This window comes from Streptococcus wuxiensis, assembly GCF_040888245.1.
Lineage (GTDB): Bacteria > Bacillota > Bacilli > Lactobacillales > Streptococcaceae > Streptococcus > Streptococcus wuxiensis.
On sequence record NZ_JBFNFE010000001.1, the window covers coordinates 1 to 57671 of the forward strand.

General features: G+C 38.9%; 46 protein-coding genes, 1 pseudogene and 1 other annotated feature (1 of these 48 running past the window's edge). Of the genes and pseudogenes, 35 read left to right on the forward strand and 12 right to left on the reverse strand.

Translation table 11 applies throughout. The features are described from left to right. Positions 1–518, forward strand: a pseudogene (locus AB2B47_RS00005) (TIGR00341 family protein); the annotation flags it as partial. Between the two features lie 211 nt (positions 519–729). Here the strand turns inward: AB2B47_RS00005 and thrS are convergent. Both thrS and AB2B47_RS00020 read right to left on the reverse strand, forming a co-directional pair. Further along, a complete protein-coding gene (gene thrS / locus AB2B47_RS00010; RefSeq protein ID WP_320693338.1) occupies positions 730–2673 on the reverse strand; it encodes a threonine--tRNA ligase in 1944 nt (647 codons plus the stop codon). A 310-nt stretch (positions 2674–2983) separates the two neighbouring features. Continuing rightward, positions 2984–3358: a hypothetical protein gene (locus AB2B47_RS00020; RefSeq protein WP_025170405.1), complete on the reverse strand. Its 375-nt coding sequence runs from the start codon at positions 3356–3358 to the stop codon at positions 2984–2986. A 205-nt stretch (positions 3359–3563) separates the two neighbouring features. Here AB2B47_RS00020 and rpsO point away from each other — a divergent pair, with 205 nt between their 5' ends. The 9 genes from rpsO (at position 3564) to pezT (ending at position 12963) form a co-directional block, all read left to right on the forward strand. Then, the gene (gene rpsO / locus AB2B47_RS00025) at positions 3564–3833 is read left to right on the forward strand and encodes a 30S ribosomal protein S15 (protein WP_001018251.1); all 270 of its coding nucleotides are present in this window, start codon (positions 3564–3566) and stop codon (positions 3831–3833) included. Positions 3834–4784: 951 nt separating this feature from the next. Further along, a complete protein-coding gene (locus AB2B47_RS00030) occupies positions 4785–5831 on the forward strand; it encodes a FecCD family ABC transporter permease (RefSeq protein WP_006153184.1) in 1047 nt (348 codons plus the stop codon). A gap of 1 nt (position 5832) precedes the next feature. Beyond that, on the forward strand, positions 5833–6588 hold the full coding sequence (locus AB2B47_RS00035; RefSeq protein ID WP_320693339.1) for an ABC transporter ATP-binding protein: 756 nt from the start codon (positions 5833–5835) through the stop codon (positions 6586–6588). Between the two features lie 18 nt (positions 6589–6606). Beyond that, the gene (locus AB2B47_RS00040) at positions 6607–7617 is read left to right on the forward strand and encodes an ABC transporter substrate-binding protein (RefSeq protein WP_320693340.1); all 1011 of its coding nucleotides are present in this window, start codon (positions 6607–6609) and stop codon (positions 7615–7617) included. Continuing rightward, the gene (locus tag AB2B47_RS00045) at positions 7598–8293 is read left to right on the forward strand and encodes an alpha/beta hydrolase-fold protein (RefSeq protein WP_320693341.1); all 696 of its coding nucleotides are present in this window, start codon (positions 7598–7600) and stop codon (positions 8291–8293) included. Before AB2B47_RS00040 ends, AB2B47_RS00045 begins: the two co-directional genes overlap by 20 nt. A gap of 152 nt (positions 8294–8445) precedes the next feature. Continuing rightward, positions 8446–9789, forward strand: coding sequence for a DEAD/DEAH box helicase (locus AB2B47_RS00050; protein ID WP_320693342.1), 1344 nt, complete (start codon positions 8446–8448; stop codon positions 9787–9789). Between the two features lie 243 nt (positions 9790–10032). Continuing rightward, on the forward strand, positions 10033–11412 hold the full coding sequence (locus tag AB2B47_RS00055; protein WP_320693343.1) for a VWA domain-containing protein: 1380 nt from the start codon (positions 10033–10035) through the stop codon (positions 11410–11412). A gap of 307 nt (positions 11413–11719) precedes the next feature. Beyond that, the gene (gene pezA / locus AB2B47_RS00060; protein WP_320693344.1) at positions 11720–12196 is read left to right on the forward strand and encodes a type II toxin-antitoxin system antitoxin PezA; all 477 of its coding nucleotides are present in this window, start codon (positions 11720–11722) and stop codon (positions 12194–12196) included. Further along, positions 12196–12963, forward strand: coding sequence for a type II toxin-antitoxin system toxin PezT (gene pezT / locus AB2B47_RS00065; RefSeq protein ID WP_320693345.1), 768 nt, complete (start codon positions 12196–12198; stop codon positions 12961–12963). Before pezA ends, pezT begins: the two co-directional genes overlap by 1 nt. Positions 12964–13318: 355 nt before the next feature. On the opposite strand, the gene AB2B47_RS00070 is transcribed toward pezT, so the two are convergent. From AB2B47_RS00070 to AB2B47_RS00080, 3 genes are all read right to left on the reverse strand, one after another. Continuing rightward, a complete protein-coding gene (locus AB2B47_RS00070; protein ID WP_320693346.1) occupies positions 13319–13534 on the reverse strand; it encodes a hypothetical protein in 216 nt (71 codons plus the stop codon). A 52-nt stretch (positions 13535–13586) separates the two neighbouring features. Next, positions 13587–13802 carry a hypothetical protein gene (locus AB2B47_RS00075; RefSeq protein WP_320693347.1) on the reverse strand — a complete coding sequence of 72 codons (216 nt, stop codon included), beginning with the start codon at positions 13800–13802 and terminating at the stop codon, positions 13587–13589. A 460-nt stretch (positions 13803–14262) separates the two neighbouring features. Further along, the gene (locus AB2B47_RS00080) at positions 14263–14526 is read right to left on the reverse strand and encodes a hypothetical protein (RefSeq protein WP_320693348.1); all 264 of its coding nucleotides are present in this window, start codon (positions 14524–14526) and stop codon (positions 14263–14265) included. 722 nt (positions 14527–15248) lie between these two features. On the opposite strand from AB2B47_RS00080, the gene AB2B47_RS00085 reads away from it, so the two are divergent. The 4 genes from AB2B47_RS00085 (at position 15249) to AB2B47_RS00100 (ending at position 22048) form a co-directional block, all read left to right on the forward strand. Beyond that, the gene (locus AB2B47_RS00085; protein ID WP_320693349.1) at positions 15249–17132 is read left to right on the forward strand and encodes an Eco57I restriction-modification methylase domain-containing protein; all 1884 of its coding nucleotides are present in this window, start codon (positions 15249–15251) and stop codon (positions 17130–17132) included. Further along, positions 17129–20377 (forward strand): DEAD/DEAH box helicase family protein, encoded by a 3249-nt coding sequence (locus tag AB2B47_RS00090; protein WP_320693350.1) that lies wholly within the window; start codon positions 17129–17131, stop codon positions 20375–20377. Before AB2B47_RS00085 ends, AB2B47_RS00090 begins: the two co-directional genes overlap by 4 nt. A gap of 313 nt (positions 20378–20690) precedes the next feature. After that, complete coding sequence (locus AB2B47_RS00095; RefSeq protein WP_368037987.1) at positions 20691–21569, forward strand: hypothetical protein; 879 nt, start codon at positions 20691–20693, stop codon at positions 21567–21569. Positions 21570–21571: 2 nt separating this feature from the next. Next, positions 21572–22048 carry a Panacea domain-containing protein gene (locus tag AB2B47_RS00100; RefSeq protein ID WP_320693352.1) on the forward strand — a complete coding sequence of 159 codons (477 nt, stop codon included), beginning with the start codon at positions 21572–21574 and terminating at the stop codon, positions 22046–22048. Positions 22049–22331: 283 nt separating this feature from the next. Here the strand turns inward: AB2B47_RS00100 and guaA are convergent, their stop codons facing one another. Beyond that, positions 22332–23894 (reverse strand): glutamine-hydrolyzing GMP synthase, encoded by a 1563-nt coding sequence (gene guaA, locus AB2B47_RS00105; protein ID WP_320693353.1) that lies wholly within the window; start codon positions 23892–23894, stop codon positions 22332–22334. Positions 23895–24034: 140 nt separating this feature from the next. On the opposite strand from guaA, the gene AB2B47_RS00110 reads away from it, so the two are divergent. Both AB2B47_RS00110 and metK read left to right on the forward strand, forming a co-directional pair. Further along, positions 24035–24733 (forward strand): GntR family transcriptional regulator, encoded by a 699-nt coding sequence (locus AB2B47_RS00110; protein WP_024054207.1) that lies wholly within the window; start codon positions 24035–24037, stop codon positions 24731–24733. 236 nt (positions 24734–24969) lie between these two features. Further along, complete coding sequence (gene metK, locus AB2B47_RS00115; RefSeq protein WP_320693354.1) at positions 24970–26160, forward strand: methionine adenosyltransferase; 1191 nt, start codon at positions 24970–24972, stop codon at positions 26158–26160. A 40-nt stretch (positions 26161–26200) separates the two neighbouring features. On the opposite strand, the gene AB2B47_RS00120 is transcribed toward metK, so the two are convergent. The 5 genes from AB2B47_RS00120 to AB2B47_RS00140 form a co-directional block, all read right to left on the reverse strand. After that, complete coding sequence (locus tag AB2B47_RS00120; protein ID WP_025170370.1) at positions 26201–26839, reverse strand: GNAT family N-acetyltransferase; 639 nt, start codon at positions 26837–26839, stop codon at positions 26201–26203. Between the two features lie 168 nt (positions 26840–27007). Further along, positions 27008–27307, reverse strand: coding sequence for a DUF1827 family protein (locus tag AB2B47_RS00125; RefSeq protein WP_006152517.1), 300 nt, complete (start codon positions 27305–27307; stop codon positions 27008–27010). A gap of 63 nt (positions 27308–27370) precedes the next feature. Then, entirely contained in the window at positions 27371–27820 is a 450-nt protein-coding gene (locus tag AB2B47_RS00130) for an NUDIX hydrolase (RefSeq protein ID WP_006152478.1), read from the reverse strand. 89 nt (positions 27821–27909) lie between these two features. Next, the gene (locus AB2B47_RS00135) at positions 27910–30159 is read right to left on the reverse strand and encodes an ATP-dependent Clp protease ATP-binding subunit (protein ID WP_006152539.1); all 2250 of its coding nucleotides are present in this window, start codon (positions 30157–30159) and stop codon (positions 27910–27912) included. Between the two features lie 240 nt (positions 30160–30399). Continuing rightward, positions 30400–30630 (reverse strand): DUF1797 family protein, encoded by a 231-nt coding sequence (locus AB2B47_RS00140; RefSeq protein ID WP_006152543.1) that lies wholly within the window; start codon positions 30628–30630, stop codon positions 30400–30402. A gap of 205 nt (positions 30631–30835) precedes the next feature. On the opposite strand from AB2B47_RS00140, the gene AB2B47_RS00145 reads away from it, so the two are divergent. The 6 genes from AB2B47_RS00145 to AB2B47_RS00170 all read left to right on the forward strand — a co-directional run bounded on the left by AB2B47_RS00145 (position 30836) and on the right by AB2B47_RS00170 (position 42147). Continuing rightward, positions 30836–31519, forward strand: a complete 684-nt coding sequence (locus AB2B47_RS00145; RefSeq protein ID WP_006152483.1) for an amino acid ABC transporter permease — start codon at positions 30836–30838, stop codon at positions 31517–31519. After that, on the forward strand, positions 31519–32253 hold the full coding sequence (locus AB2B47_RS00150) for an amino acid ABC transporter ATP-binding protein (protein WP_006152531.1): 735 nt from the start codon (positions 31519–31521) through the stop codon (positions 32251–32253). The genes AB2B47_RS00145 and AB2B47_RS00150 overlap by 1 nt, the downstream gene beginning before the upstream one ends. Before the next feature lie 262 nt (positions 32254–32515). Beyond that, positions 32516–32707: a hypothetical protein gene (locus tag AB2B47_RS00155; RefSeq protein WP_006152530.1), complete on the forward strand. Its 192-nt coding sequence runs from the start codon at positions 32516–32518 to the stop codon at positions 32705–32707. A 127-nt stretch (positions 32708–32834) separates the two neighbouring features. Next, complete coding sequence (locus AB2B47_RS00160; RefSeq protein WP_006152537.1) at positions 32835–33692, forward strand: bifunctional methylenetetrahydrofolate dehydrogenase/methenyltetrahydrofolate cyclohydrolase; 858 nt, start codon at positions 32835–32837, stop codon at positions 33690–33692. 238 nt (positions 33693–33930) lie between these two features. Beyond that, positions 33931–41169: an SIALI-17 repeat-containing surface protein gene (locus AB2B47_RS00165; protein WP_320693355.1), complete on the forward strand. Its 7239-nt coding sequence runs from the start codon at positions 33931–33933 to the stop codon at positions 41167–41169. Between the two features lie 129 nt (positions 41170–41298). Beyond that, positions 41299–42147: an NAD(P)H-hydrate dehydratase gene (locus tag AB2B47_RS00170; protein ID WP_254723996.1), complete on the forward strand. Its 849-nt coding sequence runs from the start codon at positions 41299–41301 to the stop codon at positions 42145–42147. Positions 42148–42169: 22 nt separating this feature from the next. Here AB2B47_RS00170 and AB2B47_RS00175 read toward each other — a convergent pair whose 3' ends face one another. Further along, positions 42170–42355 (reverse strand): hypothetical protein, encoded by a 186-nt coding sequence (locus AB2B47_RS00175; RefSeq protein ID WP_006148859.1) that lies wholly within the window; start codon positions 42353–42355, stop codon positions 42170–42172. Positions 42356–42476: 121 nt separating this feature from the next. Here AB2B47_RS00175 and AB2B47_RS00180 point away from each other — a divergent pair, with 121 nt between their 5' ends. The 13 genes from AB2B47_RS00180 to AB2B47_RS00240 all read left to right on the forward strand — a co-directional run. Continuing rightward, on the forward strand, positions 42477–44927 hold the full coding sequence (locus tag AB2B47_RS00180) for a bifunctional DnaQ family exonuclease/ATP-dependent helicase (RefSeq protein WP_320693356.1): 2451 nt from the start codon (positions 42477–42479) through the stop codon (positions 44925–44927). 33 nt (positions 44928–44960) lie between these two features. Continuing rightward, a complete protein-coding gene (locus AB2B47_RS00185) occupies positions 44961–46184 on the forward strand; it encodes an FtsW/RodA/SpoVE family cell cycle protein (RefSeq protein WP_320693357.1) in 1224 nt (407 codons plus the stop codon). A gap of 10 nt (positions 46185–46194) precedes the next feature. Continuing rightward, positions 46195–46743: a DJ-1 family glyoxalase III gene (locus tag AB2B47_RS00190; RefSeq protein ID WP_006152534.1), complete on the forward strand. Its 549-nt coding sequence runs from the start codon at positions 46195–46197 to the stop codon at positions 46741–46743. Positions 46744–46853: 110 nt separating this feature from the next. After that, positions 46854–47417, forward strand: a complete 564-nt coding sequence (locus AB2B47_RS00195) for an HAD family hydrolase (protein ID WP_025170368.1) — start codon at positions 46854–46856, stop codon at positions 47415–47417. 14 nt (positions 47418–47431) lie between these two features. Then, positions 47432–49378: a DNA topoisomerase (ATP-hydrolyzing) subunit B gene (gene gyrB, locus AB2B47_RS00200; protein ID WP_320693358.1), complete on the forward strand. Its 1947-nt coding sequence runs from the start codon at positions 47432–47434 to the stop codon at positions 49376–49378. Between the two features lie 80 nt (positions 49379–49458). Beyond that, entirely contained in the window at positions 49459–51186 is a 1728-nt protein-coding gene (gene ezrA, locus AB2B47_RS00205; protein WP_320693359.1) for a septation ring formation regulator EzrA, read from the forward strand. A gap of 115 nt (positions 51187–51301) precedes the next feature. Further along, complete coding sequence (pgdA, locus tag AB2B47_RS00210) at positions 51302–52696, forward strand: peptidoglycan-N-acetylglucosamine deacetylase PgdA (RefSeq protein ID WP_006152516.1); 1395 nt, start codon at positions 51302–51304, stop codon at positions 52694–52696. An 87-nt stretch (positions 52697–52783) separates the two neighbouring features. Continuing rightward, positions 52784–52914 (forward strand) — a sequence feature (ribosomal protein L20 leader region). Positions 52915–52929: 15 nt separating this feature from the next. Next, entirely contained in the window at positions 52930–53460 is a 531-nt protein-coding gene (gene infC, locus AB2B47_RS00215; protein ID WP_004253871.1) for a translation initiation factor IF-3, read from the forward strand. A 33-nt stretch (positions 53461–53493) separates the two neighbouring features. Further along, a complete protein-coding gene (gene rpmI / locus AB2B47_RS00220) occupies positions 53494–53694 on the forward strand; it encodes a 50S ribosomal protein L35 (RefSeq protein ID WP_001125942.1) in 201 nt (66 codons plus the stop codon). Positions 53695–53743: 49 nt separating this feature from the next. Next, complete coding sequence (gene rplT, locus AB2B47_RS00225; protein ID WP_000124834.1) at positions 53744–54103, forward strand: 50S ribosomal protein L20; 360 nt, start codon at positions 53744–53746, stop codon at positions 54101–54103. 56 nt (positions 54104–54159) lie between these two features. Then, on the forward strand, positions 54160–54540 hold the full coding sequence (gene gloA, locus AB2B47_RS00230) for a lactoylglutathione lyase (protein WP_004253875.1): 381 nt from the start codon (positions 54160–54162) through the stop codon (positions 54538–54540). Positions 54541–54749: 209 nt separating this feature from the next. Continuing rightward, a complete protein-coding gene (locus tag AB2B47_RS00235) occupies positions 54750–55184 on the forward strand; it encodes a hypothetical protein (protein ID WP_006152527.1) in 435 nt (144 codons plus the stop codon). Positions 55185–55341: 157 nt separating this feature from the next. After that, positions 55342–57671: the 5' portion of a DNA polymerase III subunit alpha gene (locus AB2B47_RS00240; protein ID WP_320693360.1), read on the forward strand. Its footprint extends 772 nt past the window's final position; the window shows 2330 of its 3102 coding nt (coding positions 1–2330); its start codon is at positions 55342–55344; the stop codon falls past the right edge of the window.

Sequence of the window (57671 nt, forward strand, 5' to 3'; positions counted from 1 at the left end):
TCTTGATCAACTGTGTCTTTATCATGCTAGCCAACATTGTTGGAACAAGAATTTTGATGAGAAAATCTCCTTTAACTTCATTTAAAGAGCTGAGCATTAAAATGAGAATTGGCTTGATTTCTTTGATTGTATTGTTGATTCTTCCAGCTAGCTATTCAGCAGTTACTCTGACAATAGAACAAGCGCGCAAAGAAGGGATCAAACAGTTTGTAGGAAAAGAGTTCGCCAATTATACGGTTATTAATCAAGTCTACAAGTCAAGTAACAATGAATTGGTCTTGACGGTTGTTGGAGATCCGATTTCAGAAGAAGAATTAGAAACACTCCACCAAAAACAAGCCTCTTACGGTATTCAATCTGTTCAATTGAAAGTGAATCAAGTTCAGAACTCGCCAACATTAGATAGTGAAGCGACCAAGGAATTTTATGAAAACATTGACAAGTATATTGATCAAAAACTCTCTGAAAAAGATTCACAAAACGATCTCGTAAAAGAAATTGAGGCAGACAAGGATTGAGGATAGTCAACTTATCTAACTCATGGAAGCAAATCTTGGGAGGATATCCTATATCCAAAAGTTAATGGATAGAAAGGATTGTTGATGAGAATATCATTTGTGGTGGTTTGACCAATCACTACTAGCTCAGGTTAAATAAAATATAAAAAGCAACAACTGAAATAGTTGTTGCTTTTTCTTACTGAAAAATGTTTCTCAGACTGCGATCGATTTATTTTTCAACACGTGATTTGTTGGCGATATCGGCTAGGATAGCTGCTACAAACTCATCTACTGACACAGTGTTTGTTTCTTTTTGGCCATAGCGACGAACGTTGACAGTTCCGTCTTCCATTTCCTTGTCACCAACGATCAATTGGTAAGGAATCTTGCTAGTTTGTGAAGCACGAATCTTGAATTGCATTTTCTCATTACGTTCATCCACATCAGCACGGACACCACGGTCACGGAGTTTCTTCGCTACTTCCCAAGCGTAGTCCACGTGTTTTTCGTTAGATACTGGGATGAGGGTTACTTGGTGTGGCGCAAGCCATGTTGGGAAGGCACCCTTGTAGTTTTCAATCAAGATCGCTGTGAAGCGTTCCATAGTTGAGATAACCCCACGGTGGATCATAACTGGGCGATGTTCTTCACCATCAGCTCCGATGTATTTAAGGTCGAAGCGTTCTGGAAGCAAGAAGTCAAGCTGGATCGTAGAGAGGGTTTCTTCTTTTCCAAGGGCAGTCTTAACCTGGATATCCAATTTTGGTCCATAGAAGGCAGCTTCACCTTCAGCTTCAAAGTAGTCAACGCCCATTTCATCAAGGGCAGCACGAAGCATGGTTTGGGCATTTTCCCACATTTCATCGTTATCAAAGTACTTGTGAGTATCTTGAGGGTCACGAAGAGAGAGGCGGAAACGGTATTCATTCAAGTTGAAATCTTCATAAACATCGATAATCAACTGAAGAGCGCGTTGGAATTCTTCTTGGATTTGTTCTGGAGTCACAAAGAGGTGACCGTCGTTGAGAGACATTTCACGCACACGTTGAAGACCAGTGAGGGCACCAGATTTTTCATAGCGGTGCATCATCCCGATTTCAGCGATACGGATTGGCAATTCACGGTATGAGTGAACATGGTGTTTAAAGACTTGGATGTGGTGTGGACAGTTCATTGGGCGAAGGACGAATTCTTCCCCATCTCCCATATCCATAGTTGGGAACATGTCTTCTTGGTAATGATCCCAGTGACCAGAAGTCTTGTAAAGCTCTACAGAAGCAAGTGGTGGAGTGTAAACGTGTTGATAGCCAGAAGCCAACTCTTTATCGACGATGTAGCGTTCTAACTCACGACGGATTGTCGCACCATTTGGCAACCAGAATGGTAGACCTTGACCAACTTCTTGAGAAATCATGAAGAGATCAAGCTCTTTACCAAGTTTACGGTGGTCACGTTCTTTGGCTTCTTCACGCATTTGAAGGTAGTTTTTCAAGTCTTTCTTGTCGAACCAAGCTGTACCGTAAATACGTTGCATCATAGCATTGTCACTATTTCCGCGCCAGTAAGCACCAGCTACATTGAGAAGGTGGAAGATTTGGATGCGGCCTGTTGAGGGGACGTGAGGTCCACGGCAGAGGTCCACGTATTCACCCTGACGGTAGATGGTCAAACCACCCTCGTCCTCAGAGTGTTCTTCGATCAATTCCAATTTATAAGGGTCGTTTTTGAAGATTTCACGCGCTTCATCTTTAGTCACTTCTTCACGAATAGATGGGAAGTTTTCCTTCACGATTTTCTTCATTTCTTCTTCGATACGAGGAAGGTCTTCGTTAGAGATTTGACCCGCTTGATTGTCTGTATCGTAGTAGAATCCATCTTCGATAGCTGGACCAACACCCAAGTGAATGTCTGGGAAAAGGCGACGAGCTGCTTGAGCAAACAAGTGGGCAGCTGAGTGACGCAAGATGTCAAGAGCATCTTCGTGATCAGGTGTCACGATTTCGATGCTTCCATCTTCAGTGATGGCACGAGTCGTATCAATGAGTTTGCCGTTGAATTTACCAGCAAGAGCTTTTTTAGCTAGGGAATTGCTGATTGATTGGGCAATTTCAAAAGTAGTAACGCCAGATTCGAATTCACGAACAGCGCCATCTGGGAAAGTAATCTTAATCATGGTTTTCTCCTTATAATCTTTTAAATATTTTAGTTATAGTGAAACTCTTTTTGATTTCTTCATCAAAAAAACAAAAAAGCGACATCCAAAAAGGACGTCGCAACGTGGTTCCACCTTCATTTATGTTCCTCAAAAAAGAGGGACACCTCTGATTGGCTCTAACGTGGCCACCGTTTTATGTTTGCATAAAAGTCAGTAGAGTAGTATCAGTATAGTCTTCCTATGCGTTCTCAGCAACCACGCACTCTCTGGTAGAAAGGGTCTAAGTGACTTGTCTCTATGCATTATTATAGCATGATTGTGAGATTTTTCAAGGATTTTGTGAAAGTTTTTTCCTTTTCAGTTTTTGCACTAGATTCTTAATAGCTACACCGACAGCCATACCCACGAGGGCAAAGATTTCATAGGCTAGGAAGTAGAGAAGGATAAATTCTCCGAAAGTAATGATGGTAAAGCAAAAGAGCAATCCGATTCCCAGTAACCACCAAAGTGAGAACTTGAAACGACAAGAGTAGCATAGTGACACTATGAAAGTCACCAGTGGAGAGAAGATAATAACGTTGCTGATGTAGAGCTCCTTTAAGGTAGAGTTGACAGAAATAGTCCATAAAAACAACTCATAAAGTGGCCAATAAAAGAAAAATATGACCAGATAGTAGGGGAGATATTGCGAGAATTTACGCATGGTAATCACCTCACTTTTCAAGCTGTCACCTTAGATATCCTTCCTATAACTATTATAGCACTTTTGCGGTAAGAATAGTAAATCAGTTGACAAAGAACTTAGTTATTGGTAGAATAAGAACTGTCGTAAAGACAAATAACTTCTTCTTGGTTACAGGCATGCCAACCTGTCACTCGGATGAAGCCAAATAAAAAGGAGAAACATCATGGCAATCTCAAAAGAGAAAAAAAATGAAATCATTGCACAATATGCACGTCACGAAGGTGATACAGGTTCAGTAGAGGTTCAAGTTGCTGTCCTTACTTGGGAAATCAACCACCTTAACGAACACATCAAACAACACAAAAAAGACCACGCTACTTACCGTGGATTGATGAAGAAAATCGGTCGCCGTCGTAACTTGCTTGCATACTTGCGTAAAAACGACGTTAACCGTTACCGTGAGTTGATCAACTCTCTAGGACTTCGTCGTTAATTCAAGATACAAAGGCCGTCAAAAGCACAAAGCAAAAATAGGAAAATTGACGAAGAAACTTCAGTTTCTAGGAGATTTTATCTTTTTTGCCAAGTGCTTAGGCCGTGTTCAATTGAGCACATCTTGAAAATAAGGCTACTCTAGTTGAGTAGCTTTTTATTGTTGTCACCTTACCTCGATATACTCAAGTATAATCTTCGGTTACGATTCCTAGCACTGTAAGGTAAAGTAAACCAGAATGATCTCCCTTCGGGGAGATTTTTTGTTTCACTAACATTTTTGTACAATCTTCGGCTTGCCGTCTAGTCTATAAACGTTTTATCTAGCAAGAATCATGATGCTAAGGGCGTTAAAAATCCGTATGAAAATAGGGAAAGGACACAGTGTTCGATGAACACAAGGAGTTTCATCTTTTTCACTAGGATTTTAGCCCGAGCTCAAATTAGCTCTCTGACTTCAGAGGGCTTTTATTTTTTGCCAAGTGCTTAGGCCGTGTTCAATTGAGCATATCTTGATAATGAAGCTACTCTAATTGGGTAGCTTTTTATTTTTGTCACCTTACCTCGATATACTCAAGTATAATCTTCGGTTATGGTTCCTAGCACTGTAAGGTAAAATAAACCAGAATGATCTCCCTTCGGGGAGATTTTTTGTTTCACTAACATTTTTGTACAATCTTCGGCTTGCCACTTAGTCTACAAACGTTTTATCCAGCAAGAATCATGATGCTAAGGGTCTTAAAAATCCGTATGAAAATAGGGAAAGGACACAGTGTTCGATGAACACAAAGAGTTTCATCTTTTTCACTAGGATTTTAGCCCGCGCTCAAATAAGCTCTCTGACTTCAGAGGTTTTTTTCTATATTTTTCTAGTCTTGTTCCTGATTTAGAAATGTGGTATACTAATTATGAAAATTGTCTAAATTTTTAATTTTTGTTAAAGGAGGGTTTCATGCTTTCCAAATTTTCTGGAAGCCATCAAAACCTGAGATATTGTTTTTTACTAGCTATCCTGTTAGGAGCTTTGGGGATTTCTCTGTTTCTGGCAGTTTCTATGGGGTCTGTTCAAATTAGTTTGAGTGATACCTATCGGATAATTTTGAGTCAGTTAGGGGCTCCTTTTGAGATAGGAGACATTTCAAAGTCTACGTTTGCTATTGTTTGGAATATGAGATTGCCACGGGTTTTTCTTGCTTTGATTGTGGGTGCAGGACTTTCCATGTGTGGTAGTGTCATGCAGTCAACTGTCAACAATCCAATAGCAGAGCCCTATGTATTAGGAATTTCAGCCGGGGCAACTTTTGGAGCAACTTTGAGTATTATTCTTGGATTTAAAGTTATGATTGGTCTAGGTTCTTTCCTCGGAGCGATTTTAGCAACAGTTGCAGTTCTTCTCATTGCGTCTATGCAGGGCAGGATGACAACTTCTAGCCTCATTTTATCAGGGACGGTTGTCAATGCACTATTTTTGGCTTTTTCAAACTTTATTATCTCTATTGGGGCCAATGCTGATAGCGTTATGACTATCAAGTTTTGGACCATGGGTTCTTTAGCGGGAACCTCTTGGGGACACTTAACCTTACCAACTATAGTCGTGGGAATCGCCTTTTTATTTTTCTCTACCCAATATCGTGTTTTTAATGCCATGATGATGGGAGATGAGGCGGCTTTGACCTTGGGAATTCCCTTGCGTTTTTACTGGTATCTCTATGTGACGATTGTGGCTGTGATGACGGCAGTCCTAGTTTCGACTTGTGGGATTATCGGTTTTGTCGGTTTGATTACACCGCATTTGGCGAGAAGTTTGGTAGGTACAAACTACAAAAGGCTTTTTCCGATTGCAACCTTACTAGGCGCCCTCTTTGTCGTCTGGGCAGATGTCTTTGCTCGCGTTTTGATTCAAAATGCTGAACTTCCGATTGGAATTTTCACGGCCCTAGTAGGTGCACCTTTCTTTATCTACATGGTTGCAAGTAGACGAAGGGAGGTGAGAGTCTGATATGGACTTAATGTGTCAGGATATTCACTTTGGAATCGGAGAAAAAAAGATTCTCAAAGGAGTCTCACTTAAACTTGAGGGAAACCAATTTCATACTATTTTGGGACCAAATGGAAGTGGGAAAACTAGCCTACTGAAACTCTTCTATCGACAGGAAAAGCCGAATCAGGGCTTGATTTCTTTAGATGGGAAGCCTCTAGACCAAATGAGCGTCAAAGAAACGGCAAAGCAGATGGCAGTTATCACGCAGTTTAATCAACTTCAGTTTGAATGTACGGTTGAGGAGATTGTCATGCTGGGCAGAACTCCTCATCTCTCTTTCTTACAAAAGGAAAAAGAAAAAGACTTTGACTTGGTTGAGGATGCTCTAGCCAAGGTAGATATGTTCGAAAAGAGAAATCGCCTTTACTCTTCTCTATCAGGAGGAGAGAGACAGCGAGTTTTGTTAGCACGCGCCTTAGCTCAAGAACCTTCACTCTTGCTCTTAGACGAACCGACCAATCATCTAGATATCAAGTACCAGCTGGACTTGTTGAGCATTGTCAAAAATCTCCAGATCAATGTGTTAGCCGTCTTGCATGATATTCAGCTAGCTTGTCGCTATTCAGACTATCTCTATCTGATGAAAGAGGGGGAGATAGTTTACCAAGGTACACCAAAGGAGACCATCACTCCTGAGTCTTTGCAGGCTGTCTATGGTGTCCAAAGTAAGGTTACTTGGACAGAAGATCAGCAAGCCATGATTCACTATTTATAAAATTTAAAGGAAATTAACATGAAAAAATCACTCAGTATTTTGCTCGTAACAGTAGCTACCTTATCTTTGGCGGCTTGTAGCAACACATCTAAAAAAACAGCAACTGCACCAGCTACAACAGAAGCTAGTCAAAAAGCTACTACAGAAACCAGCTATCCTGTGACTATCAAAACCTATGATGCTAAAGGAAATGAAGTCGAACAAGTTTTTGAAAAGGCCCCTGAAAAGGTCATTACCAACAACCTTTCAACAACTGAAATCCTACTTGAACTCGGTTTGAAGGATAAAATTGCTGGTATGCTCAATCCTGATAATGCCGTAACTGGTAAATACAAGGATGCCATTGAAGCTATCCCTCACATTGGGGATAAGAAATCAGTCTCACAAGAAACAGTTCTTTCTTATGAACCAGACGCTTTGATGGGACGTAACATGATGTTCTCTGAAAAGTCAATGGGAACGATTAGCGCTTGGAATGAAAATAAAATCCCAGTTTATACGCAAAAAGCCTCACTATCAAATATCCAACAGGATTTAGGAAATATCGTAGAAGACGTGAAAAATCTTGGTACTATTTTCAATGTCCAAGACAAGGCCAACCAATACGCAGAGCAATTGCAAGCTAAAATCGATGCGGTTAAAAAAGCAAACCCAGAAACACAGGGTGAAAAGAAAAAGGCTTTGATTATGGTGGCCTACAATGATGAAACCTTTGGTGCCTACAAGTCAGCCCTACAAGAAAGTTTGCTCAACCAACTTGGTTATACCAATGTCGCAACAGGAACTTCTGGCTTGACCCTGGAAAATCTAGTATCAATGGATCCAGAGTTGATTATCTATGTAACTAGCGATCGTAATCAAAAGTTAGATGAAAAAGCAGTGGATTTGATGAAGGCAAATGCTGTTTTGGAAAATGTACCAGCAATCAAGAATCAAAAAATCATGACTATCTCTTACGATGAGTTGATGGATTACGGTCCTGCAGTGATTGATTCCCTTGAAAAAATCAATGACTTTATCAAGAAATAAGGAGTTTAACTGGGAAGGGATTCGAGTTAGGGTCAGTCTTCCTTCAAACTATGATCCTCAACAAGCCTACCCAGTTGTGCTCTTAAACGATGGGGAACTGGATTATTTAACAGCCCTATCCCAATCTGTGATTTTGGTGGGTTTGATTCCAGAAAATCGTCTGGATGACTTTACACCTTGGCAGTCTGATGCTTTGAAAGAAGGGGCACCAGACTTTGGTGGAAAGGTAGACCAATACCATCAGAAGCTATTTCAAGGAATTTTAAAAATTCTAAAGAAAGACTACTTGATTGATGAAAGTAGAATTGCTTATGGTGGTTATTCACTGGGTGGTCTTGCTGCCGTCTATAGTCTCTATAGTAGTTATCTTCCTGCGACCTGTATCTTTTCTATCTGTGGTTCCTTCTGGTATCCTGATTTTACAGAATTTTGCAGGGAATATGACTTGATACAGAGCCAAAACCTGATTTATCTGCTAAATGGTCAGACAGAAGGTGCCAATCATTCCAATCGTCTGTCTAAGACTCCTATTTTTGCAAGAGATTTACATGATCTGATTTCAGAGAAAGTGCCTTCGACTTATTGCACATTTGATGCTTATGGGCATCATGAAGCTCTTAAGGAACGTTATCATCATTTTTGTGATTGGCTAAGAGACGAGTGGAAGCTCAATTAATCCTATAACACTCCTTGTTCAGGGTAACTAGGAGTGTTTCTCATGTATGCTTGGTTGTTAAAATGTTCATGGTATTATTCTTGACGGAAATCCATCCCCTGTAATAGACTAAATTATGGTATAATGAGTAGATAGATAGAATCGAGGAAATTATGTCATTTACACAATTTAAATTTAAAAATTATATAGAAAAAGCCTTGGAGGAGTTGAAATTTACGACTCCTACCGAGGTTCAGGAAAAGTTAATTCCTATTGTCCTGGCAGGTCGTGACTTGGTTGGTGAATCAAAAACAGGTTCAGGTAAGACTCATACTTTCTTGTTACCGATTTTCCAACAATTGGACGAGGAAAGTGATAGTGTGCAGGCGGTTATTACAGCTCCAAGTCGTGAATTAGCGACTCAGATTTACCAAGCTGCTCGTCAGATCGCATCACATTCAGATGTTGAGATTCGTGTTGCCAACTATGTTGGTGGTACAGACAAGGCCCGTCAGATTGACAAATTAGCAAGTAATCAACCACATATCGTAATCGGAACTCCAGGTCGTATTTATGACTTGGTCAAGTCTGGTGACCTAGCCATTCACAAAGCTAAGACCTTTGTAGTCGATGAAGCGGACATGACCTTGGATATGGGATTCTTGGAGACGGTTGATAAGATTGCAGGAAGTCTTCCTAAGGACTTGCAGTTTATGGTCTTTTCAGCGACTATCCCACAAAAACTACAACCATTTTTGAAGAAATACTTGTCAAATCCTGTCATGGAGAAAATCAAAACTAAGACAGTTATCTCTGATACCATTGACAACTGGTTGATTTCGACCAAGGGTCGTGACAAGAATGCTCAGATTTATGAGTTGACTCAAGTCATGCAGCCGTATCTCGCCATGATTTTTGTCAATACAAAAACACGTGCAGATGAATTGCATGCTTACCTGACTGCACAAGGCTTAAAAGTAGCTAAGATTCATGGAGATATTGCTCCTCGTGAACGTAAACGGATTATGAATCAGGTGAAGAACCTTGATTTTGAGTATATCGTAGCAACTGACCTGGCTGCGCGTGGGATTGATATTGAAGGTGTCAGCCACGTTATCAATGATGCCATTCCACAAGACTTGTCCTTCTTTGTTCACCGTGTCGGACGAACTGGACGTAATGGTCTACCAGGTACAGCCATTACCCTTTATCAGCCAAGCGATGACTCTGATATTCGTGAGTTAGAGAAATTAGGAATTAAGTTTGTACCTAAGGTGGTTAAAGATGGAGAATTCCAAGACACTTATGACCGTGACCGTCGTGTCAATCGTGAGAAGAAACAGGAAAAACTGGATATCGAAATGATTGGGCTGGTCAAAAAGAAAAAGAAAAAAGTCAAACCAGGCTATAAGAAGAAAATTCAGTGGGCGGTCGATGAAAAACGCCGTAAAACCAAACGCGCAGAAAGTCGTGCCCGTGGACGTGCAGAACGTAAGGCTAAACGTCAAACATTTTAAACATGAAACAGTAGAACCAGTGGTTTTACTGTTTTTTTGACTCTTAAAGCCTAAGATAGTATAAGCAAAAAACGTTAATTAATTTGGACAGCAAACAAGAAATCGTCATAGAGACTGATGCTATAGGATTTATAATCAATACTTTGATTCCAGAAAATATTTGAAAACATTCTTAATTTATGTTATTCTAGAAAAAAACAGATTATAAAAAAATATTAAATCTGTTAAAGAAAAGAGGTTATTATGGCAAAAGGAATGTTTAAGCAAGAACGTTTTTCGTTTCGTAAAATGAAAGTTGGATTGGCATCTGTGGCTATCCTCTTTGCTTTTGCACAACTTGGACAAGTTTCTGCTGATGAAACTAGTAAAGTCTCTTCAAGTGAAATTACTAAGGTAACTGAGGCACCAAAAGTAGTTGAAGAAGTCAAATCGCCTATTGAGGAGGCTAAAGCAGAAATTGCAACTGAAAAATCAAGACCTATTGTCAAAGAAACTGAAGCAAAAGCTGGGGATTTGATTGATGTCTCAAAGAAAGAATCTGCTGTCGAAGTAAAAGAAAGTCAAGAAGGCAATCAGAAAGTCCATATTGAAACCTCTGTAGCTGAGGTAACTAAAACTGAAATTGCTCCAGAAAAAGTGGAAAAAATTCCAGAGCCTGTAACTACGACAAAAGAGAATACTGTAGTTGCTAAGGATAAAGATGGAAATTCTTATACTCAGTACGAACGAGTAGACAAGACAACAACTGTGGAAATAACTAAAACACCACCAACTGTTAAAAAAGCAGGAGCATCTGATATTGTTTTCGTGGTTGACCGTTCAGGATCTATGGGAGGAACTATTAATACTGTTCGTAAAAATGTCAATGAGTTTGCAAGAAATCTTGCCAAAGATGGAGTAGCGGCACGTTTTGGATTAGCTACATATAGTGATGAAGTATACGGACGTCGATTAGGAAAAACTGACGAAGATACAATTCTAACGAAATTTGGTGAGACTTATTTTACAACAAATCCAGTTGAACTTGAAAAAGCTTTAGAAAAAATTAAGATTGCACATGGGGGAGATTCTCCTGAAACAGCAACTCCTGCTCTCACAAAGATTGTTTCTACTTATGACTGGTCTAAGTCACCAAAAAATAAAAAGTTTGTGGTGTTGTTAACAGATGCTAGGATGAAAGAAGATCCGTCAATTCCATCTATCGCTGAGACATTAACAACTCTGAAAAAAGCTGGTATTGATAGAATCGTAGCGACAACCTTGTATAATCAACGAAACTATAAAGATTTTGTGTCTGAGGGACGTTTAATGGATATTGATCGTAACTTGGCTGACTCTTTAACTAAGGATGCAGCTTCATGGATTGTGGAAACAGTCAGTGAGGGACGTCAGTACAAGGTAACAAAAGACAGCTACCAATTCTACTTGGAACGTCGTGCAACTGTGCCAGTTTTGGAGCAGAAAGAAACTCCTAAACCAGCACCTACTGCTTACAAACCAGAACCGGCTAAACTTCCTGAAACAGGAAGCAATGATTCTAGTAACCAAACTCTTTTGGGTCTAGGTATTATGCTCGCAGGTTTTGGATTGGCTACAAGCGCTAGAAAATCAAAAGAACAGTAAGATAAATTAATAAAAACAAAACACCTGAAGTAGAGCTATATTGGCTTTTATCAGGTGTTTTTTGATGAAGTTATCCTAAAATAAAATAAACACACTGGGACGAGTATTTCAGTGTGTTTTTGTGGTAAATTTGTCTTTAAAATAGATAAGATAGATTATTTGATAAAGCCATTGTATTAGATGATTGGTTTGGCAACAATGTAACAGATAAATTATTTCATTCAGCTAGAGTTGAATGAAAATGCACCATTTTTGGTGCGTTTTTATTTTTTGTGCTATAATAGAAATAAATAAAAGGAGGAGTTACATGATTGGAGAAAATATAAAAACGTTACGTAAAACACATAAATTAACGCAACCTGAGTTTGCAAAGATTGTTGGTATCTCTAGAAATAGTCTGAGTCGTTATGAAAATGGGACAAGTTCAGTTTCAACAGAATTAATCGATCGTATCTGCAAAAAATTTAATGTTTCTTATATCGATATCGTAGGGGAGGAAAAAATGCTCACACCAGTTGAAGATTATCAGTTAACATTAAAAATAGAATTGATAAAGGAACGAGGAGCGAATATCTTAGCGCAACTTTATCGTTTTCAAGATGAACAAGGAATTGCATTTGACGATACTTCTAATCCTTGGGTACTAATGAGCGATGATCTTTCTGATTTGATTAACACGAAGATTTATCTTGTTGCAACTTTTGAGGATGTGGAGCGATATAATGGCTATTTGGATGGCATTGAACGTATGCTAGAACAAGCTAGTCATCTAGTGGTGGCTTAATGAAATTAGATAAATTTAGTCAGGATGACTTTATTAAAGCCTCCAATCGACTTGTCCGTTCTTTAACTCGTGGGAAATCAACCTCATCTCAGCCTAAAGCAATTTTGCTCGGTGGACAGAGTGGTGCTGGTAAGACAACGATTCATCGTGTGAAACAAAGGGAATTTCAAGGCAATATCATTATCATTGATGGAGATAGTTATCGCTCTTTTCATCCGAACTACCTTGGCTTACAGGAAAAGCATGGAAAAGATAGTGTGGATTATACCAAAGTATTTGCGGGCCAAATGGTTGAATATCTTGTAGATGAATTGAGTAAAAAAGGTTATCATTTGTTAATCGAGGGTACCTTGAGAACAACAGAAGTTCCCCGAAAAACGGCCCAATTATTGGCAACTAGAGGATATCAAGTCTCACTTGCACTAATTGCGACCAAGCCAGAATTGTCTTATCTCAGTACCTTGATACGTTATGAGGAGCTCTACGCCATAGATCCTAGTCAAGCAAGAGCGACTCCCAAAGAGCACCATGATGGAATTGTAGAACATTTAGTTGATAACTTACGAGAGTTAGAAAATGACAAAATTTTTAATCAAATTCAAATTTTTCAAAGAGATCAATCGTGTGTTTATGATTCGCAAGTAGATGAAACCTCAGCAGCAGAAGTTCTACACGAATACTTATTTGGAAAATGGAACAAGGTGGAAAAAGAGATGTTGAAGATAGGGCAGGAACGGTTGAGAGAGCTGGGGGAAATTGATAAGTGACGAAGGGCTAATTTATGAGTACATTAAAAAAGTAATTTATTTTTGTACCAGATTTAACTACTCATAATCTCTGGGAATTGGTTGAACAGTATAAAACAGGGGAATTAAGAGATTATAAATAGGAAAAGATAACATTTTGTTATCTTCCCATTAAAAGGTATATAAAAACAGGCCTAAGCCTGCTCTGTTTTTTGCCCTGTTTTCTACCAAAGTTCATTTCATAAATAAGTAGAGAAAACACAAAGGGTAACTAAAAGGTTAATTAAATTGATGTGTTCAGTAAACAAGTAAATTGCACCTGTCATAGGTGCTTTTTATTTTACTTTTCTGTCTAAGACCTAGATTGTTCTAAGCGCTATGAGATCGCTTTAATTGAGATGATCTCACTCTCAAAGAGAGAAATCTCAGTTGGTTCATCAGGACCAGGATTGTTAATGAGGATAGTGATTTCATCTTGCTCATCATTATCCATCTCATCTACAAAATCTGTGACAAGTCCTTTGATAATTTTTCCATCCCTACTAACTACCTGAACTCTTGAGCGTAGGTAGTTCCAAAGTTGCTTACTCATTTACGTTCTCCTTTCCCATAGTGTCTTTGAAGGTGAAAGCGCCTAGATGGTACTAAGAATCAGTTTTAGGTTTTCTCATTAAAAAATATCTCTCTGTAAGTTGTCGCTTAGCTAGTTCTAATTCAAATGCTTCAGCTTCTTCTAAAGAAAGTAAGTCGAGCGTAATACTGGTTCTCAGTAATTGCTCATCAGTAAACTTTGAAAAATCTATAGGTTTTTCATCCAGACCTAAAGAGTCAATCTGAGAAAGAGCCTCTGATAATTCCATTATATTACCCCTCTCTTAAATTCATTTCTAAAACAATGATACCTTTGTTCTAGTTCTTTACTTTGTACTCGTTGTTCTTCCTCAATTTTACCATAACTCTTGTACCTTACCAAAACCTCACCATTGGAAAAGTTTGATACCTCACCCTTATTGAAGATGGCAGAGGCTTTATTGTCATTCCAATAAGTAGCTGGTTTGCTACTCTGTTACCCTTTCTTGAAAAAAAGCACATTGTGAGTTATAATTTAGATAGTAAATAGAGGTTTTCCATCTCCCCTTGAAACAGTTCATTCTGCGGTAGGAGGTGGGACACCTCTATTTGATTTTAAAATCAAGATGATGTATAATTAAGTCAAGAAAGAAGCATGGTTTTCCCGCCCAAAAGCTCTATAGCTGTGGGAGAGTCATGCTTCTTTTTATTTACCAATATATCACATAAAAACGGGGCCTTCTGCTAAAGTTATGCAGTCAATAGCATCCAGCTATCTCTTAAGGTAGTTCCGTGTAAATCAATATCTAACAATTCATCAAAACTAGAAAATTTTTGTTCATTGACACCAAAAGGTTCAGAGATTACATTATCATCACCAAAATACCCAATGTAATACTCAATTCCGTTTAGCTTTAGATTAAACTCTTCACCGTTTTCTACGCCTTCTCTGAAGTCTTCTAAAGTTTTAAAAAAATTATTTACCATAATCGTGCCTAATTCCTTCCAAATCATTATACCTTATATTTCGATGTTTTTCTAGTGATAATGGAGCGTACTCACCTAATAATCTTCTTATCTCACTATATTCTGATGCAACCTTCTGATTTTTTCTCTCTGCTTAACTTCCTCTTTAGCAAAGCTCAACGGATCTTCGTGATACTTCTCGCGTTTCCCTTCACGGTAAAGAAATGGATGGTTATCTATCCAAGCCTTGAGGGCATCTATCTGGTTACCCAATTTCACTTTATATAGGTCTATCAGCTCTTTATCGCCTAATTTCTCTGTAACGTGGTTTATAAGCTTATGACCTCACAAAAGCCCCAAGAATCGTTTCTAAGGGCTTGTAGTTTATCCGTGGTGTTTTAGTCATCTACCTCAAAATAAAGCGAAGCAGGGGCAAATATGAAGCCTAGGTCACCCTATACGCACTAGTCTCTGTGGTAAGGTTAAATCAATCCCCATTTACCATACCTGCTAAGTGTTCTATAGCCTTTTACATAATTAGGTATACAATTGTTCTTGATTTTCCTATCTCATCTACAATTTTATCAACTATAACATATAAGATTAAAACTTATTACAGAAAAAATTGCTCACTGGGACGAAAACAATAAAATGAAATAAACATACTGAGACAAGTATTTCAGTGTGTTTTTGTGGTAAAATATAATAGATTAATAAATGAAAAGTACATATTTTTAGAATTTAAAAATAATAAGAAGAAAGGTTGCTTTATGGCAATAGATATTAGTGAAGAACAGTTGGCTATGGAGTCGGCTGATTTATTAAAAATTCTTTTAAAAGATCGAACGACCAAGAAAAATATTGTTTGGGCAACGCATTCTTATGAATTGTTGGGAAAGGGATTTGCTCCAAGTGATCGTATCACTCCGAGTAGGGTGACGGGAACCTATGCAAACTTGATTCAACCTCGATCAGAAAAGTCTAAGTATGAGCAAAAAGACCGAACCAAGATTAGAGCCGAAGTTTTTACGCCAACTTGGTTGGTTGAAAAGCAAAATGGCTACGTGGAAGCTGAACTTGAAGCTCTAGATCTTGAAGATTATATCCAAGTGCGCTGGCTAGAAATTACCTGTGGTGAAGCACCTTATATGGTTACTCGCTATGATACAGTAACTGGCGAGGAAATTCCATTATCTGAGCGAGTTGGTTTTGTAGATAGAAAATTGCAGCGCATTAGTCGTGAGGTCTCAGAAGAAGTCACATTCTATGAACTTGTAAAAAAAGCTTATCGAGCTTCTTATGGCTATGAGTATCAAGGGGATTCTCTGCTTTTGGCGCGTGAAAATCTTTTAGCAACATTTGAGGACTACTATCTTGCAAAGACTGGAAATCAACCGACCTTAGAGCAAAAGAAAGAAATTGCGACTATTATCTCTTACAATGTCTTTCAGATGGATGGATTGAAAAAAATCAGTCCTTACTCAGCTACACAAGAGCAATTTCAACAGCTAAGCTTGTTTTCAGATGAGCTGGAAGTTCAAGAAGCAGAAGAATCTAAAACCCAAATCAAAGACTGGAAAAAGAATAAAATGATAGGTTTTGAGCACCTATCTAGTGAGGAAAGTGAAATGAAATTTGATGTCGTGATAGGAAATCCACCGTATCAAGAGGAAATTGAAGGAGCAAATACTCAAACAAGGCCTATTTATCATTTCTTTATAGATGAATCTTATAAAATTTCAGATAAAACTGTGTTAGTTACTCCAGCTAGATTCCTTGCAAACACAGGAGGAACTCCCAAGAAATGGAATTATAAAATGTTAAATAGTAGACATTTAAAAGTTAAATTCTATGAATTAAAGAGTAATAAAGTTTTTCCTGGGACAGATATTAAAGGCGGTGTTGTGATTACGTATCATGATAAGAATAAAGAATTTGAAGCTATCGAGACTTTCATCTCCGATCCTTTACTTGATAGTATCTATAGGAAAGTAAAAAAGCTTCGAGAACCATCACTTTCAGGAATTATGTATGGCTCAGATAGTCACAAGTTGACAGACATTATGTTTGAAGATTTTCCGGAACTAATCTCTAGAACTGATTTAAGTCACAGAAAAGCTGTTTCTACAAATATTTTTGAACGATACCCTGAGGTATTTAAAGATAAAGTAGATTCAAATACAGAATATGTTCAAATAATTGGACGAGAGAAAAACGGGCGCTCTGTAAAATATCTAAAAAAAGAATACTTACGAGAGCATCCTAACTTGCTCTTTTGGAAAATTATTTTACCTAAAGCTAACGGAAGTGGTGCTTTAGGTGAAGTGCTTTCAACACCCCTAATCGGGGAACCCCTAATCGGGTATTCTCAGACGTTTATATCTATTGGAAAATTTGACACAAAAATAGAAGCAGAGGCTTGTTTTAAGTATATTAAAACTAAATTTGCTAGAGTTATGTTAGGTATTTTGAAATTGACGCAAGACAATCCTCCAGCAACTTGGGCTAAAGTCCCACTCCAAGATTTTACGGTCAATTCGGACATTGATTGGACACAATCAGTGGCTGATATTGACCGCCAGCTCTATCAAAAATATGACCTTTCTCCTGAAGAAATTGCTTTTATTGAGACTCATGTAAGGGAGATGGATTGATGGTAGAAATTAAAACTTCTAAAGAGATTCATCCTAAAATCTATGCTTACACCACTCCGACGGTAACTAGCAATGAGGGCTGGATTAAGATTGGTTATACGGAGCGTGATGTCAGACAACGGATTAAAGAACAAACGCATACTGCTCATATAGATACAGATGTCTTATGGACTGGGGATGCAGCCTATACGGAAGAACCTGATAAGGGAAAGACTTTTAAGGACCATGATTTCCACCATTTCCTTTCTTTCCATGATGTGGAACGTCGTCCTAAGACGGAATGGTTTTATTTTAATGGGACACCTGAAAAATCTAAAAATCTTTTTGATAAGTTTGTTCAGCATGATTTGTCAGGTTATCAGCCTGGTCAAGGACAGGACTATACTCTGCGACAAGAGCAAGAAGAAGCAGTTTCTAAGACCTTAGCTTATTTCAAAAATCACCCAGGAGGCAAGTTCCTCTGGAATGCCAAGCCACGCTTTGGTAAGACCTTGTCTACCTATGACCTAGCTCGTCGAATGGATGCTGTCAACGTCCTGATTGTAACCAATAGACCTGCCATTGCTAATTCATGGTATGATGATTTTGAAAAATTCATAGCAGGACAAACGACTTACAAGTTTGTTTCCGAATCAGACAGTCTTAAAACTCGCCCAACCTTGTCACGAAAAGAATTTGTTAGTATTTTAGATGACGATGTAAGACAACTTGCTTTTATCAGTCTCCAAGATTTGAAAGGCTCTGCTTATCTAGGTGGAGAGCACAATAAACTCAAATGGGTAACCGACCTACATTGGGATTTGTTGGTTATCGATGAAGCTCACGAAGGAGTCGATACCTTCAAGACAGACCAGGCCTTTAATAAGATTCGTCGAAATTTTACCTTGCATCTATCAGGAACTCCATTTAAGGCATTAGCTAAGGGAGAATTTACCGAGGAGCAGATCTACAACTGGTCTTATGCTGATGAACAGGCAGCTAAAACTACTTGGTCGCCTGAGCAAGAAGAGGAGAATCCATATGAGAGCTTGCCTCAGTTAAATCTCTTTACCTATCAAATGTCACAGATGATTGGAGAAGAGCTAGAAAAAGGTGCTCAACTAGATGGCGAAAATATCGACTATGCTTTTGACTTGAGTGAATTTTTCGCTACAGATGATAAAGGGAAATTTATCCATGAGCAAGATGTCAGAAATTGGTTAGATACTCTATCTAGCAATGAAAAATATCCATTTTCAACCAAAGAACTTCGGAACGAACTCAAGCATACTTTTTGGCTGTTAGAACGTGTAGCCTCAGCTAAAGCCTTAAAAGTTCTACTAGAAGAACACCCCATCTATGAAAACTATGAGATTGTTTTAGCTGCTGGTGACGGGCGTATGTCTGAGGAAGATGATAAGGTCAAACTCAAATCCTTAGACCTGGTTAGAAAAGCGATAGCAGAGAATGACAAAACCATTACCCTCTCCGTTGGTCAGTTGACGACAGGTGTGACGATTCCTGAATGGACAGGCGTATTGATGTTATCAAACTTGAAATCACCTGCCCTTTATATGCAAGCTGCCTTCCGCGCTCAAAATCCATACTCATGGAGCGATAGCAAAGGAAATCATTTCCGCAAAGAAAGAGCCTATGTATTTGACTTTGCGCCTGAAAGAACCCTGATTCTCTTTGATGAGTTTGCAAATAACTTATCACTTGCAACTGCAGGAGGTGGAGGAACTTCAGCAACTCGCGAAGAAAACATTAGAGAGTTACTAAATTTCTTCCCTGTCATAGCAGAAGACCGTGCAGGTATGATGGTTGAAATTGATGCTAAGGCAGTTCTGACTATACCGCGTCAGATAAAAGCTAGAGAAGTCCTCAAACGAGGATTTATGTCCAATCTCCTTTTTGATAATATTAGTGGCATTTTCCAAGCCAGTCAAACCGTTCTAGACATTTTAAATGAACTACCAGTAGAAAAGGAAGGCAAGTTACAAACATCTTCTGATTTACTAGATTTTTCAGATGTTACAGTGGATGATGAGGGCAATGCAGTTGTTGACCATGAAATCGTGATCAATCAACAAACGCGACTTTTTGGTGAAAAAGTTTATGGACTTGGACAGTCTGTTGTTGAATTAGTCACAAAAGATGAGGACAAAACTCAAAAACAACTAATTAATGACTTGAGCCAGACAGTATCCACGGTAATTGTAGAAGAATTGAAAGCTGGATACGATCTAAAAACTCGGGAAACAGACCACATCAAGAAACAAATTGCAGTAACATTTGAGAATGAAGTTCGAAAGAATGAGATAGAACGTAAAATTACTGAAGCCCATATCAAGGAAGAGGTGCAGCAACAGCTCAAGGAAGCAAATGATAAGGAGCAAAAAGATAAGATTCAAGAAGTTCTTGAAAAACGAATAGAAGAAAATAATCTCATTCATAAAGAAAAACTAGAACAAACACTCAAAAATGAAGTGGAAAAAATGCCTGAGAAGTTTATCGAACAGGTTGAGGTCAAACGTGTTGAACAGTTGAAACAATCTGCTCAAGATGAAATCCGAGATCACCTTCGAGGATTTGCACGAACAATCCCTAGTTTTATCATGGCCTATGGCAATCAATCTCTAACACTTGATAATTTTGACACCTTTGTTCCTGAGCATGTTTTTTATGAAGTAACTGGGATTACGATTGACCAATTTCGTTATTTGAGAGATGGTGGGCAGGATTTTGCAGGGCATCTCTTTGATCGAGCAACATTTGATGAAGCCATTCAAGAATTTCTTCGCAAGAAAGAGGAGTTGGCAGATTATTTTAAAGATCAAAAAGAAGATATCTTTGACTATATTCCACCGCAAAAGACCAACCAGATTTTCACTCCTAAACGGGTGGTGAAGAGAATGGTGGATGATCTTGAAAAAGAAAACCCAGGAATCTTTGATGACCCATCTAAGACATTTATTGATTTGTACATGAAGTCAGGTCTCTATATTGCTGAACTTGTCAAGCGGCTATATAATAGCGAAGGCTTAAAAGATGTATTTCCAAATCCTGAAGAACGCTTAAAACATATCCTAGAAAATCAAGTTTATGGATTTGCGCCTTCAGAAATTATCTATAACATTTCCACTAATTTTATCTTTGGAAATCTATCTCAAGACATTAGTAGAAAGAATTTTGTTTTAGAAGATACCATTCCAGCTGCCAAAGAAGGTAGGATTCAGGAATTGGTAGATAAATATTTTGGGTAGGATGGTTGTTGATTGTATCTAAAACATGAAGTGAATTGAAAAAGAGGTCAAGTTTTAACTTGACCTCTAATTCTAAAAAAATAATTTAAGTACTTTTAATTTGTTAACTATTGTAGTAATCAGTATATAAAATGATTACTTTGTTAAGTTATTCTTTTGAGATAAAATTTCAACCCCAACAATTTGTTTTATTTGCGTATAAATTCTAATCAAATTAAGTTATCTGAAAAAGATAGTATTTTATAAGATAATTATTAGATAAAAAATGATACAATGATCATTATACAGAAAGAGAGCAGTAAGAACTTAAATGATGAAATCAATAAAAATTTGGTGGAAGTCTGTGAAAGAAAAGGGAATATTAAAGTATATATTGGAGATACTTCCTTCTATTCTCCTAACCCTTTTATCGTTTGTAGTTGTTCGCAACGAAATGGTTAAATATATAAACGAGAATTTTATAATTTTTCTAATTATCATTTTAATTCTATTGCTATTTAATTATATTAGTGAGGTAAATCGTGCAGTAGAAATTAACGATATTAGTTCAGACTGTGATGATAAAATCGCGGAAAAGAATGAAAAGCTTTTAAAGCTTGGTGATGAGTTAGAACAATTAAAACAGGCTTTGCAATCTTTGCCATATGATCTATTACATGATTTTAGTGATATATTAAAATTAGAAAATTCAGAACGTATAACATTTTATTTATATAAGGAAAATAAATTTATAAATATTGCTAGACATAGTAACAATTCGCACTTTGTAAAGACCCAATTTGGTAATACTTTTGAACCAAACGATAATTATATTTCTAAGTGTTTCCATAATGAAGACGATGATTTTTTTATGAGAGTTGCACTTCCAGATCCTGATACTAATTTTGATAGGTATTGTCAAGAAATGAGCAAAGACTTTAGTAATTTTGATAAAGAGGAGCTAAAAAAAGTTACAATGAAATCACGTTGTTACTTTGGTAAAAAAATATATGGATATGATAGGAATCCAATTGGGGTTTTAATGATTGAGAGCAAAAAATCAAACTTATCAATTATGATAGATGGTTCAAAAAAATTACTAAGTAGCAAAGAAGATTATAGATTATTAAGTGACTTGATTGATCAAAAGTTTCAATTTATTTTACAAAGTATTCATAAAAATCTTCGTCATTACTATAAAGGAGTAGAATAAACATGAGTGTTAATGAGAAATTAAGAGATATCATAAGATATATTTTAATAAAATATCCTTATCCTTTTGATTTGAATAAGACAAGATTGACTAAACTTGTGTATTTAATAGATTGGAAAACGGCTCAAAAGCAAAAAAATGTTAGTTCAGGAATAAACTGGTACTTTGATAATTATGGTCCATATGTTCCGGATGTTATGAAAGAAGCAGTTTCTGATGAACATATTATAATTGATGAAGGGCTTTCTAATTATGGGGGAACTAGGTACACATTCCAAATAAAAGATTTAAATCTTAATGACATAATATATTTGGATGAACAGGAGAGAGAAATTATTGACGATGTAATAGAATCTACAAAGGATTTATCATTTAATAATTTTATAAATTATATTTACAACACTCCACCGGTTATTCAGACACCTCAGTATGAATTTTTAGATTTGGTAAAGATTGCATCAGAATCAGTTAATCACTAATAATTTAATTATTTTATTCAGTAAAAGATTTAATCCATGATAAAATTGAATGTAACATTAAAATATAAATATTGTGTGTTTGATGAGTTCTAATAAATTGAAAGTTATTAAAAATAATTCTTTGGATAAAAAGAATGTAAAATTTACTATAAAAAGCCCCATCAGATTAGTTTCTGGTGGGGCTTTTGGTGGGGAACCAATCAATTTTGACTGATTTTTAACCTTTTATAATAACTGAAAATGCTGTTAAATCAACCATTTCACTTCAAATCATGTTTATAAATCATTCCCACTCAACGGTTGCAGGTGGTTTACTTGTGATATCGTAGACGATGCGATTAACGTGGTCAACTTCGTTTACGATACGAACTGAGATTTTCTGGAGAACTTCCCAAGGGATCTTAGCGAAGTCAGCTGTCATACCATCGATAGAAGTGATAGCACGGATAGCAATGGTGTAGTCGTAAGTACGGCCATCTCCCATAACACCTACTGAACGAACGCCAGTGTTAACAGTGAAATATTGCCAGATGTCGCGGTCAAGGCCAGCTTTAGCGATTTCTTCACGAAGGATAGCATCTGACTCACGAACAGTTTCAAGTTTTTCTTCAGTGATTTCTCCCATGACACGGATAGCAAGCCCTGGACCTGGGAATGGTTGGCGCCACACGATGTGGTCTGGCATGCCAAGTTCAGTACCTAGTGCACGAACTTCATCCTTGTAAAGAGTGTTGAGTGGCTCGATCAGTTCAAACTGCATGTCTTCTGGAAGTCCACCCACATTGTGGTGAGACTTGATAGTTTGAGCAGTATCCGTACCAGACTCAATCACGTCAGTATAAAGAGTTCCTTGAGCAAGGAATTTCACATCTGTTAGTTTGCTTGCTTCGTCATCAAAGACATAAACAAACTCGTTACCGATAATCTTCCGTTTTTGTTCAGGATCAGAAACACCAGCCAATTTATCAAGGAAACGTTTGGCAGCGTCTGCTTTAACGATGTTGAGACCAAACTTACCACCAAGCATATCCATAACTTGGTCAGCTTCCCCTTTACGGAGAAGACCGTGGTCTACAAAGATACAGATCAATTGATCACCGATTGCTTTTTGGAGAAGAACCCCAACAACAGAAGAGTCAACACCACCAGAAAGTCCGAGGAGAACACGTTTGTCTCCAACTTTTTCACGGATTTGTTTGATTTGCATTTCGATGAAGTTATCCATAGTCCAGTCACCTTTGGCACCACAGATATTTAAAGCAAAGTTACGCAAAATATCATAACCGTGAACTGAGTGGCGAACTTCTGGGTGGAATTGGATACCGTAAATTTTCTTATCAGGGTTTTCAATAGATGCATAAGGACAGTCTGCAGAAGTTCCAGTACGAACAAAGTCAGCAGGAATTTCTGTAACAGCATCCCCGTGGCTCATCAAGACAAGCTGCTCATCTGGAGTACCCGCAAAAAGAGCTGATTCTGTGTGAGTCAATATTGATTGACCGTATTCACGGTTACCAGCGTCACCTGCAGGAACAACTTTTCCTCCAAGCTTGTGAGTCAATAGCTGCATACCATAGCAGATTCCCAAAATCGGAATACCAAGTTCAAAAATCTCTGGGTCAATATCAAATGATCCTTCTTCGTAAACAGAGTTTGGACCACCTGAAAGTACGATCCCGATAGGATTGATAGCACGGACTTCGTCAGCCGAAATCTTGTGACTTTTTAGTTCTGAAAAGACACCGATCTCACGGATACGACGTGAGATGAGTTGGTTGTACTGGCTACCATAGTCCAGTACGATGATCTTTTCGACATCTTGCAAATCAGTTGAAATGTTGCTCATCTTTTCCCTTTCTTAAAAGAAATATCTTCTTGAATATTCTATCATAAAAGGGTTAGAATTACCAACCAAACAAGTGCGGTTTGACTTTTCCCTATGAGATAGGGTACAATGGAAAAAATAAAGAAAAGAAGTGATCAAGCATGTTACCAGCTTATATGAAAATCCACGACCAAATCAAGAAAGACATTGATGAGGGAAGTTGGAAAATTGGGGAAAGACTTCCAAGTGAGCGAGATTTAGCAGAAGAATTTGCCGTTAGCCGCATGACCTTGCGTCAAGCAATCTCTCTTTTGGTTGAAGAAGGGGTTTTGGAACGACGTGTAGGTAGTGGGACCTTTGTTTCAAGCACACGTGTTCAGGAAAGAATGCGTGGAACAACTAGTTTTACGGAGATTGTTAAAGCTCAAGGGAAAACTCCGTCTAGTCACTTGATTTCTTATCGTCGAACCATTCCAAATGAGCAAGAAGTGGCTAAACTAGGTTTACTGCCAACTGACAATATCATTCGTATGGAGCGTGTTCGCTATGCCGACAAAGTTCCTGTAGTCTATGAAGTGGCGTCGATTCCCGAGAAATTTATCAAAAATTTCAAAAAAGAAGAAGTAACCAAGCACTTCTTTCAAACCTTGCAAGAGCATGGTTATCGAATTGGTAAATCTCACCAGACCATATACGCACGTTTAGCCAAAGAAAAGATAGCTCATTACCTAGAAGTTGAAAAAGGGCATGCTATTTTAGGTTTGACTCAGGTTTCTTACTTTGATGACGGAACGGCTTTTGAGTATGTAAAGAGCCAATACGTCGGAGAACGGTTTGAATTTTATCTAGAAAATAATTAGTTTATAACATCACTCTTAAAGTAGAAACTCATCTATTTTAAGAGTTTTTATTTGGCTATGATTGGAAAACATTTTCCTAGTAAGAAAAATAGCAATCATACGAGTATTTTTCAAAGATTCGTGTTATAATAGTTAGGTTATATGGTCCCGATAAGGTGGTGGGATTGATTGTAAATACTCTTCCTACCAGTTCTTTGTAACTCTATAACGAATATTTTTTAAGGGGGGACATTTTTATGTCAGAACGTAAATTATTCACGTCTGAATCTGTATCTGAGGGGCATCCAGATAAGATTGCAGACCAAATTTCAGATGCTATCTTGGATGCTATTTTAGAGCAAGATCCAGAGGCGCACGTTGCTGCTGAAACAGCTGTTTATACTGGTTCAGTACATGTTTTCGGTGAAATTTCAACGACAGCTTATGTGGATATCAACCGTGTGGTTCGTGATACCATTGCAGAGATTGGTTATACCAATACAGAGTACGGTTTTTCTGCAGAAACGGTTGGAGTTCACCCATCACTTGTTGAGCAGTCACCAGATATCGCCCAAGGTGTCAATGAAGCGTTAGAAGTTCGTGGGAATGCGGATCAAGATCCACTTGATTTGATTGGAGCTGGAGACCAAGGTCTCATGTTTGGTTTTGCGGTGGATGAAACTGAAGAACTCATGCCATTGCCAATCTCACTCAGCCACAAGTTGGTTCGTCGTTTGGCAGAGCTACGTAAGTCTGGTGAAATTAGTTACCTTCGTCCAGACGCTAAATCTCAAGTTACTGTTGAATATGATGAAAATGACCAACCGGTGCGTGTGGACACTGTCGTTATTTCAACTCAACACGATCCAGAAGTCAGCAATGAACAAATCCATAAGGATGTAATCAATAAGGTCATCAAGGAAGTGATTCCAGCTTCGTATCTTGACGATGAGACTAAATTCTTTATCAATCCAACTGGTCGTTTCGTTATCGGAGGACCTCAAGGGGACTCAGGTTTGACTGGTCGTAAGATTATCGTGGATACCTATGGTGGTTATTCACGTCACGGTGGTGGTGCCTTCTCTGGTAAGGATGCGACTAAGGTTGACCGTTCAGCTTCTTATGCAGCTCGCTACATTGCTAAAAACATTGTTGCTGCAGGTCTTGCTAAGAAAGCAGAAGTCCAATTGGCCTACGCAATCGGTGTAGCTCAACCTGTATCTGTCCGTATCGATACTTTCGGTACAGGAACAGTAGCTGAAAGTAAACTTGAAAAAGCAGCGCGTCAAATCTTTGACCTTCGTCCTGCAGGAATCATCCAAATGCTTGACCTCAAACGTCCAATCTACCGTCAAACAGCGGCTTATGGACATATGGGACGTACAGATATTGATCTTCCATGGGAACGCTTGGATAAGGTAGAAGCCTTGAAAGAAGCAGTTAAGTAACATAAAAAAAGATTGGTCCTTAGACCAATCTTTTTTATGTTTAACATTCGTTATCCAGGATTTTTACAAAAGCCCAGTTTCCAATAGATTTTGTTCCGTATTCTAACATCATCGAATCTAGTAATTCATACTTGTTTTTTTCATAGAAGCAAACATTTTTTTCAGTACTAGTAATCAAACCCAAGCGTTTGCAGCCTTTGGATTTAAGATAAGGTTCAACACCTTCTTGTAGAAAAGCACTCCCGATTCCTTGGTTTTGACTAGAAGCGTTGACACCTAACATCATCAAATACCAGTCAAAATTTCCTGATCTTTTCAAATGTTGTTCGGAACGTTCCACCAAATCAAGATATTTCAAGAGATTGCGCGGAGTAATAAAATGAAAAAGCTTGACAATACCATTCAGCAAATAAGATAGAATGGAAAAATCCTTTTGTTGCAGGAGGGCAACGGCCAGGATTTCCCCGTCTCGTTCAGCAACTAGACAGGTCTCTCCTTTGATATAGAGTCTGGTCAGAAGGCTATCCAATAATTCTAAGAATGCTGGATAATATTCTGGTTTCTTTAAATCATCTTTGATAAGAGTCATGAAAGGGTAGTCCATAAAGGCACCAGCCAATACTTTTCCAATTTTTTGATATTCATCTAGCCCGGCTTCTCTGTATACTATTTCTTTCATATCAAACTCCTTCATTAAAATCTCTCTATCTATTATAACGAAATTTCTCACATTTTTCGATTAAAGTGTGAATTTTTCACAAAAAGTTTAGACATGGTAGTTATTTTAGAAATGTATAGAAAAAAGCATTAAAAAACCCCGCAGTTTTAACTGTAGGGTAGATTAATTCTATTTTGTAGGGATTGAAATCTCAATCAATTTATCAGAATAGAGGGTTTTAATATTTGCCTTATCAATAGCCTGTTGATTAATTTTACGACTGAGGAAAAATTCTTTGATTTTTTCCATTTCTTTTTCACGGATTGCACGATGTTTATTGGAAATGAGGATTTCGTAATGAAGTGGAGCCTGAGTAAAAATAACATCTGTATTTCCCGCAGAATAAACCTCTACAAGTGTTGCGTCGGTGCTTTCTAGCTGACTTTTAACAAGTTGCGAGTGTGAATTTGTAGTATTGATAAGCTTCATAGGGTTTCCTCCTGTATTTCTATGTCTATTATAGCACTTTTTGGGAAATTTGGTAAAGATAGTTTAAATTTGATGTTGTTTTTTCCAAGCTTCAATCGCCCATTTGTGACTTCCACGTTTTAAGTTAGCAATAGCTTCATCGATTGGGAACCAAGCTAAGTGATTGAAGTCCTCGAGAGGTTTTTGGATTTCTTGGTAAGAAGTAGCTTCATAGAGGTAAGCTGGATTGTAGTAATAGGTGTCACGATGTCTAGAGTAGAAGTATTCATCAGCTTGCCCGTAGTAGGTGCCGATTTCAGCTGTAAATCCTAATTCTTCAATCAACTCTCGTTTGAGAGCTTCAAGGTGATTTTCACCTTCTTCAATTTCGCCCCCTGGTAAGAACCATGCACCATTTGGAGCTTGTACGAGGATAATCTTTTCATGGTTTGCATCAGGTATGACTGCATAAACGCCATATCTATTTTTGTAGGTTACTCCCTCTTTTTTTTCTCCAAATGTTGGATTTGCCATAAAGTTCTCCTTCGTGAGTGCGCTTTCTTTCTATAATAGTAAAGAATGCTCTTACTGTCAAGCAAGAACATTCTTTTGTATGTGAGGAATTAGTCGTTTGACTCGACTGTTTCCGTTTTATTTTTGGACTTAATCACGATTTTACCTTTACTTGTCATGACTGCCTTGAGGTCTTTTTCACTTGGATTTTCAAGGTAGTAGTCTGTAATAGCATCTTCGATATAGTCTTGGATGGTACGACGGAGTGGACGAGCTCCCATTTTTGGATCGTAACCAAGGTCTACAAGTTTTTCTTTCACCTTATCTGTTACATCTAAATGGATGTTATTACTTGAGAGACGTTTGTTCACATCATCCAACATAAGGTCAACGATTTGTAGGAGATTTTCCTTGCTGAGAGCCTTAAATTCAATAATACCATCAAAGCGGTTCATGAATTCTGGACTAAAGAAGTTGCCTAATTCTCCAAGGACAGAGTTGGTACGACCTTCTCTAGCTGCACCAAATCCAACGCTTGCTTCAGCTTTTCCTGTACCTGCATTTGAGGTCATGATAATGATGGCGTCCTTAAAGCTAACAGTGCGTCCTTGACCGTCCGTTAAACGGCCATCATCCAATACTTGAAGGAACATATGCATAACATCTGGATGGGCTTTTTCAACCTCGTCAAGGAGGATCAGTGAGTAGGGGTTGCGACGCACTTTCTCAGTCAACTGACCTGCTTCATCATAACCTACGTATCCTGGAGGGGCACCGACAAGTTTGGCAACGCTATGTTTTTCCATGTATTCGCTCATATCAAAGCGAATCATGCTATCAGCAGAACCAAAAAGCTCAATAGCTAGTTGTTTAGAAAGTTCTGTTTTACCGACACCAGTAGGACCGACAAAGAGGAAGCTACCAATTGGACGGTTTGGAGTGCCTAGTCCAACACGGTTACGACGGATAGCTTTAGCAATCTTATCAACTGCATCATCTTGACCAATGACATGAGCCTTGAGGTCGTCTGCTAGATTGATAAGTTGAGACTGTTCTTTTTCTTTCAAATCACCAACTGGAATATTAGTCTTTTGTTCAATAATGTGTTCAATCGTCTTTTCGCTGATGATTGGAGTATCCTGATCCGTTACCTTTGTCTTTTGCATTTCTTTATATTTAGCAATCTGGTCACGGAAGTAGGCAGCTTTCTCAAAATCTTCATCTCGAGTGGCTTGGGCCTTAAGATTTTCGGCTTCGATTAGGCGTTGATCAATAACCTTAGGATCAACAAAGTTTAGCGTTAGGTTCATTTTAGAACCAGCTTCATCCAGAAGGTCGATGGCTTTGTCTGGTAAGAAACGATCTTGGATGTAGCGGTTAGAAAGAGTAGCAGCGGCTTCAATAGCAGCGTCTGTATAATGAACGTGGTGATAATCCTCGTATTTCTTTTGAATACCTTTGAGGATAGTGATAGTTTCTTCCACTGTTGGTTCATCAACCTTAACAGGTTGCATACGTCGTTCTAGGGCAGCATCTTTTTCAATGATGCGGTATTCATTGAGAGTAGTAGCACCAACAAGTTGAAGTTCGCCACGAGCAAGGGCAGGTTTGAGGATGTTTCCTGCATCCATATTACCGTCTCCAGCAGAACCAGCACCAACGATTTCATGAATTTCGTCGATAAAGAGGATAATATCCTCACGTTTTCGGATTTCCTCCATGAGTTTCTGCATGCGTTCTTCAAACTGGCCACGAATTCCTGTACCTTGGACAAGACTAACGACGTCTAAGCGAATGACTTCTTTTCCTTGAAGTTTATGGGGAACGTCCCCATCAACAATTTTCTGAGCGAGACCCTCAACAACTGCTGTTTTACCAACACCAGGCTCACCGATAAGAACAGGATTGTTTTTGGTTCTACGGTTAAGAATTTCAATGACACGGATGATTTCTTCGTCACGACCGATAACAGGGTCTACATTTCCACGACGAGCAATCTCAGTTACATTGATACCGTACTCTTCCAAGAGTCCTTTTTCTTGACTAGGAGGAGGTGTTTGAGCAGGCCCTCGATTTTGGGAACCGTAACCACCATTACCACCATATCCACCACCTGACTGGGTTGGAGGAACATTGTTATTTGAAGAAGGTCTAAAGTTATTCAGATCGTTAAAGAAGTCTCCAAATGGATCAAAATCACGATTGTTTAAATCTGTAATCCCTTTAAATAGGCTATTGTTAGGATCCGTTTTGATAATTTTGTAGCAATTTTGACAAAGGTCGATTTGCTTTTGTTGTCCATTGATATTGGTATAAAGATGGATTGTTGAGTCATTGATTTTGCAGTTTTGACAGAGCATACCTCTACCTCGTTTCTTTCTCTGCTTTGACTAAAACGAAAAGGTCAAAAATAGTCAAAGTTCTTTAGTCTCATTATATCATGATTGAAGGGGAATGCAAGTAAAAAGATTGCTTGTTAAAATTCAACATACAAGGCAATTCTTACTAGACTTTAGTGATAAAAAGAAAAATCCAATTTGTCATGCAAAAAGGATTTTCATTGGTCAAAGCAGGAGTATCCTCCAGCCCATATTCAACTATTAGTATAAAAGTTCGTAGATTTCCATCGCAATGAGGTCGATGCTATCAAATGTATATGTTTCACGAGCTTCAACATCACGAAGTGTAAAGAGTGGTCCGTTTTCTTCGTCGTGGTTAAAAGCAACCTCTGCGACAACAATTCCTTCGCGTTCAAAGTTACGTTTTAAGTTACCACCATCTTTAGTCATTGCTTCTAAGCGATTGATGATTCTAACCAAATGTGATTCCATTTTGATTCTCCTCCATTTCTTATCTTTACTATTTTACCATAAACAGACTCTACTTGACTAGAAAAAAACTAAGATTTCTCGCTATTTCTATCGTCTTTGAAAATTTATTGAAAATATCAGGAGAAAATGTTGAATTTTTATGCAAAATATGTTATCCTTATACAAGTTTTAAGTTTAAATATTAAAAACAGAAAGTAGAGTATCCATGAATTTTTCTTTTTTACCGAAATATCTACCGTATTTTAACTATGGTGCCGTTGTAACAATTATCATATCTATCTTGGTGGTCTTCTTGGGGACCATTCTAGGAGTGCTGTTGGCCTTTGCACAACGTTCAAAGATTAAACCACTTGCCTGGTTGGCCAATCTATATATCTGGGTGTTCCGTGGGACTCCGATGATGGTGCAGATTATGATTGCATTTGCCTTGATGCATATTAGTGCTCCGACTATTCAAATTGGGATCTTAGATGTTGATCTGACTCGTTTGATTCCAGGGATTTTGATTATTTCTATGAATAGTGGTGCCTATGTATCAGAAACAGTTCGTGCTGGGATTAATGCAGTACCAAAGGGACAATTAGAAGCAGCATATTCACTAGGTATTCGCCCTAAGAATGCCATGCGCTATGTCATTTTACCCCAGGCTATCAAAAATATCTTACCTTCTCTAGGAAATGAGTTTATCACTATTATCAAGGATAGTTCACTCTTGTCAGCTATCGGGGTTATGGAGTTGTGGAATGGAGCTACTACGGTGTCAACAACCACTTACCTGCCTTTAACTCCGCTTTTATTTGCAGCCTTTTACTACTTGATTATGACCTCTATCTTGACACTAGCCTTGAAAGCTTTTGAAAATCGTATGGGACAAGGAGATAAGAAATAATGACTGAAACGCTAATTAAAATTGAAAACCTTCATAAAAGCTTTGGAAAGAATGAAGTTTTAAAAGGGATTGATCTTGAAATCAAAAAAGGGGAAGTAGTGGTCATTATCGGCCCTTCTGGAAGCGGTAAGTCAACCCTCCTTCGTTCCATGAATCTCCTTGAAGAAGCTACAAAAGGAAAAGTTATCTTTGAAGGTGTTGACATTACGGATAAGAAAAATGACCTCTTTGCCATGCGTGAAAAGATGGGAATGGTTTTCCAACAATTCAATCTCTTCCCAAATATGACAGTGAAGGAAAACATCACACTTTCTCCAATCAAGACAAAAGGTGAAAGTAAGGAAGTGGCTGAGAAGAGAGCGCATGAGCTCTTAGAAAAGGTTGGTTTGCCAGATAAGGCAGATGCTTATCCACAAAGCTTGTCGGGCGGTCAACAACAGCGTATCGCTATCGCCCGTGGTCTTGCTATGGAACCAGATGTCCTACTATTTGATGAACCAACTTCTGCTCTAGATCCAGAAATGGTAGGAGAAGTACTAGCAGTTATGCAAGAACTTGCTCAGTCAGGAATGACCATGGTTATCGTAACGCATGAAATGGGCTTTGCTCGTGAGGTGGCAGATCGTGTCATCTTTATGGCAGATGGTGTTGTTGTTGAAGACGGAACTCCAGAGCAAGTCTTTGAACAAACCCAAGAACAAAGAACCAAGGATTTCTTGAGTAAGGTTTTGTAAGAATATCATGAAAAGCTCCAAGTGGGCTTTTTCACTTAGTCTTGAAACATTAATTTCGAAGTTCCTTCTCTGTAAGTAGAATAGGAAAACATGTATACTTGTATAGTCATAAAGATATTTAAAAAACTATTGATAAATTAAAGTGAACAAAATATTGTGAAGCAGGATTTTGAATATCTGTCGGGTGTAGTTTGTTTTTAATTGTATTGAAGCATAGAATGATTTATAATTAAATCAAGGTTAAGGGAGGGTAGAAAGTTACATGACTGATACAACTTTAAACGCAATTAAAAACAAATCGTTAATGGAGGTTGATGGACTGGTTGGTTTACCAAATGGAGTTAAGCCAGAACCTATAACGTATAACCTCGGAAAAATAAATGAATATCTAAAAAAAACAGGTAAAGAATTTAAAGAGCTTAGTGATTCTGAACTTAAACGATTTGAAATTTAAGCCCTTAGAAAAATCTAAGGGCTTTTTCTTATAGTTTCAGACTATAGGGTATCTTAGGTAAGAAGTGTTAGAATGCCGAACGATTTTTTGTTATAATAGAGAATATTTGTTAGAAAAGAGAAAATACATGACACAGATTATTGATGGAAAGGCTTTAGCTGCCAAGCTACAAGGACAGTTGGCTGAAAAAACAGCCAAGTTAAAGGAAGATACAGGTTTGGTTCCAGGATTGGTCGTTATTTTAGTCGGAGAAAATCCAGCAAGCCAAGTTTACGTACGCAACAAGGAGCGTTCTGCTATCGCTGCAGGCTTCCAAAGTGAAGTCGTGCGAGTTCCGGAGACCATTACTCAAGAGGAATTGTTAGCATTAATCGCTAAATACAATCAAGATCCAGCATGGCATGGGATTTTGGTTCAGCTTCCATTACCAAAACACATCGATGAAGAAGCTGTTTTACTAGCTATTGATCCAGAAAAGGATGTGGATGGTTTCCATCCTCTCAACATGGGACGCCTCTGGTCTGGTCACCCAGTTATGATTCCTTCAACACCTGCAGGAATTATGGAAATGTTTCATGAATATGGGATTGACTTAGAAGGTAAAAATGCAGTTGTCATTGGTCGTTCAAATATTGTTGGGAAACCCATGGCTCAGTTGCTGTTGGCTAAGAATGCAACTGTAACCTTGACCCACTCTCGTACCCACAATCTAGCCCAAGTAGCTTCTAAAGCCGATATTTTGGTCGTAGCTATCGGTCGCGCCAAGTTCGTGACTACTGATTTTGTAAAACCTGGAGCTGTTGTCATTGATGTAGGGATGAACCGAGATGAAAATGGCAAGCTCTGTGGCGATGTTGACTACGATGCTGTCGCACCAATTGCTAGTCATATCACACCTGTACCTGGTGGAGTTGGTCCAATGACCATTACCATGCTGATGGAGCAGACTTATCAGGCTGCTTTAAGAATGCTGGATAGAGACTAATCTCTATTACAATCATTAATGAATTTTTAAAAAGCAAGTTCTAAAAAGGGCTTGCTTTTTTCTTGCTCTATTTCTACTAAAATTCCAGTAAAAGTTCTACAAATTATTGAAAAACTTCTACTATTTTGATATATTAAAAGTATCAATATGTATATGCAAAAATAAGTAAGCGTCTAGAGGGAGGTTTATTTTTTGAGGAGAAATGTAATCGCTTACTAAAATTTAGAAAGGAACCATAATGGATAAGAGATTTTTTGAAAAACGGTGTCATTTTAGTATTCGTAAGTTTGCAATTGGTGCTGCTTCGGTTATGATTGGAGCTAGTATCTTTGGTCTTCAGGTAGCACAAGCAGCTGAAACTGAAACGTCAAGTACCACTGAAGAAACAATTCATCAAGTTCAACCTTTGGATAAACTTCCAGATGATCTAGCTGCAGCCATTGCAAAAGCTGAGCAAAATGGCCCACAAGATTCCGCTACCGAAAAAGAAGAAAAAGATACGGACGAAGCAGCAAAACCAGTAACTGAAGATAAAGTAACTGAAGAAACAAGTCCTAAGAAAGAAAAGGAAGTAGAAGTAGTTAGCCCTAAGGAAGAAATAACTGAAAAACCAGCTGCTGAAGTGAATGAGAAAGAACCTACAGTGGCAGAAGTGAATACTGAAAAGCCAGCAGTTTTGGAAGAACATACTGCTGAAGCTAATCAGAATAAACCGGTATCTGACGATAAGGCTAAGGAAGAAAAAATATCTGCAACAGACTTACCTCAAGTTACCAAAGAGAAAGAAAAAGAAGACCAACTTTTACAGGAAAGAAAACAAAATTTTAACAAAGACTGGTATTTTAAATTAAATGCTCAGGGTGATTTTTCTAAGAAAGATGTAGACGTTCATGACTGGTCTAAGTTGAACCTTCCTCATGACTGGAGTATTTATTTTGATTTTGACCACAAATCTCCTGCTCGAAATGAAGGTGGTCAATTAAACGGGGGTACTGCTTGGTATCGTAAGACTTTCACTGTAGATGAAGCTGCCAAGGACAAAGATGTTCGTATAAACTTCGATGGTGTCTACATGGACTCCAAGGTCTATGTCAATGGTAAATTTGTAGGTCATTATCCAAGTGGTTACAATCATTTTTCATATGACATTACTGAATTTTTAAATAAGGATGGCAGTGAGAATACTATTGCTGTTCAAGTGACCAATAAGCAACCAAGTAGTCGTTGGTACTCAGGAAGTGGTATCTATCGTGATGTGACGCTTAGCTATCGTGACAAGGTGCAGGTGGCTGAAAATGGAAATCATATTACAACTCCGAAATTAGCTCAACAAAAAGATGGCAATGTTGAAACACAAATCCAAAGCAAGATCAAAAATACTGCCAAGACTTTAGCCAAGGTATTTGTGGAGCAACAGATTTTTACTAAGGAAGGTAAGGCTGTTTCAGATTTAGTTCGTTCTGTAACCAAGAACCTAGCAGGAAATGAGGCAGCTGACTTTAAGCAAACAATCTTAGTAAATAAGCCAACTCTCTGGACAACCAAAAGTTATAATCCTCAACTCTATGTTCTAAAAACAAAGGTTTATAATGAAGGTCAACTAGTTGATGTGACAGAAGATACTTTTGGTTATCGTTATTTCAACTGGACAGCTAAAGAAGGTTTCTCACTGAACGGTGAGAGAATGAAATTCCACGGGGTTAGTATCCACCATGATAATGGTGCCTTGGGGGCAGAAGAAAACTATAAGGCAACCTACCGTAAATTAAAACTCCTGAAAGATATGGGAGTTAACTCTATCCGTACAACCCACAATCCAGCAAGTCCACAGTTGCTAGATGCTGCTGCTAGTCTAGGACTTTTGGTCCAAGAAGAAGCCTTTGATACTTGGTATCGTGGCAAGAAAACGTATGACTATGGACGTTTCTTTGACCAAGATGCAACTCACCCAGAAGCTAAGAAGGGTGAAAAATGGTCGGATTTTGACCTCAGAACCATGGTCGAACGTGATAAAAATAATCCTTCAATCATCATGTGGTCGCTCGGTAATGAAGTGGATGAAGCAGATGGTGGAGAACGTTCACTAGAAACAGCCAAGCGTTTGAAAGCTGTTATCAAAGCAATTGATACAGAGCGCTATGTGACTATGGGTGAAAATAAATTCAGTCGTGCTTCTACAGGCTTGTTCTTAAAATTAGCAGCAATCATGGATGCTGTAGGTATGAACTATGGAGAGCGTTTTTACGATGCTGTTCGTAAAGCTCATCCAGATTGGTTGATCTACGGTTCTGAAACTTCTTCAGCAACTCGAACACGTGATTCCTACTTTTATCCTGCTAAAAATCTCTATCACGATAATCGTCCAAATCGTCATTATGAACAATCTGACTATGGTAATGACCGTGTAGCCTGGGGTAGAACAGCTACTGAATCTTGGACCTTTGACCGTGATCGTGCTGGCTATGCAGGTCAGTTCATCTGGACTGGTTTCGACTATATCGGTGAGCCTACACCATGGCACAACCAAGATCATACACCAGTAAAAAGCTCTTACTTTGGTATCATTGATACGGCAGGCTTGCCTAAGAATGATTTCTACCTTTACCGTAGTGAATGGTATAGTGCCAAAGAAAAACCAACTGTTCGTATCATGCCTCACTGGAATTGGACAGAAGAAACGCTCAAGGAACGTAATATGCTTATCAATGGCAAGGTTCCAGTTCGGACTTTCTCAAATGCTGCTAGCGTAGAATTGTTCTTGAACAACGAGTCCCTTGGCAAGAAAGAATTTACCAAGAAAACTACTGCGGATGGTCGACCTTATCATGAAGGTGCGAACCCTGGTGAATTGTATCTTGAGTGGTTGGTGGAATATAAACCAGGCACCTTGACTGCTATTGCTCGTGATGAAAATGGTAAAGAGATTGCGCGTGATAGTGTGACAACAGCAGGGGAACCAGCCAGAGTTCGTCTCACCAAGGAAGAGCATGTCATCACTGCAGACGGCAAAGACTTGTCTTACATCCATTATGAAATCGTTGATGAAGACGGCAATGTTGTACCAACTGCCAATAATCTTGTTCATTTCAATCTTCACGGGCAAGGGCAAATCGTTGGTGTGGACAATGGGGAACAAGCTAGCCGTGAGCGTTATAAAGCTCAGAAAGATGGTACATGGCAAAGAAAAGCCTTCAATGGTAAAGGTGTTGTCATTGTAAAATCCACTGAAAAAGAAGGAAAATTCACCCTATATGCGGATTCTGCAGGTTTAGCTTCTGATAAGGCGACCGTTACAACTGTTTCAGGCAAGAAAGAAAATCGCCATTTTGTCGCTTTTGCCCCTGTGAAGTCAACTACTGATGTCAGCGAAAATCCTAAATTGCCAGAAACTGTGACAGCTATTTATAGTGATGGTAGTGTCGAAGAAAAAGCTGTGGTTTGGGCAATCCCAGATGATCTCCTTACAAGTGCTGGTGAGAAAAAAGTTCTTGGTAGTGTGGAAGGTCTCGAAGCTAAGGCTGAAGCCCTTGTTAAGGTCATTGCACTTGATAAGTGGTTGCCTAAAGTTGCAACTGTTCCAGTTGGTACAGCTGTAGAAGATTTGGATAAAACTGTAACGGCTGTTTTGTCAGATGGTAACTTGGTTGATGCGGATGTCGTTTCTTGGACCTTGAAAGATCCTGCTGCTTTGTCAAAAGAAGGTGGACGAACTGAAGCAACTGGTAAATTGGTAGGTAATGACTACGAGGTGACAGCAACCTTTATCGCAAGTGATCAGGAAACAGAAAACACTGTTACAGGTCTCACTGTTGGCGACAAGGCTCTCGCTGACTTTGAGCCTGGAAAGACCTACTACCGAGTATCCCTTCCGTACAGTGCTAAAATCCCAAGTGTTGGAGCACAGGCAAGAGGCTATCAGGTGACAGTTCAACAAGCTTCAGCAGCTAATGATTATCAGGCTTCTGTATTCTTGAGTGACCAGAAGGGCGATTTAGTTCAAACTTACTTGATTCAGTTTGTGAAGGAAGCCCCTGCCTTGACACGCTTGGAAGTAAGTGTAGAAGGTAAAGAGACTGCAACAGAAGATCAAGTTCTCCCTTATCATGTTATTGGGCATTACGAAGATGGTTCACAGACTGAATTTTCAGCATCAGATATTCACTTGGATGCTAGTTCTACTGATGGTGGACATCTTGAAGTAAACGGACAAAACTTGCTTCTTTACACTAAAGGTAGTGTGACGCTCACACCTCGTATTGACAATCAAACAGAGAAGACTCAATCTGTAGCTACCGTAGTGGTCATCAAAGAAAACAAAGTAGCCAAGAAAATTGTTAAGCTTCATCCTGTTTCAATCTCTACAGATATCAATCAGCAACCGAATTTGCCTGATCAAATCGTAGCAGAATTTGACAAAGGCTTGTCTCGTAAGCTAGCTGTAACTTGGGATAAGGTAGATGAAAAAGAACTCGCTAGCTATCATAGCTTTACCCTAAAAGGTCATGTAGAAGGAACAGATATTGAAGCTGTGGCAAATGTGACTGTTGAAGGATTGCAGGTTGCAGAAGAAATCAGCCTGACTCTTCCTAAGGGTGAAACGGTTCAATTACCAGCTAACGTTCGTGCCTACCATTCTAATGGAACAACTATCTATAATGATGTCGTTTGGGATAAGGTGCCAGCTAACTTTAGTCAAACTGAAGGAATCTTTGAAATCAAAGGTCAATTGGTTGGTAGCTCTCTGACTACCAAGGCTCATGTTCGTGTTTCCAGTCAGGTTGTTGAGGGAAATAATATCTCTAAACAGTGGACAGGTTCTCAATTGCCAGCAGCTATCGTATCCAATACTGGTGGAGATGATTCGGCCAATACTCTGAATGACTTGACCGTTTCAAGAGCCAATACAGATGTCAAGAATAGATGGACAACATGGCAAACAAATACAGATAATGACTGGGCATCTATCTTGTTTGGTAACTCAGGCGATTTGACCAAGCGCTTTGTAGACAATCTTTCAGTTGATTTCTATACAGATGGTGCGATTGGACTTCCAAAAGAATATGTTATTGAATACTACGTTGGTCAAGAAATTCCAGATTTGCCAACTGATGTCAATCATGCTCAAGGAGATACAAAACATCCATTTAACAATGCTGCTAACTGGAAAGAAGTCGAACATCTCAAAGCTCCAGGACAATTATCCGCAAGTCAAACTAACCACTTTACGTTTGACAAGGTTGAGACCTATGCAGTTCGTATTCGCATGAAGAAAGCAAATGGAACGGATGGTGTCGGTTTGACCGAAATCACAATCTTAGGAAATAAAGTTCCAGCTGCTTCAAGTTCAGAGATTTCTATTAGAGTAGACGGTCAGAAGCTGGAGCATTTCAATCCGTCTAAGACAGACTACCATATTCCGAAAACTAGTAAAGTGATTACTGCAACAGCAAGCGATAATGGTGTGGTAACGATTGTTCCTGCTACAAGCTCAGAAGGAGCAACACGCCTCATTTTGAAGGCAGAAGACGGAACCATCTTGAAAGAGTACCGCATTTTCCGTGATGGTCAAAAAGAATCTACGCAACCAGTAGCTGCCGAAAATGCTGCCATGACATTGAGTGTTGGCGATAAGCTTCAATTACCTACAGAAGTGACAGTCTACTATCCAGCAGAAACAGATTGGACAACAGATAAACTAGCCGTAGAATGGGATGCAGTGGCTGAACATGCGACAGACCAGGAAGGTACCTTTGAAGTGCTTGGTCATATCCTAGGAACAGACTTGACAACTAAGATGCAAGTGACCGTTCTGGCAAGAGGAAATCAAGTTATCTCTGAGAATGCAAGCAATAATGCGACTGACTCTAAAGCCTTTGCCTCTACTACAAACGATACCGATGCCGCTTCTAATGATAGAATCTTCTATATCAACGATGGGCGATTTAATGAGGATGGACGTTGGACTAACTGGTCTCGTACTCCAAAAAATCAGGAAGTGTCGGTAGGAGTTCTCTTTAAGAAGAATGGTCAGATTACACCTCGCTCTGTAGGAAAAGTAGCCATTCAGTTCTTCAAAGACAGTGGAACAGATGCACCAGCGACAATGGTACTCGAAAGATATGTTGGACCAACTTATTCTGAACCAAGCACCATTTCACGTTATGAAGAAAATGCTGATCATCCGTTTAACAAGGCAGAAAATTGGCAAGAAATTCCTTATAAGGCATCTGGAGCAATCGAGGCTGGTAAACCAATCGAATTTACCTTTGATCCGATTCAGACAACCGCTATACGCGCACGTATGACTCGCAAATCAACCACTAATGGTCTCGCAATGGTCGAGTTTAGTGCCTATTCTCCAGCCAAAGCCAGTGATTCAGAAACACCTGCAGTGACAATTTCAATTAATGGAAAAGCATTGGAAAACTTTGATCCTGCGGTTTCAGAATATCGATTAACCGCTAATGGAGCGAAACCAGAGGTGACTGTCCAAACAAGCGGTCACGGTGTAGCGACTGTCGTTGTGTCAAATCAAGATAACCTTCCAACACTTGTTCGACTCCTTGCTAAAGATGGTAGTCTTGTGAAAGAATATCGCCTTCACTTTGAAGCTGGTTCAGAAGCTAGTCATGCAGTGGATGATCAAGCTCTTGTTCTAGACCGTCCAAGTCTAGAAGTTGAGAAAGCTGTCATTCCATTCAAGGAAATTATTCGTGAGAATAGTGACTTAGGCAAAGATGAACGGCGTATCGTCTCAGAAGGTCAAAATGGAGAAAAGGTAGACTACGTCGAAGTATTAGGAACAAGTCGTAAGGTTGTTCATACTGAAACAAGAGATGCAAAAGATCAAATTGTTGAAGTAGGAGTGAAAGCAATTGTTACAAGTAGCAAGGGTGACGATCCTGCTCCAGTTCTTGAAGTTCCAGAGTATACGGACCCTATTGGAACTGTAGGTGAGGAGCCAGCCCCAATAGTAGAAGTCCCAGAATATAGCAACTCTATCGGTACTGCAGGAGATCAAGCAGCCCCAATTGTTGAAGTTCCAGAGTTTAAAGGCGGAGCTAATTGGGTCGAAGCCGCTAAAAATGAAGTACCAGAGTTCAAGGGCGGAGCTAATTGGGTTGAAGCTGCTAAAAATGAAGTGCCTGAATTCAAGGGTGGAGTCAATGCTGTGCAAGCAGACAAGAACGAACTCCCAGAATATACAGGAACTCTAGGAACCGCAGGAGACCAAGTGGCTCCAACAATCGACAAACCTGTTGCAGATATTCGAGGTTTATCTGATAAACCTTCAGAAACTCAGGCTTCTGCTGAGCAGACTCAGGGTTCACAAGTTCTTGGAAATGCTTCGGAAAAAGCAGACTCAGCAAGACTTCCAGAAACTGGGGAAAGTCAATCAGATACAGCTATTTTCCTAGCAGGTCTCAGTCTAGCCTTATCAGCAGCATTCCTAAATGGGAAACGCAAGGAAGAATAATGATTCATAACTCACTATTCTCAAAAGGCTGATTATTAAAAAAAAGGAGAAGACTATATAGTCTTCTCCTTTATTAATTGGGTAGTGAGGTGTATAATGAAAGTAAGAGAAAGCATGAAGGAGTAAATTATGAAAGTCATTGATCAGGCTCTACTGAAAAAAGTAATCATTGAGCGTCCTCTTTCTAGTCATAAGGGAGACTACGGTCGTCTTCTCTTGATTGGAGGAACGTATCCTTATGGGGGAGCGATTATTATGGCTGCTTTAGGGGCGGTTAGAAGCGGTGCAGGCTTGGTGACAGTAGCAACGGATAAAGAGAATATTCCAGCTCTGCATAGCCATCTGCCGGAGGCTATGGCTTTTGACCTTGGTGATAAGCAATTACTGGAGCAACAGTTTCAGAAGGCTAATATTGTCTTGGTCGGACCTGGACTAGTGGATGATGAGCGTGGAGAAGAGCTTCTCCAAACAGTCTTTCATCATTCAAATCAAGACCAGACCCTCATACTGGATGGTGGCGCCCTATCCATTTTTGCTAAGACGGGAATGAAATTTCCTAAGGCTCAGCTTGTTTTAACTCCACACCAAAGGGAATGGCAAGTCTTGTCGGGCTTAGATTTGGATTCCCAAGGAACTGAGGAAACAGGAGAGACTTTGAAGAGATTTTCTTCAGGAACGATTCTAGTTCAAAAAGGTCCTGATACTCGAATTTGGCAGGCCGGGCATGCAGATTTTTATCAGCTAAGTGTAGGAGGTCCCTATCAGGCAACTGGGGGCATGGGAGATACCTTGGCTGGGATGATTGCTGGCTTTGCTGGTCAATTTCCTCAAGTTAGCCTCTATGACAGGGTCACTGTAGCAACATATCTGCACTCAGCAATTGCTCAAAAATTATCTGAGGACAACTTTGTAGTTCTGCCAACCACGATTAGTCAACATATTCCTGCATTTATGAAAAAAATACAAAAAGACACCTGATTTTTCAGGTGTCTTTTGATGATTAGAAGAGGCCTTTGACCTTATCTACAAGACCGTCAAGTCCTTCTGAGCCTGAAACCAAAGCTTGTGCTTGGCTTAGGTACTCACCGAGTTGATCCTTGTTTTCTTCAACAAAAGTTTTTGCTGCAGAAAAATCTTTGTTCTCAATGAGTTCTTTTACTTGATTAAACAAATCTAATGGGTTCATGAGTTCCCTCCTTTTCTACAATTTAATTCAATCATTTTTTTTCGAATCTTGCAAGAAACTTGACTCTTCAAATAAAGTTCAGGGGTGTCAAATGGTGCAAATTTTGATATAATTTTTAGTGATGAATTTTAAAAATAATCGGTACGTGGTTGTAGATTTAGAAGCTACAAGTACTGGAAGTAAGGCAAAAATCATCCAAGTGGGAATTGTAGTCATTGAAGATGGTGAGATTGTTGAACAGTATGCTACTGATGTCAACCCTCATGAACGCTTGGATTCTCATATCAAAGAATTAACGGGTTTGACTGATAAACGTTTGGCAAAGGCTCCAGAGTTTTCTCAGGTGGCTGGAAAGATTTTTGAACTGGTCAAAGACGGTGTTTTTGTTGCGCACAATGTTCAGTTTGATGCTAACTTATTGGCAGAATTCCTCTTTTTTGAGGGTTATGAATTGCGCACGCCTCGTATCGATACAGTGGAGTTGGCTCAAATATTTTACCCTCAGCTTGAGAAGTATAATCTCGGCATTCTTTGCCAAGAGTTGGGGATTCCTCTAGAGCAAGCCCATTCAGCCCTATCTGATGCCCAAGCAACAGCAGAACTCTTTCTTTGTATGAGACAAAAGATGTTTGGACTGCCAAAAGGGTTGTTGGAGCGCTTATTGAGTTTATCAGACAGCTTACTCTATGAATCTTACCTAGTCATCGAGGAAGTTTATCAGAAGCAGTCTCTCCTCGTTGAGCATGATTTGGTAGAAGTGCAAGGTTTATTTTTGAGAAAAGAAAAGCCAGTCCTTTCTCCACGCAAACTCTCAAAAGATTTCCAAACTAATATTGCCTTGCTAGGTTTGGAAGAGAGAAGTCAACAAGAAGAATTTGCCCAAAAGGTTCAAGAGTTTATACAAGGGGAAGCCATTTCCTTTATTCAGGCTCAAACAGGAATCGGGAAAACCTATGGTTACCTGCTACCGGCCTTGTCACTTGAGAATGAAGGGGGAATCCTACTCAGTGTTCCGACTAAAATCCTTCAAAATCAGGTGATGCAAGAGGAGGCTAAAAAACTAGAAGAGATTTTCCATATCTCTATTCATAGTCTTAAAGGTCCTCAGAATTACTTGAAGCTAGATGCCTTTCATGCAGCGCTAGAGGAAGAAGAGTCCAATCGTTTGTATACTCGTTTCAAGATGCAACTTCTAGTTTGGTTGACAGAGACAGATACAGGAGATTTAGACGAAATTGGTCAGCGATATCGCTACCAGCAGTTTTTACCGAACTTGGTTCATGATGGCAACCTTCACAAAGACTCTCTCTTTTGGCTAGAGGATTTTTGGAAACGAGGTCAGGACAAGGCTCGTTCTTGCAAGTTGCTTGTGACCAATCATGCTTACCTCGTTACTCGACTTGAAGATGATCCTAGTCTCTTAGAAGGGCGTCTCTTGATTTTAGATGAAGCCCAGAAAATCTTGTTGACATTGGAAAATCTTTCTCGAAAATCTTATTTGCTAACAGATTTGGTGGAGCAACTAGATCAAGCTCTATTGAGGGAAGAAGGTATGCTTCAAAGACGCTTGCTAGAAAGTATTCGTTTTGAAGTTTCTTACCTACTCGATCAGTTTCTATCTGGTAAACGGAAGATGTGCCCAGCTAGTAGCATTGACAAGCTCCGCCAAGATTTTTCTGAGTTGAACTTGCCAGAATTTAAAGACTATCAGAGATTTTTTACATCTGAGGGAGAATTTTGGTTATCGACTTCAGATGTGTCTAGTAAGAAGGTTGAAATCACTTCTAGTCGCAATCATCGTTTGCTCTTTTCTCAGATTTTCCCAGAATCCTGTCAACTTTTAGGAATCTCTGCAACCCTTGAAATTAGTAGTAGGGTTTCTTTACCAGAATTGTTAGGTTTTCCTCAAGCGGCCTTTTACTGCATGGACGAACAGTTTCAGGAAAATCAGGAAATCTTGTTGGTGAATGATTTTCCGTTGGTGACAGAAATTTCATCCGAGGAATATGCACAGGCAATTGTAGAAGTTCTAGAAGAATTATTCCAGCTTGAAGAACCCATTCTAGTCTTATTTACTGCAAAAGATTTATTGTTGCAAGTTTCAGATGCTTTGAGGGTTCCCCATCTGGCCCAGTATAAGCACGGTGAACCTGCCCAATTGAAAAAACGCTTTGAAAGAGGCGAGCGTGAGCTCTTGCTTGGGGCGGGAAGTTTTTGGGAAGGTGTCGATTTTTCAAGACATCCTCGAGTGATTGAAGTGGTGACTCGATTACCTTTCCAAAATCCAGAAGATCCCTTTACTAAAAAGATGAATCAAGAACTTCGTTTGGAAGGGAAGAATCCTTTTTACGATTATCAGCTTCCTATGGCTATTATTCGCCTCAAGCAAGCGATTGGACGAACCATGCGTCGAGTGGGGCAACGCTCTGCAGTTCTGATTCTAGATAGCCGCATGGCAAGTAAACGCTATGGTAAGCAAATCAGCAAGTCTTTGGCTCGAAGCAATCGTGTTAGAGTCATTAGCCGAGAGCAAGTATTCTCAAAAGTTCAAGAATTTTTAAATAAACAATGAAATGAATACCTGAAAGAATGAAGGAGGCCTTTTATGAAACGTTCTCTCGACTCTAGGGTCGATTATAGTTTAATATTACCAGTATTTTGTTTGTTGGTGATTGGAGTTGTAGCTATTTATATAGCAGTTAGTCATGACTACCCAAACAATGTTTGGCCCATACTTGGACAACAACTGGCTTGGATATCGCTAGGGATTGTTTTTAGCTTCATAGTCATGTTTTTTAACACAAAATTTCTCTGGCAGTCCACACCTTATTTATATGGACTCGGTCTAGCCTTGATGGTCTTGCCTTTAGTCTTCTACAACCCGAGTTTAGTAGCTGCAACTGGTGCGAAAAACTGGGTGTCAATCGGTGGTTATACACTCTTTCAACCTTCCGAATTCATGAAGATATCCTATATTTTGATGTTGGCATACGTTATCGTAACCTTTACCAAGAAACATAAAGACAAAGAACGAACGATTGGCCTAGATTTTCTATTGATTTTGTGGATGATCGTTTTCACGATGCCAGTTATGGTTTTACTAGCCTTGCAAAGTGACCTTGGAACAGCTATGGTTTTTGTTGCAATCTTTGCAGGACTTGTCTTATTGTCTGGTGTTTCTTGGAAGATTATTATTCCAATTTTTGTAGCAGTTGTGTCCGCGATTGCAGGCTTCCTAACAATCTTTATCACAAAAGACGGGCGTGCCTTTATGCACCAAATTGGGATGCCAACTTATCAGATAAATCGTATCCTTGCTTGGCTTAATCCCTTTGATTACGCCCAAACGACTACCTATCAACAGGCGCAGGGTCAAATTGCGATTGGTAGCGGTGGAATTTTTGGTCAAGGCTTTAATGTGTCTAATCTCCTTATTCCAGTCCGCGAGAGTGATATGATTTTCACAGTAATTGCGGAAGATTTTGGATTTATTGGTTCAGTTGTAGTGGTTGCACTATACCTACTGCTCATCTATCGTATGTTAAAGATTACCCTAAAATCCAATAATCAATTTTATACCTACATCTCAACTGGATTTATCATGATGCTCTTGTTCCATATCTTTGAAAATATAGGTGCGGTTACTGGCCTTCTTCCTCTGACAGGGATTCCTTTGCCCTTTATTTCTCAAGGGGGATCAGCTATTATCAGTAATCTTATTGGTATAGGTTTGCTGTTATCGATGAGCTACCAAACTCATTTAGCTGATGAAAAGAGTGGCCGAACAAGATTCAAACGTAAAAAAGTTGTACTGAAGAAAGTGAAATAAGGAGGTCGCTATGCCTAAAGTTGCAGTTATCCTAGCAAATGGCTTTGAAGAAATTGAAGCTTTGACTGTCGTAGACGTCTTGCGTCGCGCAAATATCACCTGCCATATGGTCGGATTTGGTGAAAAAGTGACAGGTTCACATGCCATTCAAGTTCAAGCCGATCGAGTGTTTGATGGAAATTTATCAGAGTATGATATGATTGTCCTTCCAGGAGGTATGCCTGGTTCTGCCCACTTGAGGGACAATGAACAATTGATCACTGAACTTCAAAAATTTGAGAAAATCGGTAAAAAGGTAGCAGCCATCTGTGCGGCTCCAATTGCATTGAATCAGGCAGGTCTACTAGAAGGTAGAAACTTCACCTGCTATGATGGAGTCCAGGAACAAATTGCTAACGGTCACTACCATAAAGAAACAGTCGTAGTGGATGGAAATGTTATCACTAGCCGTGGGCCAGCAACAGCTTTAGCCTTTGCTTACCACTTGGTTGAAACATTGGGCGGAGATGCTGAGTCTCTAAGAAATGGCATGCTCTACACAGACCTATTTGAAAAATAATGAACAAACTGAGGAGAATCTTTCTTGATGGAGAAGATTCTTCTCTTTTTTAATGGCAAAAACCAAGGTAAACATCGCTTTTTTTTATAAAAAATGGTATAATGAAGGGTATGAAATATCACGATTACATCTGGGATTTAGGTGGAACCCTGCTTGATAATTATGAAACTTCTACAGCAGCTTTTGTAGAAACATTAGCAGAGTTCGGGATTGAGCAGGAACACGATAGTGTTTACGAGGCTTTGAAGGTTTCGACTGCCTTTGCCATCGAAAAGTATGCTCCAGCTATTGAAAACTTTCTTGAAAAATATAAGGAAAATGAAGCCCGAGAGCTTGAACATCCAGTTTTGTTTGATGGGATTCCTACTCTTTTAGAAAATATTTCGGACCAAGGTGGCCGTAACTTCTTGGTTTCTCATCGAAACGATCAAGTATTGGAGATTTTAGCGAAAACTGAGATAGCTCTTTACTTTACAGAAGTAGTGACGGCTAGTTCAGGTTTTAAACGCAAGCCTGATCCTGAATCGATGATTTATTTACGTGATAAGTATCATATAACGTCAGGTCTAGTCATTGGTGACCGTGCCATTGATGTAGAAGCAGGACATGCTGCAGGCTTAGATGCCTATCTCTTTGAGGATGTTGTGTCCTTAAAACAAGCAATAGACATGTAAGAAAAAGGGGAAAAATGACAGAAGATATTAAAAACCAACAGGCACAAGATTATGATGCCAGTCAAATTCAAGTTTTGGAAGGTCTGGAAGCTGTTCGTATGCGTCCAGGGATGTATATTGGTTCAACTGCCAAAGAAGGTCTTCACCACCTAGTATGGGAAATCGTAGATAACTCTATCGACGAAGCCTTGGCTGGATTCGCTAGTCATATCGAAGTTTTTATTGAGCCAGATGATTCGATTACAGTTATTGACGATGGTCGTGGAATTCCAGTTGATATCCAAGAAAAAACAGGACGTCCTGCCGTTGAAACAGTCTTTACTGTTCTTCACGCCGGAGGTAAATTCGGCGGTGGCGGATACAAGGTATCTGGTGGACTCCATGGTGTAGGGTCATCGGTTGTAAATGCTCTTTCTACTCAGTTGGATGTTCGCGTTCATAAAAATGGAAAGATTCACTACCAAGAATACCGTCGTGGATATGTTGTTGCAGACCTTGAGGTGATCGGGGATACGGATAAAACAGGAACAATCGTTCACTTTACTCCAGACCCAGAAATTTTTACAGAAACAACGACATTTGACTTTGATAAATTAAATAAACGGATTCAAGAGTTAGCCTTTTTGAATCGCGGTCTTCAAATCTCCATCACGGATAAACGTGAAGGGCTTGAACAAACCAAACATTATCACTACGAAGGTGGGATTGCGAGCTACGTTGAGTACATCAATGAAAACAAGGATGTTATTTTTGAAAACCCAATCTACACAGATGGTGAAATGGATGACATTACAGTAGAAGTTGCTATGCAGTATACAACGGGTTACCATGAAAATGTCATGAGTTTCGCTAACAATATTCATACCCATGAAGGTGGGACACACGAACAAGGTTTCCGTACAGCATTAACTCGTGTTATCAATGACTATGCTCGTAAAAACAAACTTCTAAAAGATAACGAAGATAACCTAACAGGTGAGGATGTCCGTGAAGGATTGACAGCCGTTATCTCTGTGAAGCATCCAAACCCTCAGTTTGAAGGACAAACTAAGACCAAACTTGGAAATAGTGAAGTTGTGAAGATTACCAATCGCCTCTTCAGCGATGCATTTTCTGACTTCCTTTTGGAAAATCCACAGATTGCTAAGCGAATCGTTGAAAAAGGGATTTTGGCTGCCAAAGCGCGTGTTGCTGCCAAGCGTGCGCGTGAAGTTACACGTAAGAAATCTGGTTTAGAAATTTCAAATCTTCCAGGAAAATTAGCGGACTGTTCATCAAACAATCCAGCTGAAACTGAACTTTTCATCGTCGAAGGAGACTCTGCAGGAGGTTCTGCAAAATCAGGACGTAATCGTGAGTTCCAAGCCATCTTACCAATTCGTGGTAAAATCCTTAACGTTGAAAAGGCAACTATGGATAAAATCCTTGCTAATGAGGAGATTCGCAGTCTTTTCACAGCTATGGGAACAGGATTTGGCGCTGAGTTCGATGTTAGCAAAGCTCGCTATCAAAAACTGGTTATCATGACAGATGCTGATGTCGATGGCGCCCATATTCGTACTCTCTTGTTAACTCTGATTTATCGTTATATGAAACCTGTTCTAGAGGCTGGTTATGTTTATATCGCTCAACCACCAATTTACGGTGTCAAAGTTGGTAGTGAGATTAAAGAGTATATTCAACCTGGAGCAGACCAAGAAATCCGCCTACAAGAAGCCCTAGCTCGCTATAGCGAAGGTCGTTCTAAACCAACCATTCAACGTTATAAAGGTCTTGGAGAGATGGATGACCACCAACTTTGGGAAACTACTATGAATCCTGAACATCGTCTCATGGCTCGTGTATCAGTAGATGACGCTGCAGAAGCAGATAAGATTTTTGATATGCTCATGGGTGATCGAGTAGAACCACGTCGAGAATTTATCGAAGAAAACGCTGTTTACAGTACTCTTGACGTATAAAAATATTGGGAAATAGTTCCCAAGGTTTGAAAAATATGATATAATCATTACAATTGTGTCATGTATAAAAGGAGTTTGATATGTCAAATAATCAGTTGATTATTACTTTGATTGGAATTGCAGTCCTGCTTCTTATTGCTTTTGCAGTAGCAATTTTGCTACGTAAACGAAATGAGAGTAGACTTGCAGCTTTAGAAGAAAAAAAAGAAGAACTATATAACCTTCCTGTTAATGATGAGGTAGAGGTTGTAAAAAACATGCATCTGATTGGTCAAAGTCAGGTTGCTTTTAGAGAATGGAATCAAAAATGGGTAGATTTGTCTCTGAACTCTTTTGCAGATATCGAGAATAACCTCTTTGAAGCTGAAGGATACAATAACTCATTCCGTTTTTTGAAAGCTAAGCACCAGATTGATCAAATTGAAAGTCAAATCCAACTTGTTGAAGAAGATATTGCAGCAATTCGTAATGCCTTGTCTGAGTTGGAAAAACAAGAGTCAAAAAATAGTGGACGTGTTCTGCATGCCCTAGATTTATTTGAGAAACTACAAAACACTGTAGCTGAAGATCCTGAAAAATATGGTCAAGCTCTTCCAGAAATTGAAAAACAATTGGAGAACATCCAATCTGAGTTTTCTCAATTTGTAACTTTGAATTCATCAGGGGATCCGGTTGAAGCAGCAGGGATTTTAGATAACGCTGAAAATCATATTTTGGCTTTGACACATATCGTTGAAAGAATTCCAGCGATTGTCACTAAGCTTACTACTGAATTGCCAGAACAACTTGAAGATTTAGAAGCAGGTTACCGCAAGCTTTTAGATGAAAACTACCATTTTGTAGAAACTGATATCGAATCTCGTCTTCAACTTCTCTATGAAGCCTTGAAGAATAATCACGAAAATATCCGTACATTGGAGTTGGATAATGCAGAGTATGAAAACACTCAAATCCAAGAAGAAATCAATGCACTTTATGATATTTTTACACGTGAAGTTAAAGCTCATAAAGCTTTTGAGAAATTGGTAACTACCCTTCCTACCTATCTTAAACACTTGAAAGAAAACAATCAGGTACTGGTTAAAGATATCGAACGTCTTGGGAAAACCTATTTGATTTCAGAAAGCGATGTGAATCGAGTTCGTCGTCTTCAAGCTGATATCTCAGCCTTGAATGCTACTATTGAAGAAATGACTCATGCAGAGTCAGAAGTTTCAGAAGCATATTCTGTCTTACAAGAACGTTTGGAAAATCTCCAATCTACATTAAAAGATATCGAAGATGACCAAATCGGTGTTAGCGAGCGTCTCGTTCAGATTGAAAAAGATGACATCAATGCTCGTCAAAAAGCAAATGTATATGTCAACCGTCTGCATACGATTAAACGCTACATGGAGAAGAGAAATCTTCCAGGAATTCCACAAAAATTCTTGAAGCTCTTCTTTGATGCAAGTCACAGTACAGAAGACTTGATGGCTGAGTTGGAACAAGCGCAAGTGAATATCGAATCTGTTAATCGTATCCTTGAGATTGCGACAAATGATATGAATATGTTGGAAGAAGAAACATACAGTATCGTTCAAAATGCAACATTGACAGAACAATTGCTTCAATATTCGAACCGTTACAGATCATTTGATGATCGTATTCAACAAGCTTTCCAAGAAGCTTTGAATATCTTTGAAACAACATTTGATTACCAAGCATCTTTCGAAAAAATCTCTCAAGCATTAGAAGTTGCTGAGCCTGGTGTTACCAATCGCTTCGTTACTTCTTATGAAAAAACAAGAGAAAGTATTCGTTTCTAATTTATAAAAGAATCCTAGATTTTTCTAGGGTTCTTTTACTTTTCTTTACCTATTTTAAATATTTTTATGCCATGTTTTCATTGAAATTATAGTTCATATTTGATATGATAAGACTATGACAAAAAAGAGATTACCCCAGAATAAAGTAAAGAAGAAAAACAATAAAAAACTTGGCATTCTTGTCTTGCTTTTGTTTTTCACAATGATAGCACTCGGTGGTGTGGTTGCCTATAAAGTGCTGAATAAACAAGCCTTTGAACAGAAGATTGAGAACCTCAAGAAGGAAAAAGATGACGCCTACTCCCAAGGAAGTCAAAAAGAGCATTTCCGCAAAGAGAAATCTGAAATTATCACCTATTATCCACTAGTTGGAGACAGCCTTATTTCCTCTGTCAAAGATATCATCGTAAAAGACATCACTGACAAAGTAGAAGGTAAAGAACAGTTGTTTTTTTATTACTCAGAAAAAGGGGATTCCTCTTTAACTGGGGTTGAAAATCGTTTGATTAAAAAACAGGCCTATGACTTGGCAAATTCTAATGTCGTTGAATTAGAAAATACTACTTTAGACCAGCTGTATCTGAAAGAGGATGGCTCTATCTTTACCTTGGATCAATTCTTTACAGACCCATCCACAGCCAAAGAAAAAGTCCTTGAGGGAGTTAAGTCAACTCTCCAAGATAAAAAAGTAGATCAATCAGTTGTTGACCAAGTTTTAGCTGATTTCTCAGCTGCAGAATTGTCAAGCTGGAAGTTTGCTTACAAAGATAGTCAATTGGTTCTATATCCAGTCAAAGCAATGACTAATGTAGAAGAAATAGCAATGCCTATTTCAGATTTCTTTGATTATATTCAAACATCCTATCTAACAGAAAAAGATGCTGAACTTTATAAAAAAGTTCAAGCGGAAAAACATAAAAAAGTGGTAGCTCTTACCTTTGATGATGGTCCTGATGGTAATACAACACCACAAGCCTTGGATATCTTAGCTAAGTACAAAATCAAAGCAACCTTCTTTGTCCAAGGGAAAAATATTGCAGGTAATGAAGCTATCCTCAAACGTATGCAGGCTGAGGGGCATGAAGTCGGAAATCATAGTTGGAACCATCCAGTTTTAACACAACTCTCATTAGAAGATGCTAAGAAACAAATTACGGATACAGAATCAGCAATCACTAGTGTTCTCGGAAAGAGTTCAAAATTGATGCGCCCACCATATGGTGCCATCTCAGATGATATCCGTAATAGTCTTGATTTGAGCTTTATTATGTGGGATGTCGATAGCTTAGACTGGAAGAGTAAAAACGAAGCAGCCATTCTAACAGAAATTCAACGTCAGACGACTGATGGTTCTATTATATTGATGCATGATATTCACCAGACGTCAGTAAATTCACTACCAAAGGTTATTGAATATTTGCAGGGACAAGGGTATAGCTTTGTTACAGTCTCTGAGTTACTAGGGAATCATGTGAAACCACATGAGATATACTATTCTCGTAACCAATAGTTGAAATTAAATTCAAATATTAGAAAAAATTAAAAAAGATTATTTTTATCTTGACAAGTAGGGAAAAACTTGATATCATATACAAGATGAGAAAAGCAGAAGTGAGAACTTCTCGCCTTGCGACTAACGTTGTCTGGCCCCTACAGATCAAGTTTCAGAAATGAACTATAATCATGTAGAGCGGATTTGCGTTAGCAAGTCCGCTCTTGTTTTTCTCTAAAATAAAAAAAGAGGTGAAAACCATAGCAAAGCAAGACTTATTCATCAATGATGAAATTCGTGTACGTGAAGTTCGCTTAATCGGTCTTGAGGGCGAACAATTGGGTATCAAACCACTTGGTGAAGCGCAAGCACTTGCGGACGACGCTAATGTGGACTTGGTTCTCATTCAACCTCAAGCTAAACCTCCTGTTGCGAAAATTATGGACTATGGTAAGTTCAAATTTGAGTACCAGAAGAAACAAAAAGAGCAACGCAAAAAACAAAGCGTTGTGACCGTGAAAGAAGTTCGATTGAGCCCAGTTATTGATAAGGGTGATTTCGATACGAAACTTCGCAGTGCTCGCAAGTTCCTTGAAAAAGGGAACAAAGTGAAGGTTTCCATTCGCTTTAAGGGTCGTATGATTACCCATAAAGAGATTGGAGCAAAAGTTTTAGCCGATTTCGCTGAAGCAACTCAAGATATTGCTATCATCGAACAACGTGCTAAAATGGATGGTCGTCAAATGTTCATGCAGTTGGCCCCAGCAACTGACAAGAAATAATCTGTCAGAAAGTTAAAAAAAGGAGAAAATATCATGCCAAAACAAAAAACACACCGCGCATCAGCTAAACGTTTCAAACGTACAGGTTCTGGTGGACTTAAACGTTTCCGTGCTTACACTTCTCACCGTTTCCACGGAAAAACTAAGAAACAACGTCGTCATCTTCGTAAAGCATCTATGGTGCATTCAGGAGATTTCAAACGTATCAAAGCAATGCTTACTCGCTTGAAATAATCGCGTATTTGTAAGTTAACAATTCTAGGAAATATTGGAGGAAATATAAATGGCACGTGTTAAAGGTGGCGTTGTATCACGCAAACGTCGTAAACGTATTTTAAAATTAGCAAAAGGTTACTATGGAGCTAAACACATCTTGTTCCGTACTGCAAAAGAACAAGTAATGAACTCTTACTACTATGCATACCGTGACCGTCGTCAAAAGAAACGTGACTTCCGCAAATTGTGGATCACACGTATCAATGCGGCAGCTCGTATGAACGGACTTTCATACTCACAATTGATGCATGGTTTGAAATTGGCTGAGATCGAAGTAAACCGTAAAATGCTTGCTGACTTGGCTGTTAACGATGCAGCAGCTTTCACAGCTCTTGCAGATGCAGCTAAAGCAAAACTTGGTAAATAATTATTCACAAGACTGGTGCAAATTTGTCCCAGTCTTTTTTAAACAAAGGAGAAAAAATGGCTTCAAAAATGTTACACACTTGCTTGCGGGTAGAGAATCTTGAAAAATCAATTGCTTTTTATCAAGATGCTTTTGGATTTAAGGAATTGCGTCGTCTGGACTTCCCAGAACACGCTTTTACCATTGTTTATCTAGGTCTTGATGGCGATGATTATGAATTGGAGTTGACTTACAACTACGATCATGGACCTTATGTTGTAGGTGACGGTTTTGCGCACATCGCTCTAAGCACACCTGACCTTGAGGCTCTTCATAAAGAACATAGCGACAAGGGTTACGAAGTGACAAATCCAAATGGACTTCCAGGAACTCAACCAAACTATTACTTTGTTAAAGATCCAGATGGATACAAGGTAGAAGTGATTCGTGAAAAATAATAAAAACTCCTCATTTGTCAAATTGAGTTAGACAATCTCACCTGACTCAGAAAAACTTGATAGGGAGTGGTGTAGGTCATTTATGTTAGTTTCTTTCAGACAAATGTGTGCGTTTATCTGAGACTAACATAGATGGCTTTTTCTATCTAGCTTAATGTGACAAATTGGGATATAATAAAAATAACTTAACAAATTAGTGGGAGAAAAAAATGTCAGATCAAAATCTAAATGTAGAGCTTAACAAAGAAGAAGATAAACTAATTGTAGAAAATAATTCGGTGGAAGCTATGAAGAATGGTCCAAAAGCAGTCAAGAAACCTTCGGCTCTTCTATCTTTCTCATTTTATTTGGCACTTACCTATATTCTTCTATTTATAACTCTTGCTTTATTTACTGCTCCATGGGGAATTGTATTCTTGATTTTTCTAGGTCCTAATTTAATTGCTTACGCTATAGCAACTTTTTTAACTAGGATAGGAATCAAGAAAGTAAATAGAAAGTTCTTGTATGCGAGTGCAGGATTTTATTTACTTTCCGGACTTTTAGCATTCGACCCGGATTGGCAGATGTTTAGGGTTTTTCCCTATCTCTCACTAGTCCTAGTTCTAATCGGGATATTTTTAACGAAAGATACAAGTAACTAAGTTAAAAAAGCTAGGCGCAACTCTTCTTCGAACTTATTTCATATCATAAAACCATAGCCTTTAAGGCTGTGGTTTTTTAGTTTCATGATTAGAAAGAAATTGTGTTTCTATTTTTTAAAATGGTATAATAGAAAAAGAAAAAGGGAGGTGAGAAAGAATGATTGCCCAACTGGATACGAAAACTGTCTATAGTTTCATGGAGAGTATGGTTTCAATCAAGAGATATGTCAGCCTTGGAAAAGAATATGGCTATTCATCACTTGGAATCATGGATGAAGATAATCTCTATGGAGCCTATTATTTTATCAAAGAATGCCAAAAACAAGGAATTCAGCCTTTATTAGGCCTTGAGATGACAGTTCATCATAAAGATGAATGGATAAATCTACGTTTTTTAGCCCTGTCAAACCGAGGTTATCAAAACCTGATGAAGTTGTCGTCTCTAAAGATGACAGGTAAAAAAGAATGGACTGATTTTTCTTCTTACCTAGAGGATATTTGTGTTATTGTTCCCTATTATCCTGAAATTGCTGGTTTAGATTTAGGGCATGACTACTATATCGGAGTGTATCCAGATACACCTCAATCCAATTTTTCTCAACCAATTCTCCCTCTTTATCGTGTTAACTCTTTTGAACCTGAGGATTTAGAGACTCTTCAAATGCTCAAGGCGATCAAGGAAAATGTGACCTTACGAGAGGTTGATGTCCAATCTCAACAAGGCTTGTTTTTGCCTGCTGAACGTCTTGAACAGGTTTTTCTAGAGAAGTTCCCAATCGCACTGGATAATCTTGCAAGATTAATCAAGGATACCTCCTACGAGATTGATAGTAGTCTCAAGCTTCCACGTTTCAATCCAGAAAGACCTGCTGTTGAGGAACTTCGGGAAAGAGCTATCAAGGGCTTGGAAGAGAAAGGTTTACTAGATTCAGTCTATCAGGAACGTTTAGAAGAAGAACTGTCTGTGATTCATGATATGGGATTCGATGACTATTTCTTGGTTGTCTGGGACCTCTTACGTTTTGGTCGTTCCCAAGGTTATTATATGGGAATGGGACGCGGATCCGCAGTTGGAAGTTTAGTGGCCTACGCTTTAGATATTACTGGAATTGATCCTGTTGCTAAAAATCTTATCTTTGAGCGTTTCTTGAATCGTGAACGTTACACCATGCCAGATATTGATATTGATATCCCAGATATCTATCGCCCTGAGTTTATTCGCTATGTTCGTGACCGTTATGGTAGTATTCATGCTGCTCAGATTGTCACTTACTCGACCTTTGGAGCCAAGCAGGCCATCCGAGATATCTTCAAACGTTATGGTGTCCCTGAATATGAATTGACGACTATTACAAAAAAAATTGGTTCTAAAGATACTCTAACGACAGCCTATGAAGGCAATCTAGGTTTTAGACAACTCATTCAAAGTAAGATTGAGTACCAAAAGGCCTTCTCTATTGCTAAAAAGATAGAAGGTTATCCACGACAGACTTCCATTCATGCAGCTGGTGTCGTTATCAGTGACAAAAATCTAACAGACTACATTCCTCTCAAGTATGGAGAGGATATGCTCATTACCCAATATGATGCGCATGGAGTTGAAGGAAATGGCCTGCTCAAGATGGATTTCTTGGGCCTACGAAACTTAACCTTTGCTCAAAAAATGCAGGAGCTCTTATATGAAACTCAAGGTATTTCACTAAGAATTGAGGATATTGATCTTGAAGATAAGGCAACCTTAGCCCTCTTTGCTGCAGGTAAGACCAAGGGAATCTTTCAGTTTGAACAACCTGGAGCCATACGCTTATTGAAACGAGTGAAACCACAAAATTTTGAAGAAGTAGTGGCGACGACTTCCTTGAACCGACCAGGTGCGAGCGACTATATCGATAACTTTGTTGCCAGAAAACATGGTAAAGAAAAGGTTACGGTTCTAGACCCTGTGCTAGAAGATATCCTAGCTCCGACTTATGGTATTATGCTTTACCAAGAGCAGGTGATGCAAGTAGCTCAACGCTATGCAGGTTTCAGTCTTGGAAAAGCCGATATCTTGCGTCGTGCTATGGGGAAAAAGAATGCGGCTGAGATGCATCGAATGGAGGAGAGTTTTATCCAAGGGGCCCTCGAAAAAGGGCATGGACAAAAACAGGCTCAAGAAGTTTTTGCTGTAATGGAAAAATTTGCCGGTTATGGTTTTAACCGTTCGCACGCTTATGCATATGCTGCCTTAGCTTTTCAGCTTGCCTACTTTAAAACACATTTTCCAGCAATCTTCTATCAGGTCATGCTCAATTATGCTAGCGGAGATTATATTCTAGATGCGCTTGAAATGGGCTTTGAATTAGCTCCACTTTCTATCAATACGGTTCCATATCAAGATAAGTTAGCTGATAAGACAATTCATTTAGGACTCAAGACTATCAAGGGAATGCCTCGTGATTTTGCCTACTGGATTATCGAGCATCGTCCATTTAGCAGTGTTGAAGA

Excerpts from the sequence above, each read along its gene's own strand:
- pezA (WP_320693344.1), top strand. The coding sequence starts at position 11,720 with ATGATTGGAGAAAATATAAAAACGTTACGTAAAACACATAAATTAACG.
- AB2B47_RS00120 (WP_025170370.1), bottom strand. The coding sequence starts at position 26,839 with ATGAAAGAAATAGTATACAGAGAAGCCGGGCTAGATGAATATCAAAAA.
- gyrB (WP_320693358.1), top strand. The coding sequence starts at position 47,432 with ATGACAGAAGATATTAAAAACCAACAGGCACAAGATTATGATGCCAGT.
- AB2B47_RS00145 (WP_006152483.1), top strand. The coding sequence starts at position 30,836 with ATGAATTTTTCTTTTTTACCGAAATATCTACCGTATTTTAACTATGGT.
- AB2B47_RS00130 (WP_006152478.1), bottom strand. The coding sequence starts at position 27,820 with ATGGCAAATCCAACATTTGGAGAAAAAAAAGAGGGAGTAACCTACAAA.
- AB2B47_RS00185 (WP_320693357.1), top strand. The coding sequence starts at position 44,961 with ATGAAACGTTCTCTCGACTCTAGGGTCGATTATAGTTTAATATTACCA.
- AB2B47_RS00095 (WP_368037987.1), top strand. The coding sequence starts at position 20,691 with ATGAAATCAATAAAAATTTGGTGGAAGTCTGTGAAAGAAAAGGGAATA.
- guaA (WP_320693353.1), bottom strand. The coding sequence starts at position 23,894 with ATGAGCAACATTTCAACTGATTTGCAAGATGTCGAAAAGATCATCGTA.
- AB2B47_RS00140 (WP_006152543.1), bottom strand. The coding sequence starts at position 30,630 with ATGGAATCACATTTGGTTAGAATCATCAATCGCTTAGAAGCAATGACT.
- rpsO (WP_001018251.1), top strand. The coding sequence starts at position 3,564 with ATGGCAATCTCAAAAGAGAAAAAAAATGAAATCATTGCACAATATGCA.
- AB2B47_RS00165 (WP_320693355.1), top strand. The coding sequence starts at position 33,931 with ATGGATAAGAGATTTTTTGAAAAACGGTGTCATTTTAGTATTCGTAAG.
- AB2B47_RS00235 (WP_006152527.1), top strand. The coding sequence starts at position 54,750 with ATGTCAGATCAAAATCTAAATGTAGAGCTTAACAAAGAAGAAGATAAA.
- rplT (WP_000124834.1), top strand. The coding sequence starts at position 53,744 with ATGGCACGTGTTAAAGGTGGCGTTGTATCACGCAAACGTCGTAAACGT.
- AB2B47_RS00055 (WP_320693343.1), top strand. The coding sequence starts at position 10,033 with ATGGCAAAAGGAATGTTTAAGCAAGAACGTTTTTCGTTTCGTAAAATG.
- pezT (WP_320693345.1), top strand. The coding sequence starts at position 12,196 with ATGAAATTAGATAAATTTAGTCAGGATGACTTTATTAAAGCCTCCAAT.
- ezrA (WP_320693359.1), top strand. The coding sequence starts at position 49,459 with ATGTCAAATAATCAGTTGATTATTACTTTGATTGGAATTGCAGTCCTG.
- AB2B47_RS00175 (WP_006148859.1), bottom strand. The coding sequence starts at position 42,355 with ATGAACCCATTAGATTTGTTTAATCAAGTAAAAGAACTCATTGAGAAC.
- AB2B47_RS00180 (WP_320693356.1), top strand. The coding sequence starts at position 42,477 with ATGAATTTTAAAAATAATCGGTACGTGGTTGTAGATTTAGAAGCTACA.
- AB2B47_RS00045 (WP_320693341.1), top strand. The coding sequence starts at position 7,598 with ATGACTTTATCAAGAAATAAGGAGTTTAACTGGGAAGGGATTCGAGTT.
- AB2B47_RS00100 (WP_320693352.1), top strand. The coding sequence starts at position 21,572 with ATGAGTGTTAATGAGAAATTAAGAGATATCATAAGATATATTTTAATA.
- AB2B47_RS00160 (WP_006152537.1), top strand. The coding sequence starts at position 32,835 with ATGACACAGATTATTGATGGAAAGGCTTTAGCTGCCAAGCTACAAGGA.
- AB2B47_RS00020 (WP_025170405.1), bottom strand. The coding sequence starts at position 3,358 with ATGCGTAAATTCTCGCAATATCTCCCCTACTATCTGGTCATATTTTTC.
- metK (WP_320693354.1), top strand. The coding sequence starts at position 24,970 with ATGTCAGAACGTAAATTATTCACGTCTGAATCTGTATCTGAGGGGCAT.
- AB2B47_RS00195 (WP_025170368.1), top strand. The coding sequence starts at position 46,854 with ATGAAATATCACGATTACATCTGGGATTTAGGTGGAACCCTGCTTGAT.
- AB2B47_RS00170 (WP_254723996.1), top strand. The coding sequence starts at position 41,299 with ATGAAAGTCATTGATCAGGCTCTACTGAAAAAAGTAATCATTGAGCGT.
- AB2B47_RS00085 (WP_320693349.1), top strand. The coding sequence starts at position 15,249 with ATGGCAATAGATATTAGTGAAGAACAGTTGGCTATGGAGTCGGCTGAT.
- thrS (WP_320693338.1), bottom strand. The coding sequence starts at position 2,673 with ATGATTAAGATTACTTTCCCAGATGGCGCTGTTCGTGAATTCGAATCT.
- AB2B47_RS00035 (WP_320693339.1), top strand. The coding sequence starts at position 5,833 with ATGGACTTAATGTGTCAGGATATTCACTTTGGAATCGGAGAAAAAAAG.
- AB2B47_RS00190 (WP_006152534.1), top strand. The coding sequence starts at position 46,195 with ATGCCTAAAGTTGCAGTTATCCTAGCAAATGGCTTTGAAGAAATTGAA.
- AB2B47_RS00050 (WP_320693342.1), top strand. The coding sequence starts at position 8,446 with ATGTCATTTACACAATTTAAATTTAAAAATTATATAGAAAAAGCCTTG.
- AB2B47_RS00155 (WP_006152530.1), top strand. The coding sequence starts at position 32,516 with ATGACTGATACAACTTTAAACGCAATTAAAAACAAATCGTTAATGGAG.
- AB2B47_RS00125 (WP_006152517.1), bottom strand. The coding sequence starts at position 27,307 with ATGAAGCTTATCAATACTACAAATTCACACTCGCAACTTGTTAAAAGT.
- AB2B47_RS00080 (WP_320693348.1), bottom strand. The coding sequence starts at position 14,526 with ATGATTTGGAAGGAATTAGGCACGATTATGGTAAATAATTTTTTTAAA.
- pgdA (WP_006152516.1), top strand. The coding sequence starts at position 51,302 with ATGACAAAAAAGAGATTACCCCAGAATAAAGTAAAGAAGAAAAACAAT.
- AB2B47_RS00110 (WP_024054207.1), top strand. The coding sequence starts at position 24,035 with ATGTTACCAGCTTATATGAAAATCCACGACCAAATCAAGAAAGACATT.
- AB2B47_RS00030 (WP_006153184.1), top strand. The coding sequence starts at position 4,785 with ATGCTTTCCAAATTTTCTGGAAGCCATCAAAACCTGAGATATTGTTTT.
- rpmI (WP_001125942.1), top strand. The coding sequence starts at position 53,494 with ATGCCAAAACAAAAAACACACCGCGCATCAGCTAAACGTTTCAAACGT.
- AB2B47_RS00135 (WP_006152539.1), bottom strand. The coding sequence starts at position 30,159 with ATGCTCTGTCAAAACTGCAAAATCAATGACTCAACAATCCATCTTTAT.
- AB2B47_RS00075 (WP_320693347.1), bottom strand. The coding sequence starts at position 13,802 with ATGGAATTATCAGAGGCTCTTTCTCAGATTGACTCTTTAGGTCTGGAT.
- AB2B47_RS00070 (WP_320693346.1), bottom strand. The coding sequence starts at position 13,534 with ATGAGTAAGCAACTTTGGAACTACCTACGCTCAAGAGTTCAGGTAGTT.
- AB2B47_RS00040 (WP_320693340.1), top strand. The coding sequence starts at position 6,607 with ATGAAAAAATCACTCAGTATTTTGCTCGTAACAGTAGCTACCTTATCT.
- gloA (WP_004253875.1), top strand. The coding sequence starts at position 54,160 with ATGGCTTCAAAAATGTTACACACTTGCTTGCGGGTAGAGAATCTTGAA.
- AB2B47_RS00150 (WP_006152531.1), top strand. The coding sequence starts at position 31,519 with ATGACTGAAACGCTAATTAAAATTGAAAACCTTCATAAAAGCTTTGGA.